Annotated in this window: 49 protein-coding genes and 3 tRNA genes (2 of these 52 cut by a window edge); 20 read left to right on the forward strand and 32 right to left on the reverse strand. The window is 61.3% G+C overall.

The features are described from left to right. The 7 genes from BVH06_RS01340 to BVH06_RS01370 form a co-directional block, all read left to right on the forward strand. Nucleotides 1-525: the 3' end of an ABC transporter substrate-binding protein gene (locus BVH06_RS01340; RefSeq protein ID WP_075932911.1), read on the forward strand. 1,089 nt of this gene lie to the left of the window's left edge; 525 of the gene's 1,614 nt are visible here — the last part of the coding sequence; the start codon falls outside the window, past its left edge; the stop codon is at nt 523-525. Between the two features lie 70 nt (nt 526-595). Next, nucleotides 596-1,633, forward strand: coding sequence for an ABC transporter permease (locus tag BVH06_RS01345; RefSeq protein WP_027903101.1), 1,038 nt, complete (start codon nt 596-598; stop codon nt 1,631-1,633). Between the two features lie 57 nt (nt 1,634-1,690). Continuing rightward, on the forward strand, nt 1,691-3,301 hold the full coding sequence (locus BVH06_RS01350; RefSeq protein WP_075932912.1) for an ABC transporter substrate-binding protein: 1,611 nt from the start codon (nt 1,691-1,693) through the stop codon (nt 3,299-3,301). A gap of 57 nt (nt 3,302-3,358) precedes the next feature. Then, nucleotides 3,359-4,273 (forward strand): ABC transporter permease, encoded by a 915-nt coding sequence (locus tag BVH06_RS01355; protein WP_075928835.1) that lies wholly within the window; start codon nt 3,359-3,361, stop codon nt 4,271-4,273. 9 nt (nt 4,274-4,282) lie between these two features. After that, nucleotides 4,283-5,122, forward strand: a complete 840-nt coding sequence (locus tag BVH06_RS01360; protein ID WP_075932913.1) for an ABC transporter ATP-binding protein — start codon at nt 4,283-4,285, stop codon at nt 5,120-5,122. A 10-nt stretch (nt 5,123-5,132) separates the two neighbouring features. Then, the gene (locus BVH06_RS01365; protein ID WP_075932914.1) at nt 5,133-5,897 is read left to right on the forward strand and encodes an ABC transporter ATP-binding protein; all 765 of its coding nucleotides are present in this window, start codon (nt 5,133-5,135) and stop codon (nt 5,895-5,897) included. A gap of 230 nt (nt 5,898-6,127) precedes the next feature. Further along, the gene (locus tag BVH06_RS01370) at nt 6,128-6,862 is read left to right on the forward strand and encodes an oligogalacturonate-specific porin KdgM family protein (protein ID WP_139315529.1); all 735 of its coding nucleotides are present in this window, start codon (nt 6,128-6,130) and stop codon (nt 6,860-6,862) included. 576 nt (nt 6,863-7,438) lie between these two features. Here the strand turns inward: BVH06_RS01370 and BVH06_RS01375 are convergent. From BVH06_RS01375 to BVH06_RS01415, 9 genes are all read right to left on the reverse strand, one after another. Further along, the gene (locus BVH06_RS01375) at nt 7,439-8,182 is read right to left on the reverse strand and encodes a FadR/GntR family transcriptional regulator (RefSeq protein WP_075932915.1); all 744 of its coding nucleotides are present in this window, start codon (nt 8,180-8,182) and stop codon (nt 7,439-7,441) included. Nucleotides 8,183-8,379: 197 nt separating this feature from the next. After that, on the reverse strand, nt 8,380-12,141 hold the full coding sequence (locus tag BVH06_RS01380; protein ID WP_075932916.1) for a pilus assembly protein: 3,762 nt from the start codon (nt 12,139-12,141) through the stop codon (nt 8,380-8,382). Between the two features lie 231 nt (nt 12,142-12,372). Next, entirely contained in the window at nt 12,373-12,828 is a 456-nt protein-coding gene (locus BVH06_RS01385; protein WP_075932917.1) for a type IV pilin protein, read from the reverse strand. Further along, nucleotides 12,825-16,559: a pilus assembly protein gene (locus tag BVH06_RS01390; protein WP_083651818.1), complete on the reverse strand. Its 3,735-nt coding sequence runs from the start codon at nt 16,557-16,559 to the stop codon at nt 12,825-12,827. The genes BVH06_RS01385 and BVH06_RS01390 overlap by 4 nt, the downstream gene beginning before the upstream one ends. Before the next feature lie 11 nt (nt 16,560-16,570). Next, nucleotides 16,571-17,215 (reverse strand): PilX N-terminal domain-containing pilus assembly protein, encoded by a 645-nt coding sequence (locus BVH06_RS01395; RefSeq protein ID WP_075932918.1) that lies wholly within the window; start codon nt 17,213-17,215, stop codon nt 16,571-16,573. Further along, nucleotides 17,212-18,060, reverse strand: coding sequence for a PilW family protein (locus tag BVH06_RS01400; RefSeq protein WP_075932919.1), 849 nt, complete (start codon nt 18,058-18,060; stop codon nt 17,212-17,214). The genes BVH06_RS01395 and BVH06_RS01400 overlap by 4 nt, the downstream gene beginning before the upstream one ends. After that, nucleotides 18,057-18,623: a type IV pilus modification protein PilV gene (gene pilV / locus BVH06_RS01405; RefSeq protein ID WP_075932920.1), complete on the reverse strand. Its 567-nt coding sequence runs from the start codon at nt 18,621-18,623 to the stop codon at nt 18,057-18,059. Before pilV ends, BVH06_RS01400 begins: the two co-directional genes overlap by 4 nt. 15 nt (nt 18,624-18,638) lie before the next feature. Further along, complete coding sequence (locus BVH06_RS01410) at nt 18,639-19,157, reverse strand: GspH/FimT family pseudopilin (RefSeq protein ID WP_075932921.1); 519 nt, start codon at nt 19,155-19,157, stop codon at nt 18,639-18,641. Between the two features lie 102 nt (nt 19,158-19,259). Continuing rightward, a complete protein-coding gene (locus tag BVH06_RS01415; protein ID WP_075932922.1) occupies nt 19,260-19,751 on the reverse strand; it encodes a GspH/FimT family pseudopilin in 492 nt (163 codons plus the stop codon). A gap of 107 nt (nt 19,752-19,858) precedes the next feature. On the opposite strand from BVH06_RS01415, the gene thiO reads away from it, so the two are divergent. Beyond that, complete coding sequence (gene thiO, locus BVH06_RS01420) at nt 19,859-20,953, forward strand: glycine oxidase ThiO (protein WP_075932923.1); 1,095 nt, start codon at nt 19,859-19,861, stop codon at nt 20,951-20,953. A gap of 106 nt (nt 20,954-21,059) precedes the next feature. Here thiO and BVH06_RS01425 read toward each other — a convergent pair whose 3' ends face one another. From BVH06_RS01425 to BVH06_RS01440, 4 genes are all read right to left on the reverse strand, one after another. Beyond that, entirely contained in the window at nt 21,060-22,397 is a 1,338-nt protein-coding gene (locus BVH06_RS01425; RefSeq protein WP_075932924.1) for a sigma-54 dependent transcriptional regulator, read from the reverse strand. 8 nt (nt 22,398-22,405) lie between these two features. Next, nucleotides 22,406-23,998 (reverse strand): PAS domain-containing sensor histidine kinase, encoded by a 1,593-nt coding sequence (locus BVH06_RS01430; protein ID WP_075932925.1) that lies wholly within the window; start codon nt 23,996-23,998, stop codon nt 22,406-22,408. Continuing rightward, nucleotides 23,988-24,233 (reverse strand): PP0621 family protein, encoded by a 246-nt coding sequence (locus tag BVH06_RS01435; protein WP_075928758.1) that lies wholly within the window; start codon nt 24,231-24,233, stop codon nt 23,988-23,990. Before BVH06_RS01435 ends, BVH06_RS01430 begins: the two co-directional genes overlap by 11 nt. A 147-nt stretch (nt 24,234-24,380) precedes the next feature. Next, nucleotides 24,381-25,373, reverse strand: a complete 993-nt coding sequence (locus BVH06_RS01440; protein WP_075932926.1) for an outer membrane protein assembly factor BamD — start codon at nt 25,371-25,373, stop codon at nt 24,381-24,383. 147 nt (nt 25,374-25,520) lie between these two features. On the opposite strand from BVH06_RS01440, the gene rluD reads away from it, so the two are divergent. The 3 genes from rluD to clpB all read left to right on the forward strand — a co-directional run bounded on the left by rluD (nt 25,521) and on the right by clpB (nt 30,097). Then, nucleotides 25,521-26,495 carry a 23S rRNA pseudouridine(1911/1915/1917) synthase RluD gene (rluD, locus tag BVH06_RS01445; RefSeq protein ID WP_075932927.1) on the forward strand — a complete coding sequence of 325 codons (975 nt, stop codon included), beginning with the start codon at nt 25,521-25,523 and terminating at the stop codon, nt 26,493-26,495. Then, the gene (gene pgeF / locus BVH06_RS01450; protein WP_075932928.1) at nt 26,492-27,232 is read left to right on the forward strand and encodes a peptidoglycan editing factor PgeF; all 741 of its coding nucleotides are present in this window, start codon (nt 26,492-26,494) and stop codon (nt 27,230-27,232) included. The genes rluD and pgeF overlap by 4 nt, the downstream gene beginning before the upstream one ends. Before the next feature lie 300 nt (nt 27,233-27,532). Further along, nucleotides 27,533-30,097, forward strand: a complete 2,565-nt coding sequence (gene clpB / locus BVH06_RS01455; protein WP_075932929.1) for an ATP-dependent chaperone ClpB — start codon at nt 27,533-27,535, stop codon at nt 30,095-30,097. Nucleotides 30,098-30,346: 249 nt separating this feature from the next. Here the strand turns inward: clpB and BVH06_RS01460 are convergent, their stop codons facing one another. From BVH06_RS01460 to BVH06_RS01475, 4 genes are read right to left on the reverse strand one after another with little or no spacing between them, the layout of a single operon-like run. After that, entirely contained in the window at nt 30,347-30,976 is a 630-nt protein-coding gene (locus BVH06_RS01460; RefSeq protein WP_075932930.1) for an ABC-type transport auxiliary lipoprotein family protein, read from the reverse strand. Continuing rightward, nucleotides 30,973-31,890: an MlaD family protein gene (locus BVH06_RS01465; protein ID WP_075932931.1), complete on the reverse strand. Its 918-nt coding sequence runs from the start codon at nt 31,888-31,890 to the stop codon at nt 30,973-30,975. The genes BVH06_RS01460 and BVH06_RS01465 overlap by 4 nt, the downstream gene beginning before the upstream one ends. Next, complete coding sequence (locus BVH06_RS01470) at nt 31,891-32,670, reverse strand: ABC transporter ATP-binding protein (protein ID WP_075932932.1); 780 nt, start codon at nt 32,668-32,670, stop codon at nt 31,891-31,893. It lies immediately after the preceding gene. Next, nucleotides 32,667-33,797, reverse strand: coding sequence for an ABC transporter permease (locus tag BVH06_RS01475; protein ID WP_075932933.1), 1,131 nt, complete (start codon nt 33,795-33,797; stop codon nt 32,667-32,669). The genes BVH06_RS01470 and BVH06_RS01475 overlap by 4 nt, the downstream gene beginning before the upstream one ends. 243 nt (nt 33,798-34,040) lie before the next feature. Here BVH06_RS01475 and BVH06_RS01480 point away from each other — a divergent pair, with 243 nt between their 5' ends. Both BVH06_RS01480 and BVH06_RS01485 read left to right on the forward strand, forming a co-directional pair. Continuing rightward, on the forward strand, nt 34,041-34,643 hold the full coding sequence (locus tag BVH06_RS01480; RefSeq protein ID WP_075929123.1) for a nitroreductase family protein: 603 nt from the start codon (nt 34,041-34,043) through the stop codon (nt 34,641-34,643). A gap of 114 nt (nt 34,644-34,757) precedes the next feature. Further along, nucleotides 34,758-35,177 (forward strand): HPF/RaiA family ribosome-associated protein, encoded by a 420-nt coding sequence (locus BVH06_RS01485; RefSeq protein WP_075928749.1) that lies wholly within the window; start codon nt 34,758-34,760, stop codon nt 35,175-35,177. A 127-nt stretch (nt 35,178-35,304) separates the two neighbouring features. Here BVH06_RS01485 and BVH06_RS01490 read toward each other — a convergent pair whose 3' ends face one another. Then, a complete protein-coding gene (locus BVH06_RS01490; protein ID WP_075932934.1) occupies nt 35,305-35,808 on the reverse strand; it encodes a hypothetical protein in 504 nt (167 codons plus the stop codon). A 408-nt stretch (nt 35,809-36,216) separates the two neighbouring features. Between BVH06_RS01490 and BVH06_RS01495 the strand changes: the two genes are divergently transcribed. Continuing rightward, a complete protein-coding gene (locus BVH06_RS01495) occupies nt 36,217-37,380 on the forward strand; it encodes an iron-containing alcohol dehydrogenase (protein ID WP_075932935.1) in 1,164 nt (387 codons plus the stop codon). Between the two features lie 72 nt (nt 37,381-37,452). Next, nucleotides 37,453-37,887: a thioesterase family protein gene (locus BVH06_RS01500; RefSeq protein WP_075932936.1), complete on the forward strand. Its 435-nt coding sequence runs from the start codon at nt 37,453-37,455 to the stop codon at nt 37,885-37,887. A 43-nt stretch (nt 37,888-37,930) separates the two neighbouring features. On the opposite strand, the gene BVH06_RS01505 is transcribed toward BVH06_RS01500, so the two are convergent. The 6 genes from BVH06_RS01505 to BVH06_RS01530 form a co-directional block, all read right to left on the reverse strand. After that, a complete protein-coding gene (locus BVH06_RS01505) occupies nt 37,931-38,365 on the reverse strand; it encodes a glycine zipper domain-containing protein (protein WP_075928745.1) in 435 nt (144 codons plus the stop codon). 205 nt (nt 38,366-38,570) lie between these two features. After that, on the reverse strand, nt 38,571-39,290 hold the full coding sequence (locus BVH06_RS01510) for a TorF family putative porin (protein WP_075932937.1): 720 nt from the start codon (nt 39,288-39,290) through the stop codon (nt 38,571-38,573). A gap of 309 nt (nt 39,291-39,599) precedes the next feature. Beyond that, the gene (locus tag BVH06_RS01515; RefSeq protein WP_075932938.1) at nt 39,600-41,921 is read right to left on the reverse strand and encodes an FdhF/YdeP family oxidoreductase; all 2,322 of its coding nucleotides are present in this window, start codon (nt 41,919-41,921) and stop codon (nt 39,600-39,602) included. Next, nucleotides 41,918-42,769 (reverse strand): formate dehydrogenase accessory sulfurtransferase FdhD, encoded by an 852-nt coding sequence (gene fdhD / locus BVH06_RS01520; protein WP_139315530.1) that lies wholly within the window; start codon nt 42,767-42,769, stop codon nt 41,918-41,920. The genes BVH06_RS01515 and fdhD overlap by 4 nt, the downstream gene beginning before the upstream one ends. A gap of 148 nt (nt 42,770-42,917) precedes the next feature. Then, complete coding sequence (locus BVH06_RS01525) at nt 42,918-43,250, reverse strand: PilZ domain-containing protein (protein WP_075932939.1); 333 nt, start codon at nt 43,248-43,250, stop codon at nt 42,918-42,920. 9 nt (nt 43,251-43,259) lie between these two features. Continuing rightward, a complete protein-coding gene (locus BVH06_RS01530) occupies nt 43,260-45,536 on the reverse strand; it encodes a DUF1631 domain-containing protein (RefSeq protein WP_075932940.1) in 2,277 nt (758 codons plus the stop codon). A 456-nt stretch (nt 45,537-45,992) separates the two neighbouring features. Between BVH06_RS01530 and BVH06_RS01535 the strand changes: the two genes are divergently transcribed. The 3 genes from BVH06_RS01535 (at nt 45,993) to BVH06_RS01545 (ending at nt 46,235) form a co-directional block, all read left to right on the forward strand. Next, a tRNA-Asn gene (locus BVH06_RS01535) sits at nt 45,993-46,068 on the forward strand. 9 nt (nt 46,069-46,077) lie between these two features. Next, a tRNA-Pro gene (locus BVH06_RS01540) sits at nt 46,078-46,154 on the forward strand. 5 nt (nt 46,155-46,159) lie between these two features. Beyond that, nucleotides 46,160-46,235: transfer RNA gene (locus tag BVH06_RS01545), tRNA-Lys, on the forward strand. A 340-nt stretch (nt 46,236-46,575) separates the two neighbouring features. Here BVH06_RS01545 and BVH06_RS01550 read toward each other — a convergent pair. The 7 genes from BVH06_RS01550 to pilB all read right to left on the reverse strand — a co-directional run bounded on the left by BVH06_RS01550 (nt 46,576) and on the right by pilB (nt 53,553). Further along, complete coding sequence (locus BVH06_RS01550) at nt 46,576-47,874, reverse strand: NAD(P)/FAD-dependent oxidoreductase (RefSeq protein WP_075932941.1); 1,299 nt, start codon at nt 47,872-47,874, stop codon at nt 46,576-46,578. Nucleotides 47,875-48,106: 232 nt separating this feature from the next. Next, nucleotides 48,107-48,634, reverse strand: a complete 528-nt coding sequence (locus BVH06_RS01555; protein ID WP_075932942.1) for an MOSC domain-containing protein — start codon at nt 48,632-48,634, stop codon at nt 48,107-48,109. Between the two features lie 34 nt (nt 48,635-48,668). After that, nucleotides 48,669-48,869, reverse strand: a complete 201-nt coding sequence (gene yacG / locus BVH06_RS01560; RefSeq protein ID WP_013792874.1) for a DNA gyrase inhibitor YacG — start codon at nt 48,867-48,869, stop codon at nt 48,669-48,671. Continuing rightward, on the reverse strand, nt 48,866-49,474 hold the full coding sequence (gene coaE, locus BVH06_RS01565; RefSeq protein WP_075932943.1) for a dephospho-CoA kinase: 609 nt from the start codon (nt 49,472-49,474) through the stop codon (nt 48,866-48,868). The genes yacG and coaE overlap by 4 nt, the downstream gene beginning before the upstream one ends. Before the next feature lie 276 nt (nt 49,475-49,750). Continuing rightward, nucleotides 49,751-50,623, reverse strand: a complete 873-nt coding sequence (locus BVH06_RS01570; RefSeq protein ID WP_075932944.1) for an A24 family peptidase — start codon at nt 50,621-50,623, stop codon at nt 49,751-49,753. 3 nt (nt 50,624-50,626) lie between these two features. Continuing rightward, nucleotides 50,627-51,850 carry a type II secretion system F family protein gene (locus tag BVH06_RS01575; RefSeq protein WP_075932945.1) on the reverse strand — a complete coding sequence of 408 codons (1,224 nt, stop codon included), beginning with the start codon at nt 51,848-51,850 and terminating at the stop codon, nt 50,627-50,629. A 2-nt stretch (nt 51,851-51,852) separates the two neighbouring features. Continuing rightward, on the reverse strand, nt 51,853-53,553 hold the full coding sequence (gene pilB, locus BVH06_RS01580) for a type IV-A pilus assembly ATPase PilB (RefSeq protein ID WP_075932946.1): 1,701 nt from the start codon (nt 53,551-53,553) through the stop codon (nt 51,853-51,855). A 260-nt stretch (nt 53,554-53,813) separates the two neighbouring features. Between pilB and BVH06_RS01585 the strand changes: the two genes are divergently transcribed. Both BVH06_RS01585 and BVH06_RS01590 read left to right on the forward strand, forming a co-directional pair. Further along, a complete protein-coding gene (locus tag BVH06_RS01585; RefSeq protein WP_075932947.1) occupies nt 53,814-54,326 on the forward strand; it encodes a pilin in 513 nt (170 codons plus the stop codon). Nucleotides 54,327-54,749: 423 nt separating this feature from the next. Beyond that, on the forward strand, nt 54,750-57,158 hold the full coding sequence (locus BVH06_RS01590) for a membrane-bound PQQ-dependent dehydrogenase, glucose/quinate/shikimate family (protein WP_075932948.1): 2,409 nt from the start codon (nt 54,750-54,752) through the stop codon (nt 57,156-57,158). Between the two features lie 501 nt (nt 57,159-57,659). Here the strand turns inward: BVH06_RS01590 and BVH06_RS01595 are convergent. Continuing rightward, nucleotides 57,660-57,671: the 3' portion of an addiction module protein gene (locus BVH06_RS01595; protein WP_075932949.1), read on the reverse strand. 213 nt of this gene lie beyond the right edge of the window; the window shows 12 of its 225 coding nt (coding positions 214-225); the start codon falls outside the window, past its right edge; it ends in the stop codon at nt 57,660-57,662.

Below are 57,671 nucleotides of genomic sequence, written 5' to 3' on the forward strand. Positions count from 1 at the left end.
GGCTACCCGGATGGTTTCCAGACCACCATTCGCGTGCTCGCCGAACCCCCGTTCATCAATATCGCCTCCAGCCTGCAGTCGACCCTGGCCCAGGCCGGCATCAAGGCACGCATCGTCACCGGTACCGGCACCCAGGTGTACGGCTCCATGCGCGAGCGCACCTTCGACATCATCGTCGGCCGCGGCGGCGGCGGTGCCGAGCGGCACCCGCACTCCAGTCTACGCACCCTGGTGTACAACCCGGATAACCGCGACGAAGCCAAGCTGAGCAACTTCCAGGGCTGGCGCACCTCGTTCCACAGCCCGGAGCTCAACGCGCTGATCGAGCAGGCCGAAGTGGAACCGGACAAGCAGAAGCAACTGGAGCTGTATCACCAGTTTCAGAATCTCTACGACGAGCAGGTTGGCGCCATCATGCCGATCTCGCAGATGACCGACACGGTGGTGATCTACCACGATGTGGTCGGCTACGTCGGTCACAGCGCGGCGACCACGCGCTACAAGGATGTGCACAAGGATCGTTGAGCCGCCGGGCGGCTCAGGCCGCCCGATGCGACACGGACACGAACTCGCTGCGATCAATCGGGAGCTCCTCATGTTTGCTTCGACTGCGTCTTTCTTCGGCACGCGGATGGGCGGCACCTCACGCCGTTTCGGTGCGGTGCTGATGACCCTGCTGGGCCTCTTGGCCATGACCTTCTTCATCGGCCGCGTGATGCCTCTGGACCCGGTGCTGGCGGTGGTCGGCCCGGATGCCGATAGCTCCACCTATGACCAGGTCTATCAGGCCATGGGCCTCGACCGACCACTGCTGGTGCAGTTCGGCTATTACCTGCGCGACCTGGCCCAGGGCAATTTCGGCAACGCGCTGCTCACCGGCCATCCGGTGATCGAGGACATCGCCCGGGTGTTCCCGGCGACCATCGAGTTGGCCACCCTGGCGATCATCTTCGGCGTGGTGATCGGCCTACCGCTGGGCGTGTTCGCCGCTGCCAACCAGGGGCGCATCGGCGATCACCTGGCCCGCGTGGTCACCCTGTTCGGTTACTCCACGCCGATCTTCTGGCTGGGCATGATGGGCCTTCTGGTGTTCTACGCCTGGCTCGGATGGGCCGGCGGGGCAGGGCGCATCGACCTGGCGTACGACGGCATGGTGCCGTCGGTAACCGGCATGCTGCTGATCGACAGCGCCATCGCCGGCGACTGGGAAGCCTTCTCCAGCGCGCTCAAGCACATCCTCCTGCCGGCACTGATCCTGGGCCTCAACTCGGTGGCCTACATCAGCCGCATGACGCGCAGCTTCATGCTCGAGCAGCTGTCCCAGGAATACATCCTCACCGCCCGGGTCAAGGGCCTGTCGCGGCGCAAGGTGATCTGGGGCCATGCCTTCCGCAACATTCTCGTGCAGTTGCTCACCGTGGTGGCGCTTGCCTACGGCTCGCTACTCGAAGGCGCGGTGCTGATCGAGACGGTGTTCGCCTGGCCCGGCTTCGGCCAGTACCTGACCAGCAGCCTGCTGCTCGGCGACATGAATGCGGTGATGGGGTGCGTGCTGGTGATCGGCTTCATCTTCGTCGGCCTCAACCTGCTCAGCGATGCCCTGTACAAGGTGTTCGATCCGCGCACCCGCTGACCTGATACCCACCAATCGATTGCAGCCCTTCAATAATTACAAAATAGGGATATCCGCATGAAATCGTTTCGCTCCACCGTGCTGAGCGCGGTACTCGGTGCGCTGCTGTGCGCCGCTCCACTGCTGAACGCCCAGGCCAAGACGCCAGACGATCAACTGATCGTCGGCATGAGCATGGCCAACCTGTTCTCCATCGACCCGGCCAACGCACCGGGGCTGGATGCCTCGGGCATCAATGCCAACCTGTACGACACGCTGATCCTGCGCAAGGACGGCAGCCCCGACGAGCACGTGCCGCAACTGGCCGAGCGCTGGGAAGTCAGCGAGGACGGTCGCCAACTGACCTTCCACCTGCGCAGCGACGCGCGTTTCCATTCCGGCAATCCGGTCACCGCCGAAGACGTGGCCTGGTCGCTGTATCGCGTGCTCAAGCTCAACTACGGCCTGGCCACCACCTGGAAGGCCTACGGCTACACGCTGGACAACATTCAGCAGTTGATCCGCGCCAGCGACGAATCGACCCTGGTCATCGACCTGCCGCAGCCGACCGACCCGCTGCTGATGATCGACACCCTGGCCACCTCGCCAAGCGCCGTGGTGCTGGATCGCAAGACCGTGCTCGAGCACGAGAAGAACGGCGACCTCGGCGCCGCCTGGCTGGTGACCAACGAAGCTGGCAGCGGCCCGTTCACCCTCAGCGCCTGGCGCGCCAACGACACCCTGGTGATGACCGCATTCGCCGATTACTGGGGCGGCGCCAGCAAGCTCAAACGCGTGCTGATCCGTCATATCACCGAGTCGCAGTCGCTTCGCCTGATGCTCGAGCGCGGTGACCTGGACATGGGCTACGGCATGGCCGCCTCCGACGTCCAGGCGCTGGCTGCCAAGGGCCAGATGCAGATCCAGACCCTGCCGCGCGGCACTATGTATTACGTGGCGATGAGCATGAAGTCGGCGCCGTTCGATGACATTCGTGTGCGCAAGGCCGTGCGCTCGCTGATCGACTACCAGGGCCTGGACAAGGTGGTGATGCCTTATTACGGCAAGCTCAACCAGCAGCCGATGCAGCTGGGTTTGGAGGCGCGCCTGCCGGATCCTGGCTACACACTGGACGTCGAGGCCGCCAAGAAACTGCTGGCCGAGGCCGGCCACCCGCAGGGCTTCAAGACCACCATCCGCACCCTGGCCGAGCCGCCGTTCGTGAATATCGCCGCCAGCCTGCAGTCGACCCTGGCCCAGGCCGGCATCCAGGCGAGCATCATCACCGGCACCGGCAACCAGGTGTACGGCGCCATGCGTGCGCGCAACTTCGAGATCATCGTGGCCCGCGGCGCCGAGCGTTATCCGCATCCGTATTTCAGCCTGCGCACCTTCGTCTACAACCCGGACAACCGCGATGATGCCGGCATCGCCAACTTCCAGGGCTGGCGCACGGCCTTCCAGGACGCCGAACTCAACGGCCTGATCGACAAGCTCGGGGTGGAGCGTGACGAAGCCGCCAAGCTGAGCATGTACCACCGCGTGCAGCAGCGTTACGACGAGCTGGCGGGGCCGATCATGATGATCTCGCAGATGACCGATCCGGTGGTCAGCGCGGCCGACGTCAAGGGATTCCAGGGCGCCGATGCCGAGGCGACGCGTTACCTGGGTGTGTACAAGCAGCGTTGAGCGATCGGGCGCAGCACTGCGCCCGGTACCGAGCGAATCGAGTAACGGAGGCATACGATGATTGCCAACATCTCTTCATCTTCATCCCTGAAACGGGCGAACGGCCAGGCGCCGGTCTCCGCGTTCCAGGCGTTCCGTCTGAGCAGCGTGCGGGTCATGCAGCACCTGCTGCGCAACCCCATGACGCTGATGGGCTCCGCCGTGGTGGCGCTGCTGGTGCTGGTGGCGGCCTTCGCACCGTTGATCGCCACCCACGACCCCATCGTGCAGAACCTCGGCAACGCCCTGCAGGCACCGAGCGCGGCGCACTGGTTCGGCACCGACGAGTTCGGCCGCGACGTGTTCAGCCGGCTGGTCTACGGCTCGCGCATCACCCTGTACATCATTGCCCTGGTGACCATCATCGTCGGTCCTATCGGCCTGTTGATCGGCACCGTTTCCGGCTACTTCGGCGGCTTCGTCGACGCGCTTTTCATGCGCATCACCGACATCTTCATTTCGTTCCCCAGCCTGGTGCTGGCGCTGGCCTTCATCGCCGCCCTGGGCCCAGGCCTGGAGCACGCGGTGATTGCCATCGCGCTGACCTCCTGGCCACCGATCGCCCGTCTGGCCCGGGCGGAAACCCTGTCGCTACGCAACGCCGACTTCGTGGTCGCCGTGCAGCTGCAGGGCGCCTCGTCGCCGCGCATCATCCTGCGTCACATCATGCCCATGTGCCTGTCGTCGGTGATCATCCGCCTGACCATGAACATGGCCAGCATCATTCTCACCGCCGCTGCCCTGGGCTTTCTCGGCCTGGGCGCCCAGGCGCCGCTGCCGGAGTGGGGTGCGATGATTTCCACCGGGCGTCGTTACATGCTCGAGTGTTGGTGGCTGGTAGCCGTTCCGGGGGCAACCATCATGCTGGTCAGCCTGGCGTTCAACCTGTTGGGTGACGGTCTGCGCGACGTCCTCGACCCGCGCAGCAATTAAGGAGGCAGCATGTCTGCGATCAAACTCGACGTGCAGGATCTCTGCGTGCGCTTCACCAGTGGCCGCAAGGAGGTCGATGCAGTGCGCAACGTCTCCTTCAGCCTCGGCCGCGAGAAGCTGGCCATCGTCGGCGAATCCGGCTCGGGCAAATCCACCGTGGGCCGCAGCCTGCTGCGTCTGCACCCGGCCAGTGCGCGGATCACCGCCAAGGCCATGACCCTGGGCGACGTCGACCTGCTGACCGCCAGCGAGAAACAGGTGCAGGCGATTCGTGGCAAGCGCATCTCGATGATCATGCAGGATCCCAAGTACTCGCTGAACCCGGTGGTACGCGTCGGCGAGCAGATCGCCGAGGCCTACCTGGCGCACCACCGCGCCAGCAAGGCCGACGCCCGCGAGCGGGTGCTGGACATGCTCGACAAGGTGCACATCCGTGATCCGCAACGGGTGTACGGGCTCTACCCGCACGAGGTGTCGGGCGGCATGGCGCAGCGCATCATGATCGCCATGATGGTGATTACCGACCCCGACATCATCGTCGCCGACGAGCCGACCTCGGCACTCGACGTCTCGGTGCGCCGCCAGGTGCTCAGCGTGCTCGACGAGCTGGTCAGCCAGCGCGACCTGGGGCTGATCCTGATCAGCCACGACCTCAACATGGTGCGCAGTTTCTGCGACCGCGTGCTGGTGATGTACGCCGGCCGTGTGGTCGAGGCACTGGACGCCGCCGAGCTGGACAACGCCATGCATCCCTACACCCAGGGCCTACTGGCCGCATTGCCGAGCATCGATCGCCCCCGTCCGCGTCTGCCCAACCTGCAGCGCGATCCCCTCTGGCTGACTCATTGAGGAACCCCCCATGGCCATGATCGAAGTGGATTCACTCAACCTCAGTTTCGGCGACAGCGCGGCGCGCAGTCAGGTGCTCTACGACGTTGCCCTGCGCGTCGAGGAGGGCGAGTCGTTCGGCCTGGTCGGCGAGTCCGGCTCGGGCAAGACCACGGTGCTGCGTTGCCTGGCCGGGCAGTACCGGCACTGGGAAGGGCAGCTGAGCATCGCCGGGCGCGGTTTGCGCCACAAGCTCGACCTGGCGCATTTCCGTCAGGTGCAGATGGTCTTCCAGGACCCCTACGGCTCGCTGCACCCGCGGCACACCATCGACTCGGCGCTCAGCGAACCACTCGCCGTGCATGGCATCGGCAACCGCGGCGATCGGGTCACCGCGATCCTCAACAAGGTCGGCCTGAATGACAGCTTCCGCTATCGCTACCCGCATCAGTTGTCCGGTGGGCAGCGCCAGCGCGTGGCCATCGCCCGCGCCTTGATTCTCGAGCCGCGCGTGCTGCTGCTCGACGAGCCGACCTCGGCGCTGGACGTGTCCGTGCAGGCGGAGATTCTCAACCTGCTCTCCGACCTGCGCGAGCAGGAAGGCCTGACCTACCTGATGGTCACCCATGACCTGGGCGTGGTCGCCCATCTCTGCGACCGCGTGGCGGTCATGCAGCACGGGCGCATCGTCGAAACCCTCGACACCGCGCTGCTGGCGCAGAACCGCGCCAAGCATGCCTACACCCAGTTGCTGGTCGATGCCAGCCGCGACATCGGTGCCGTCGCACCCCCCTGATAGCCAGACGGCACCTCGGCTGCCAAGTGGCGGCTGAGGCGACCCACGCGTTAGCGCGAACTCCCTGCTGACTTTTCGACACGGGCCTCGAGGCCCGCGGCACGGGCTCGCCTGCGCGTTACCCACCCCGTGATTCCAGACATGCGGACACAGCGCTGCAGGGCGGCGCTTTGCCCGAAACCAGGCAACACGAAATTCAACCCATAGAAAACAATAAGAAGGTCACCACGATGAACAAGAAAACACTCACGCTGCGTCTGCTCGCCTGCCTGCTTTCCAGCGCCGCCGTCGGTAGCGCCTGGGCCGACAGCGCCTCGATCAACTACCGTCACCAGTATCTGGACGACGACCGCATGCACGCCGACCGGGTCAAGCTGTCCTATCGCATGGACAATGGGTGGGGCTTCGAGGGCGAGCTCAAGTACCGCACCGCCGGTGATCGCAAGGACGTCGCCTTCGACAACACGGTGTCGAGCGGCCACGAGCTGACCACCAGCTATCAGTACAAGCCCAATGCGGTATCGACCTGGCAGCCGGCCATCCAGCTGGACAGCAACGAGAACGGCACCACCTACAAGTTCGGCGTGCGCTATACCCACAGGCTGAACGACCAGTTCTACGTCGCCGCCCGCTACCGCTTCGACGCCCTGAAACTGAACCGCGACCGCATCGACGAGGAGGTGCCGGACCGCGGCTCCGACAACCGCAACACCCAGCGTTACGAGGGCTGGTTGGGCTACACGCCAGCGGGCAGGCTGTCGTACGAGTACCAGTACATCCACTTCAAGACCGACTACATCCGCTACGACAACAAGAAGAGCGACTACGAGCAGAACCTGGTCGTGAAGTACAAATGGGACAAATCCTGGGCGCCGTTTTTCGAGATTGGCGATATCAAGGTCAGTGCGACCGATGACGACCGTCAACTGCGCTGGCGCATCGGGGTGCAGTACAACTTCATGTAAGAACCTGTTCAAGGTCTTGAACTCAGGTTCGTCGATTTTGGCAGCTGAGTGGCGGGAGCGGCCGTTCCCCGATCCACTGTAGGTGCGGGCCTCGGGATGGATAGGGGCGCGCAGACGAAGCGTCAGCTACGCACCCTGAACCACCCTAAGAACTTGGCCCGTTTTTGTGGGAGCCGCGACCTCGCGGCGAATTAGTCAGGCACCGCCGATAGGCTGTCAGGCTGCAATCGTTTCGCCCCGAGGTCGGGGCTCCCACAGGTTGGTTTGAGTGACCGCTCCTGCCTTGAAACAGCCTCTTTCATGTCGTCTAAAAAGATTGTGAACAGGCCCCCAAGAAGAAACTGACCACCGCAAACCAACGCCGGGGCTTGGCTATAGCCCCAGCGTTGGTATTTTTGGGATAAGGCAGATGGTCATTGGGGGCATGATCGGCGCCGGGTCGGGGCTCCATCGGATTGCACACACCAGCCCGGATCCGTAAAAGCGCCGCCCCGGCGCGTAGCGATAGTGGCCATTCAGCGTACGGGCGTTTCGGTGCGATTCATTCTGCAGAGAGATGACTCGCTATGCGTCTGCTCAGGCGCGGCGCTGGGCCTTGAGCAGGCGCTCGCGGCTGTTGATCAGGTGCAACTGCATGGCCGCCCGGGCGCAGTCGACGTCGCCGCGGGCGATGGAGTCGTAGATCATCTCGTGTTCGAGGCTGAGGTTTTCCTTGTAGGCCTCGCCGTCCTCGTGGGCCTTGTAGGCCGAGTTGAACTTGTTGCGCGGAATCTGCTTGGCGCCCAGGTGCTTCATGATATCGAGCAGGTGCGGGTTGTCGGCCGCCTTGGCGATCTTGATATGGAACTGAAAATCCGCACTGATCGGCAGGCCTGCCGGCAGCTGCACGGCGCCCTGCTGGATGGCATCCAGCGCCACGCGAATCTCCTGCAGCGACTCGGGCGTGCGCCGCTGCGCCGCCAGGCCAACCGCCGCCACCTCCAGGCTCATGCGCAACTCCAGTAGTTCCAGCACGTCCTCGGCGGTACTGATGGTCGCCGGGCCAAGCTTGAGCTCCGGCGCCGCCGGCATATCGCACACGAACGTACCCACGCCACGACGTGTTTCCACCAGACCCGCGACCTGCAGGCGCGACAGCGCATCGCGCACCACCGTACGGCTGACCCCTTCAGCACGCATGATATCCAGCTCGGCCGGCAGCTTCTCGCCACGCTTGAGGGTGCCGTCGCGCATGTGTTGGGAAATCTTCGCAACCAGGTCTTCAGCCAGACGGCTGCGCTGCTTGCGCGGGGGAAGCGTCCAAATCGGGTTGTCCTGCATCATCGATCCGTTGTTGTTTCGTTATCGGCATACGACCGCAATGCTGGCGATTTGGTCGCATCGAATGACAGGGAGTGATAGTAGCAGTCCCTTTGCTCAAGTGCTTGATAGGCATAGGGCAAAGAGCCTTGCCGGGCGCCGTGCGGTTCCCCCGTGCCTTGGGCAGGGCACGGGGGCGCTACTGGGAGGAAAGGCTCTTACTGAAGCTGTTCGATCCGCCGCCAGCTTTGCCGGCCGATGCTGGAAGGGTCTGGGTAGACGGTTACGCATTCTTGCCCGGTGCAGTATTGGTAGCCGCCATCGGGGTTCTGGGAAAGCGTGCCGCCACCCTCGCCGTCTTGACGAACCGCTGAAATGATAGACGTGCCGGGAGAGGAGCTCGACGCACTGTAAGCGAAAGCTCTCTGCGAGGTTCTGCCTCCGGTAAAGGGGTTAATGGCATAACTCCAGCTGCTGGCACCGTCCCCGCAGGGATCGCTGTTGGGCGTCAACGATTGAAAGAGAATGGTGCGGCCGAGCTGCGACATGTTTTCCACGACCATTTCTCCATCGCTTTGAGACAGGTTCAAGTACCAACCGTTTTGTGCCGGCTGGGCAGAGCTACCCGTGGTGGCCTGCCAGCGCACCGTGTTATTACTTATGACGCGAGCTTGGCGGGTCGTTCCGTCGCTGGCGGTCGCCGTTACCGAATCCGTCACAGTCTGCTGCTGTAAGCTGCTGCGGTTGATCGACGGGTTGCTAGCTACTTCGCCCAAGGTCTGCCTGTCCCAGATGCCATAGACAGACTGCGGCATACCCTTGTCACCGTCCTTGTCATCGCTGTCGAAAAAACGACCCGTTCCGAACACCACTAGGTAGCCCGTTCCAGTTGGATGAGCGATCAGACTGGGAGCCGACGTAATGGCTTGGCGCTGAGTCCCCCCATTATCTGCAGTCGCTCTGAACAGAGGGCTTCCACCGAATCCGACCTTGAATTGGCTTATCGCGGAATCGCCGTCGTCGGTCGTGGTGAACGGATCAGCGCTGCTACGACCACTGCGTAGCAGGTCGAAGCGCCACATATTCCCTTGCAGGTCGCCTGCGTACGCATAATCGGCTACACCGTCGGCGTTGTAATCGGCCAACTTGGGCGTGGATAACCCATTGGCAAGGCCAGCCGTGGCTTGAACTTCGAGGCTTCTGAGCAGCGTGCCCTGCATCGCATCCAGAATGAAAAGGGCTGCTTTGCCATTGGTATTGCCCGCGCTTTCATAGCCATTGCCGAACACCACTGCCCACTTGCCGTTGTGCAAGCGGGCGATGGTGGGCTGTGAATAGCTATACCCCATTTTTGCAGCGTTGGCCGTAGCGATGCTGTTCTCATCGAACTGCCACAAAAGCTTTTCGCTGCCAGGTGTGGTGACATCCAGCGCGAATATGGATTTGCCGCCGGCTTTGAGCGTGCCTACCAGAATGGTTCGCCATTGCCGGGTTGCACTGTCGTAAACATCGCCGACAACAGGGGAGCCGTCCACATAGAACTCATGTGAATAGTTGGAGCCTGTCAGCTTATGTAATTTGGGAAACACAGCGGATGGAATGAAGGCGAATTCTTCGACTCCCGTCAGCGCATTGAATCCGTGCAGCATGCCGGCATTGCCACCGACATAGATGCGCGGAGTACGGTTGGCGATGGCCGATTTGAAGGTGGTGTAAGCCGTATTGCCCTCCAGGCGATTGGAAAACTGTTCGAGGTAGCGCGCGCCCGATACAACGGCAGGGCTCGACGAGTAAAAGTCGCCCAATAGGCCGCTACGACGTCGGAACGTGGTGCCTTCACCCGTCCGATTGCCACGCAGATAGTCCACGCGCGACGCGGCCAAATTATCCACAAGACCGGTTTCCGGATTTCTGGCCAGATAGGCGAGCAATGTCGTACCCGCATATTGAGTTAGCTGCGCATTGACAGACGTTAGATCCTGAAGCCCGCTGTTGCTGATGCTGGTTGGGGCAGCGATCTTTATCCGCCGTTGCGACCAGCCTGGGACCTTGGCTTTTGCACTCCAAACCTCGACGGTATCGATGGAATCGGTTTGAGGATTCCAGCGTTTTTCGAAGCGTTTTACGTCTCCGGACCAATTGTCGTCACTGGCATACGAGGTCTGATAGGAAACCGTTTGAGTCGTACTCTCGTCGGAGCTGATCTGGCCAGAATTGATCGCCGGGCGGGCGGCACTGGATTTCCGATCGGCGATGCGCGAGAGGATATCCGCGAAGGCTTGCACCATGGCCTCTGGACTGTCGACACTGAAGAACTCTCCCCGGGAGTTGATTGCCGCGTGCCACAGGTCGTAGACGTTCGCATCGGTGGCATTGGCTGCTGCCGCGGGCCACGCCGTTCCGGCTTCAAGCGCGGAGTAGCCACTTCCGGCAAAGGTGCTACCACCCCATGGGATGTTGTTCTGGGTTAGAGACTGCGTCAGCCCGAGCCCCATGGTAAAATTGGTCATGTGCTGCCAAGTAGCCGGGTCGTTGCGGGGGTTCCAGTAGTCGGCTGTGGTATCGCCACTTTTGAATGGCAGGTAGGCGGGCAAGTTGTTGCCGAGGTTAGGGTTCAGGTCAGTGGCCCAATAGTGCATGGCCAGATCCGCTAGTGTGTTGGGCGTACTGTCGTAATACGGGGCGCGTTGCGTGAACGCTCTGCCATCCGGAAGCGTGAAGGATGCAGCGTCATGACGGAAATTGCTTGGCGCGCTCGCCGCTTCATTCCACTGCCCATCGGTCATCATGATGTGGTAACTCGCACGGCAGGCGTAGGTGTTCTGCGTTGTATTGGTTCCGGTCGCGTTGGGAAATGCCTGCCACGGAACCGTCGTTCTGTAGAACTCACCGGCACGCTTCATTGCTGCCGGCAAATAGGTGCTCTGATCGAACGCAATATTCTGTAACCACGCATAGAGCTGGCCTTTGTGTGCGGGGGTATAGGCCTTGAACGCGTTGTTGCGGCAATACGTGGTGTCACTGCCATCGAAGGTGGTACAGCGGCCTAGTCCCTGCCAACTTAGCCTAACGGAAGGCGACAGATTGTAGAAAGCCAACGCTGCAGCAGAGATGGTCGACAGCGCACGATTGCGATAGAAGGAATACCAGTTCGCGAAGTTAGCCTGTTCGTTGCTAGCGACGAAGCGCAAGGCATAACAATTGTCGTTGTTCGAGGTGCAATTGTTGGCTCTGCTTGAATCATAAATGTAGTAGTAAGCCGGTACTGGTCGTCTGACCAGTGATGCAGTGTAACCGCTGGCTGTTCTGGTGCAGTCGGCTGTGAGGCCTGAAAAAATACCTGGATAGCTGGCTACCGCTGTACAGCCGAGTACCCCGATCAGAGTCGGCGTAATGGTGAATTGGATACCGCCAGGTGAAGTCGCCTGGGTGGCGAACAGCGTGCTAAGGCTGACCGTGGCGGAGAAGTCTGCGCTCGGGTTATCGGCCAGCCTAGAGACGGTGCCTGTCGGCTGAGCGTAGTTGCTGACGTCGCCATAGTTGTAGCTAGTGCTTCCTGGAACCGTGGTAATGGGCACATCCCACGCCACCCGATAACCTGCACCACTCAGGTTTGCCGAGCCTACGGAGGTTCTGAACCCGTTATGCCAAGCCTGAGTGAATGTGGTCGCCAGCGGCTGTTCGTTGCCCGATGTGTCGAAGACCACTGGAGCGGCATAAGTGGTATTGGGGTTGTAGTAGATCGGATTATAGGCGCTGGATTTGGCTCGACGGGTAGCTGACTCGTCGCTTAACCCATCTGGTGCGAACCCCCAGCGCATGCTTCCCGAGTCATCGAGCGTCAGCAACATATTGGGAGGCACGCCCACTGTCAGACTCAGCGGGCTTTGTGAAACGGCTGCCAAACCGCTTGTGGCGCCTGACAGTGCAACGCTCAACATGACGTAGCGCAGTGTCTTAACATTGAAGGTTCGCTTCATTTTGCCAGCTCTCCCTTGCTCATGCTCCTTAGGTATAGGGTCGTACCTGGGGCAGATGGTTCTGCCCGATTCAGCTACCTCTCGTCGTTCGAAAAGCGAGTAGTCATCATGGCTTCGCTCGCGTTTTTAAATACGAATAGCGCCGCGTTGATGCCGCTCGAGAGGGTTGCCTGTTAAATCGTAGGCAAAAAAAACCGCGCATAGCGCGGTTTTTCGTTGCAGATTATTGAGTCAACGCCAGCAATCGCTCGCACTGGCCCCTGAAGCAGTCGCTCCTTTGACACCGTTTGCGGTCAGCGTGAGATTGCCACATTTCGTATCGCTGAACTGCTGGGTGGCTGTCAGGGTATAACCGCCGTCACCATCGACCTTGCTTACGGAAAATACATATTTTCCAGTAGCCGATTTGTTATTCGAAAGGTTCATTCCCAACTTTGCTATGTCGGCCGCTGCCGTGACATAGGCATTGTTCTGATTGAAATAGCGCTCCTGACGAGCGGCCGCGTCACTTAGTAATGCCTGGCCCTCCGTGCGATTGCCGCGTTTTACGTATTCGGTGTAACTCGGATACGCGATGGCTGCCAGTATGCCGATGATGGCCACGACGACCATCACCTCAATCAGAGTGAAGCCGGCTTGCCAGCTTCTACGACATGCTGCCTGCGTATGACTTCTTGACCGGCTCATTCCTTTTCCTCTGTGCGACGCCAAGCCTGACGACCGATGCTGGTTGGGTCCGGGTATATGTTGGTGCACGACTGGCCCGTGCAGTACTGATATGTATTGTTCGAGTTCTGCGACACGGTACCGCCGCCCTCACCATCCTGGCGCACGGCAGAAACAACCTGAGTGCCCACGTCCGTGGTTGGAGTGTAATCGAATGCTTTCTGCGTTGTTCTACCGCCGCTAAATGGGTTGATGGCATATGTCCAGTTGGCCGCACCATCGCCACATGGGTCGTCATTGGGCAGCAATGATTGAAAGAATATTGTACGGCCAAGCTGAGACATGTTTTCCACGACCATTTCGCCATCTGCCCGTACGAGATTGAGATACCACCCATTCTGGGCCGGGAGCGTTCCGCCTTGGCCGTTTTGCGCGGGTTGCCAGCGAACAGTGTTGTTGCTCAGGATTCTCCCCTGGATGCTGGCACCATCGGCACTGACTGTTGTGGTGTTGGTGATCGTCTGTGCCTGTAGGGACGAACGAGAAATATTGGGATTGCTGGCAATCTCGCCCAGTGTTTCCTTGTCCCAGATGCCATACACGCTCTGCGACATGCTCTTGTCGCCTTCCTTGTCCCCTGTGTCATAGAAGCGGCCTGTACCGAAAACAATTAGATAGCCAACCCCGGTAGGGTGCGCAACGAGACTCGGCGCAGACGTGATTGCCTGACGTTGAGTGCCGGCGTTATCGGCACTGGCCTTGAACAAGGGATTGCCCCCAAAACCAACTCTGAAGTTACTGGCAGGGACGTTATTGGTAACTTTGAATGGAGCCGTCTCGTCGCGATTGGAACGAAGCAGGTCAAAGCGCCACATATTGCCTTGCAAGTCACCGGCATAAGCGTAGTCGGCAGTGCCGTCACCGTTGTAATCCCCAAGTTTCGGGGTAGACAGGCCATTGGGCACACCGTTGGCACCCTGCACCTCCAGACTTCTTACTAGCGATCCATCCATGGCGTCGACGATGAAGAGAGCTGCTTTGCCGTTGCTGTTACCAGCGCTTTCGTAGCCATTGCCGAATACCACAGCCCATTTACCAGTGTGCAAGCGCGCGATGGTCGGTTGCGAGAAGGTGTAGCCCAGCTTTACGGCGTTGCTGGCAGTGATACTGTTTTCATCGAACTGCCACAGCAGTTTTTCCTGGCCAGGCGTGGTGACATCCAGAGCGAATACCGATTTGCCACCCGCTTTCAAAGTGCCGACCAGAATAGTGCGCCATTCTGAGCCGGTATAGACGTCAGCTACCACGGGCGAGCCTTCAACGTAGAACTCATGGGTATAGTTGCTGCCGGTCAGCTTGTTGAGCTTTGGAAACACAGCAGATGGAATGAAGGCAAACTCTTCGACGCCGCTGGTCGCGTTGAAGCCGTGCAGCATCCCGTCATTGCCGCCCACGTAGACACGTGGAGTACGACTGGCAATCGAGCTCTTGAAAGTCGTATAAGCCGTATTGCCCTCGAGGCGATTGGTGAATTGCTCCAGATACCTTGGTGTATTCAGAACCACCGCGGGGGTCGAAGAGTAGAAGTCACCCAGTACGCCGCTGCGTCGGCGATAGGTAGTGCCTTCCCCCGCGCGATCCCCTCGCAGGTAGCTAATGCGGGCTGCGGCCTTGGTGTCGACGGCGTTGGCGTTTTCCGGGTCTCTGTTGAGGTAGGTGGCCAGGGTTATGCCGGAATAGCTGGCCGAGCCGGCGTTGCTAAGGTTGAAGTCGGCAAGCCCTGAGTTGTCGCTGCCCGCAATCTTGATACGACGAGCCGTAGGCCCTGGTACGTTCGCCTTGGCGCTCCATACTTCGGTCGTCTCCATTGAGTTCGTTGTCGCGTTCCATTTTTTCTCGAAGCGCTTTACGTCACCGGACCAGTTATCGTCACTGGCGTAGGAGGTCTGATAAGAGACCGTCTTCACTGACGTCTCGCCATTTTCCTCGGAACTGACCTGCCCGGAATTGATAGCTGGGCGTGCAGCGGTCGACTTGCGATCAGCGATTCGAGAGAGAATGTCGGCAAATGCCTGCACCATCGCCTCCGGGCTGTCGACGCTGAAGAAGTCGCCGCGCGAGTTGATGGCGGCGTGCCAAAGGTCGTAAACCTTACCCGTGGCATTCGTCGCCGCAGGCCAGGATCCGGTCCCTCGTTTCAGCGCATCATAGCCCGCGCCCGTGTGAGTGCTACCCTCCCATGGAAGCCCTGTTGCTGACAAAGATTGGGTTAGACCGAGTCCCATCACGAAGTTGGTCATGTGCTGCCAAGTGGCGGGATCGTTACGTGGATCCCAATAATCAGTTATGTCATCACCGCTCTTGAAAGGAATATAGGTAGGAACCTTGTTGGCAAGGTTCGATCTTAGGTCAGTTGCCCAATAATGCATGGCCAGATCAGCAAGCGTTCGGTCGGTATTGTCTTTGAACGGAGCTTGGCCGGTGTATTTCTTACCATCCGGTAAGTCGATGTTCGAGGAATCCTGATAGAACGTCCCTGACGGGGATACTGGGGTATCCCAAACGCCATCCGTCATCACGATGTGGTAGCTGGCTCGACAAGCATAGGTATTGGCGTTCGTATTGCCCGAGCCGAACGGAGTTTTTTGCCAGGGCGTTTCAGTTTTGAAGAATTCGCCGGCGCGCATCATCGCCCCAGGCAGGGGTGTTCCGCCGCTAAAGGCGATGTCCTGCATCCAGTTATAGAGTGCACGCTTGTGGTCATCTGAGAAGGGCTGGAACTTGTTGTTGCAGCCTCTACCGCTGCCGTCAAAGTCGCCGCAGGCAGACGAAAGTGTTTGCCAACTCAAGCGAACGGTAGGCGACAAGTTGTAAAACGCGACATTAGCCGCACTGATCGTCGCCAGTGCACGGTTGCGGTAAAATGAATACCAATTGGCGAAGTTGGATTTTTGCGACTCGCTGGTGATGAAGCTTAAGGTGTAACAGTTTTCCGTTGTTAACGTACACCCTGATTGATTCGAATTGTAGGTGTAGTAGTACGCGGGAACTCCGCGTTCCTCCAAGCTCGCCCTGTACTGGTTCGAGCCTTGCCAAGCACAGTCTGCGGTCAGTTCGCTGGGCCAGTTCGGATGGCTGGCTGTTGCCGTGCAACTAGAACTGTTGCGCGAGTCTGTGCGTCTAATCTTGAAGGTAATGTTGCTTGCGGAGTTTTGCTGCGTAACGGTAGAACCATTGCGATCATTCGTCACAGTAAGGGCGAAATCCGCTTCAGCGTTTCTGGCGAGCCTGTTATCGTTGTTGGAGATACCGTAAAGGGTAGGTAATCCTGTATTGACGGCATAGGTCCAATTGACTTTGTAGTCAGTCGACAGATCAACCGTTCCCAAGTCGCTTTTGTAGCCGTTAACGCGCGCATCGGTAAACTCTTGCGGTTGTCGAACTTCCGACCCGCTGCTGTTGAAGGTCACCGGCGTTGGGTAAGTTGCAAGCGGGTTGTAATAAATAGGATTGAACGTGTTCGACTTGCCTCGGCGCGTAGGGCCAGTGCCGCTGATATTATCCGGTGCAAAACCCCAACGCATACTGCCTGAGCTGTCTAGGGTCAGCAGCATGTTGGGCGGAACGCCAATTGTCAGGCTCAATGGGCTTTGCGACACTGCGGCATAGCTGTTGGCGCCATGCAGCAACGTAAAGCCAAACAGGGCACAGGAAAGCGATTTGACGCTGAAGTTAAGTTTGGAGTGACTCATTATGCCGGCTCTCAATTGTTCAGCCCCAGATAAATGTTTGCGTGCGTCGACTGCAGGTAAACTTGATCGTCTGCTTTGGCATTGTTGAGGTAGTAATAAGTACCTTGCCCTTCGGCGACCATGCCGTATTCGGCGTTGACCGCGTTGTTGCCTACCGTGACGGCTCGGGTACTGTTCCAGTAGGTAGTCCGCTCACTGCTGGTCTCCCGGGTGCCGGCTACGGTCTGATTGGCTGCATCGGTGCCTCTATAAGGCATCCACAGCAGCCCCCCGGCAGATTCAGGTTTCAGAAAGTTGTTCGCAGTGCTTTGGGGGCGTTCCACGAACGTTTGCAGGTTCTCGTCCTTGATTGCAAGTAAGCAGGGTTTATTAATACCATTAGTTTTCAGTGTATTGCCCAGTGCGCAATTAGCAGCCTTGCCTTCGAGCTTGTCGATCAGGTTTGCCGGGCCGTAGTAGCGAAACTCTGCTTCCCGCAGCGCTGCGTCAGCCGCACTTTGCTGCTGAGTGTCGTGGGCGCGGTTTGCCGTGATGCGACTTTCCAGTGTGGTGCCTCGCATACTACCGACGGCCATCAAGGTCAGTACCAGCAGCATGACCAAGGCGATCACCAAGACGGCTCCCGTCTGTGATTGACGATTCGATAAATGGGTCATGGCATTAGATTCCTGACAGTTTGAGTACTTCCAACGACTTGATAAATGCGCTTGTTATCGCCTGTTTGCAGACGCGTTTTGGTCGCGGCAGGGGCCACGGCAAGCCAATCGGTGAGCACCTTGGAGTCGTCGCTATCGCGCTGCCCAGCTGCACTTGCCATCAGGAGGGAGTAGCGCACGCTGCGGATCGCCCCCGAGCTGGCCGTCCAGTCGTTTTGCGGTACGTAAGACGTCACTTCCTTGGAAAGTACGTCACTGCTGCCGACACCAAAATCGACGCGCATATCAGCGATGCCTGTGAGCTGTTCGGTGAATTGAGGGGTAGTGGCGTTCAGGCTTTTGCACAGAAGCCTGCCGTTCTGAAGCGCGGTCGAGGCCCCAGGTTCGAATTTGAAGGCCAGGACGATCAGGTCGCTTGAGGTCAAATTTGGAGGGAAGGCTTGTGTGAATGTGGTGCTACTTGCCACGCCCTGGCAATCGAGGTCGCCACTTACCTGAGGCTGATAGCGTAAGCAGAAACCCATCCCTTCGTCCGTAGCCAGGTTCGTGACGGGCGCACCTGCGCTGAATGCCATGCAGCCGTCTGATGCCGCGCGGGCTGGAAAGGACGTTTCCAACAGGCTCGAGGGCGTACGGCGGTAGCCGGCCTTGCCCAGGTATTGGTCGAGCAACAGCGTAGCGAATCGCCCACTGTCGAGATTGCCGCTTTGACTCTGCTGGAACAGGTAATGCCGCTGATTATCGATGTATACCTGGGTGATACCCAGAATCAGAAAGCTGCTGATCGCCAACGCGATCAGTAGTTCGATCATCGACAAACCGCTTTGGCGCTTCATGTCATTCATGGCTGCACTCTCACGGTGTAAGTACAGATGGTCGAAGAGTTGCTGGTGTCAGCTGCATCCAGACAAGCGCCCTCGCGCACTTGCCAGGCAAGACGGATTTCGATCATCGAGCCCTGGCCATTGCAGTTGCCAGCGCTGCTGCTTCGACAGATATATGAGTCGCTGATGAATACGGTCGAACCGCCCGGCAGCAAAGCCTTTGCCTTGCTGGCCCAACAGTTACGTTGTTCGGCAGCGGTCCTGGGCACTACGGTAGCGCTGGCAACACAATCGGCTGGGTTAGAAAAATCCGACGCTTTGGCTTTATAGAAGATCGAGCTGGACTTGAGCCCATTGTTCATCGGGAACTGCGGTGCTGCGTTGCTGAAAGTCTCACTGGGGTTGGCACGGATGATTTCCACCAATTCAGTGGCCAGGTCTACCGCCACATTTCGTTGCACGGAGTCTTGCGAATATTGCACGCTACGACCTTGCAGCGCGACCATGCCGAGTACTCCGACGGTGGTTAGCAACAGAGCCACGAGTACTTCGATCAGGCTGAATCCCTTTTCCACGTTTTTCATCGCCATTCCTCGGTACTACTGACAGGCTGTCATGCTGGTGGTGGAATTAGTCATGCCCCTTGGCCAGCTCCGTACGCTGCCGCTGGCTTTTACCTCGATGGTGTAACCGTTGGCATGATCGGTGCCTTGGCAAGTGATCAAGGTGGTGTCTTTACTGGTTCCGTTGTACCTGAATAGTACTTCTGCCACGTCCGCACCCACCGGGTTCACCGTGCTGCCGGATGGAACATCCAGTCTGCGTAACGTTTCGGCGCTATCGGCACAGGTTTTCTTCACTGTCCAACGGCCGCTCTCCTTGCAAACTCTCATGAATGTCTTTTGCTCGACCGCAGTAGTGCGGGCGTATTGCACCAGTGCCAGCATCTCGTTGTTAAGCGACTGGGTACGGTTCTTATTGATGAATTGGCTGAAGTTCGGAATCGCGATTGCAGCGATGATCCCAACCAGAGCGACGATGATCATCAGCTCAATCAGGGTGAAGCCACATTGCGTATGCGAGTACGCCGATGGCTGGCTTTCCGAGAGTCTTGGCATGGTTGTCCAGTCTAAATACAAGAGGGCATGCGAATCCTGACGGCTTCGCTGTTAGCTGTCTTTAGGCTGTAGATGATCGGCCATGAAGCACGGATGACTGGTCTAGCAGCAGCGCGAATTGTGACCGGTTCCAAGTCTCAAGCGGCCCTGGCGATTCAGCGTCAGTAGCTGGTGAGGTCCATTGCTGTTGCACACGAAGATCGTACCGTTGCTAGTCCAACTGGTTCCGTTTGGGTGGAAACGGATGCTGTCGCCGCCGAAACCCACCCTGCAGATGTTTTCCACTGGGGCTGCCTGTTGGGTCACGATGGTCGGATTGCTGCCAATCGTAGCTATGAGCCAGTAGCTGCCCCAATTCCCGTCGCAGGTCTCACCGTCGCTTGAGCCGCATAGTTTGTGCGGGCGCCCTTGAATCACTGCGCAGGCACGGGTTTTCTGAATATGAGTAGCCAGCAGGTCACGGGCGGACTCGTGGCGTTTGTTTTCCTGAAAGCGAGCGAAGGCGGGGATAGCGATACTGACCAAGATGCTCAGCAGCACAATGGTAACCAGCAACTCCACCAAGCCCACGGCCCTCTGTCGATCTCTATTCATGACGCAAACCTCTATGCGCGTATGATTGGCGGCCTTCTCGGCTGCCGTTCTGTCTAGACCCTGGGGTCTCGCTGTCAAGGCATGCCGCTTGTGCGATGGGGTGAGTTTTGCGTGCGGATGTAATCGTTGTGGGCGGTGGGGTCATCGGGTTGTTGTCGGCGTACCTGCTGGCGGGCGCGGGCAGGCGGGTCACGCTGGTGGATCGCGCGTCGGTCGGTAGCGAGGCGTCCTGGGCGGGGGGCGGAATTGTTTCGCCGCTTTATCCGTGGCGCTATAGCCAGGCGGTCACGGCACTGGCTCACTGGTCACAGGATTACTACCCGGGTTTTGGCGCGCGCCTGTTTGCCGATACCGGGGTCGACCCCGAGGTGCATGTCACCGGGCTCTACTGGCTGGACCTTGATGACCAGGCCGAGGCGCTGGCGTGGGCGCAGCGCCAGAGTCGACCGTTGTACGAGGTTCCGGTCGAGGCCGCCTATGCCCAAGTGCCGGTGCTTGGCGAGGGATTCAAGCGCGCGATTCATATGTCCGGCGTGGCCAATGTGCGCAACCCTCGGTTGGTCAAGGCGCTGCGAGCGGCTTTTCAGGGGTTGCCGAACGTTACGCTGCGCGAGCACAGCCCGGTGCTGCAGTTCGTGCGTGATGGCGCGCGCGTCACCGGGGTCGTTACCGCGGAGGGCGAGATGCTGGCCGAGCAGGTCGTCGTCGCGGCCGGGGCCTGGAGCGGGGAGGTGTTGAAGGGCCTTGGGCTGGCGCTGCCCGTAGAGCCGGTCAAGGGGCAGATGATCCTGTTCAAGTGCCCCGAGGATTTCTTGCCCAGCATGGTTTTGGCAGGTGGGCGCTATGCGATTCCTCGACGTGACGGGCACATTCTGGTGGGCAGTACGCTGGAGCATGTCGGCTTCGACAAGACGCCGACCGATGAGGCGTTGGCCAGTCTGCGGGCTTCTGCCGAAGCGTTGCTGCCGGCGTTGCGCGAGGCCGAAGTGGTCGGACACTGGGCGGGATTGCGCCCCGGCTCCCCCGAAGGCATTCCTTTCATTGGTGAGGTGCCTGAGCATCCCGGCTTGTGGCTGAACTGCGGGCATTACCGCAATGGGCTGGTGCTGGCGCCTGCATCCTGCCAGTTGCTGACGGATCTGATGCTGGGGCAGCTGCCGATCATCAATCCGGCGCCGTATTCGCCGGCGGGGCGTTTGTAGGCGGGCACCTGCTTCGGGGGCGGGGCCGCTGAACCTGGGTATTGCTTCGCTCAACCGCAGGCTACGAGGGCTGTGCTCACTGGCGGTTCAACCGCAGGCTAAGGTTTCAGTCGATGCCGAGCTTTTTCAGGCGGTAGCGCATCGAGCGGAAGCTCAGGCCCAGGCGCTGGGCCGCGGCGGTGCGATTCCAGCGGGTTTCTTCGAGGGCCTGCATGATCAGTTTGCGTTCGACGTCTTCGAGGTAATCCTCGATGTTGTCGATCTGTGCCAGGCTGGCGTCGCCGTTCTCGCCAGCCGGTGCGGCGTCTGCCAGGCGCAGGTCGTTGGCGCAGATCACGTCGCCTTCACACAGCGTGTAGGCGCGCTCCAGCATGTTCTCCAGCTCGCGCACGTTGCCGGGAAAACGATAGCTCTTGAGCTTTTCCAGGGCAGGGCCGTCGAGCTTGACCGGCGGCAGGCCGATGCCTTCGTTGAGGCGCTTGAGCATCACGTCGGCCAGCAGGGGAATGTCCTCGCGGCGCTCGCGCAGTGGCGGTACGCGCAGTTCGATGACGTTGAGACGGTAGTAGAGGTCCTGGCGGAAGCGGCCGGCTGCCACTTCGGCGGCGAGGTCCTTGTGTGTGGCGCACAGGATGCGGGTGTCGACCACCACTTCCTGCTGGCCACCGACGGCGCGGATGGCCTTTTCCTGGATGGCGCGCAGCAGCTTGACCTGCATGGTCAGCGGCAGGTCGGCCACCTCGTCGAGGAACAGGCTGCCGCCATTGGCGGCGTGGAACAGGCCCTGTTTGTCTTCGACGGCGCCGGTGAAGCTGCCCTTCTTGTGGCCGAAGAATTCGCTTTCCATCAGCTCCGAGGGAATGGCGCCGCAGTTGACCGGCACGAAGGCCCGCTCACGCCGCGGGCCCTGTTCGTGGATCAGCCGGGCGACCAGCTCCTTGCCGCTGCCCGACTCACCACTGATGTACACCGGCGCCTGGCTGCGCGCCAGTTTCTGAATCTGCCCGCGCAGTGCACGCATCGGCGGGGATTCACCCAGCAGGCGGCTGCTACCCGGCGCTTCGCCTTCATCGGCGGCGTGCAGGCGCAGGGCGGTGGCCACCAGTTCGCGCAGGCGGCCTAGGTCGACCGGCTTGGTGAGGAAGTCGAAGGCGCCGGCCTTGAGGGCGTTGATCGCCGTGTCCACGCTGCCGAACGCGGTGATCATCGCCACCGGCGTCTGCGGATGGCGCTGTTGAATGTACTGCACGATATCCAGGCCGCTACCGTCGGGCAGGCGCATGTCGGTCAGGCACAGATCGAACGGCTCCTTGGCCAGCCATTCGCGCGCTTCCTTGACGTTGCGGGCGCTGCGGGTGTCGAGTTTCATGCGCCCGAGGGTGATCTCCAGCAGTTCGCGGATATCGGGCTCGTCGTCGACGATCAGGGCTCTCTGGCGATTCATCAGGTCGTTCAGCTCATTTTTCGCGGATGCGCGAAGGTGATACGGAAGCATGCGCCGCCGCCTTCGCGTGATTGATAGTGAAGATGAGCCTGGTTGCTTTCGCAAAGCTCGCGGGAAATATACAGGCCCAGGCCGGTGCCTTTGTTCTCGGTCGTGTAGAAAGGCTCGAAGATGTGATGCAGTTGGTCTGCCGGCACGCCCTCACCGTCGTCGAGCACCTCGAGCACCGGCAGATCGCTGCGCGGATCGCGAAACAGCTTCAGCCACACCTGGCCCTGAGGGTTGAGCTTGGCACTGTGGCGCAGGCCGTTTTGCACCAGGTTGGTGATGACCTGGTTGAGCTGGTTGGGGTCCATGCGCGTCTGGATGCTGCTGCCTTCGATGGCCAGGTGCAGCACCTTGGAGGCCGGGGCGGTGCTGCGGAATTCCGCCGCGAAACGGTGCAGCCAGTATTTGAGATCCAGCAGTTGCGGCTCCGCCTGGCGCCGGCGCGAGAGCTGCAGCACGTTCTCGATGATCAGGTTCATGCGTCGCGAGTGATCCTGGATGATCTGCGCCAAGCGCAGGTCTGGCCCGTGCAGGTCTTCGGACTCCTGCAGCAACTGCGCCGCATGGCTGATGGCGCCCAGCGGGTTGCGAATCTCGTGGGCGATGCCGGCGGTCAGGCGGCCGAGGGCGACCAGCTTGAGTTGCTGGGCCTGCTGGGCGATCTGCGAGATGTCGTCGAGGAGGATCAGAATATGCCGCTGGCCGCCGCGCTGCAGTGCGATGAAGCTGGGTTGCAGGGTCGGGCCGTCACTGAGCGTCTGCAGGCTGGCTGGGCGCAGGCTGCTGTTCTCCTGCCACTGCTGCAGGCGCTTGACCAACTCGGTGCAGTGCGGGTCGAGAATCTTGCCCGCCAGGTGCTGCTGGCCCAGCAAGCCGAGCGCGGCCTGATTGGCCAGCAGCACGCGGCGCTGCTCGTCCACCACCAGGATGCCGGTGCGCATGCGTTGCAGGATCAGGTTGTTCAGGGTCTCCAGATCGGCCACGTCGGCAGCGCGTTGTTCGGCCAGTTTTTCGCTGACCTGCAGACGGCGGGTCAGGCCCTGCACGAACAGCGCCGCGGCGAAGCATAGCGCGCCTAGTGCGCCGACCTGCACGTACTGGTTGCTGGCCTGGGCGTGGCTGAGACTCAGGTAGAAGGTCAGGTAGATCATGCCGATCGCGGCGGCGGCGGCGATCAAGATCCCGAAGCGGCCACGTATCAGGATGTTGGCGATCGCCACGGAGACGATCAGCAGGTTGCCGATCCCGCTTGGCGTGCCACCGCCGGCATAGAACAGTGCCGAGAGCAGCACTACGTCACCCAGCGCCACCGCGAATATCGGCAACAGACGATTGGGCGTGTGAATGATCAGCGCGATCAGGATGTTGAGCGTCAGGTAGACCCAGGCCGCCCCCCTGAACAACGGCACGTGGGCCAGCTCTAGCAGCTCGGAGTCCAGGTTTGCGGAAACCAGCAGTACCAGCACCACGCCGATGACCAGGCGATAGAGATGGTAAAGCCGGAAGATGCGGTGCCCCTGGGGGCCCCGTACCGCGAGGGCGCTATTGGGCACCGGGCTTGGGGCCTTGTTCCAGATGCGCCTGGCTGCAGTACCAGCGCTGCGCCAGTTGCAGGGCGTGCTGCTGCGGGGTGTGCACGCCGCAGTGGGCGCAACGCACCATGGGCGCCGGATTGTCCGAGGGCGGTGCTGCCTTCTGGCGCTGTCGGGTGGCGCCGACATAGCGCCGCCATAGCCAGATGGCGGCAAAAATGATGGCAATCCAGATCAGCAGGCGGAACAGGCCCATGGCGCTCTCTTCGTGTCGGGGGATGGGGCAGTGTAGCTAAGGACGCCCTGGGCGGACAGTTACCCAATCAGCGTTTTGCAGGGCCAGAATGCACGATGCCAGTCGGTTGACTGGCATCGTGAAGAGTTGCTGGCTGTTAGCGATGGATCAGTCAAACAGGCCGAAGGTCAGGCGGCTGAACCAGGAGCGCTTGGGCGCCTGTGGCTCTTCGCCCCGCTCGGTGGCTTTCAGATCGGCCGGCATCTGGTCGACGGCGTCTTGGTACTGACGCTGCACGTCCAGGCTCGCCTGGGTCTGGCTCGGCGGTGGCGGTACGTCGCTTTCGATCAGGCCCAGGGTCGCCTTGGCCAGCCACGAGCGCTCGTCGGCAGCTTCTTCCTGCGGCACGAACTCGCCACTCTCCAGGCTCGGGTGATCCGGGTAGTTGAGCTTCAGGGTTTCCAGGCTGGTGGCCGCCAGGTCGTCCAGGGTCAGGCGCTGATAGGCCTCGACCATCACGGCCAGGCCGTCACCGACCGCTGGGGTTTCCTGGAAATTCTCCACCACATAGCGACCGCGGTTGGCGGCGGCGACGTAGGCGTGGCGGGTCAGGTAGTAATGGGCCACGTGAATTTCGTAGGCGGCCAGCAGGTTGCGCAGGTAGATCATGCGCTGCTTGGCGTCCGGGGCGTAACGGCTGTTCGGGTAGCGATTGGTGAGCTGGGCGAACTCGTTGTAAGAGTCGCGGGCTGCACCCGGGTCACGCTTGGTCATGTCCAGCGGCAGGAAGCGGGCGACGATGCCGCGGTCCTGATCGAACGAAGCCAGGCCCTTCAGGTAGTAGGCGTAATCGACGTTCGGGTGCTGCGGATGCAGGCGGATGAAACGCTCGGCGGCAGCGCGGGCGGCTTCCGGCTCGGCGTTCTTGTAGTTGGCGTAGATCAGCTCGAGCTGGGATTGCTCGGCGTAGCGACCGAAGGGGTAGCGCGATTCCAGAGCCTTGAGCTTGGTAACGGCGCTGGTGTAGCTGCCGTTGTCCAGATCTTGCTGAGCCTGCTGGTAGAGTTCTGCCTCGCTGAGGTTTTCGTCCAGGACTTCCTTGGACGAACAGGCGGCGGTGAGGGCGAGGATGGCGATCAGCAGCAGGTGTTTCACTTGCATGGCGGCTTGCGTCCCTGGGACGGCGGCTGTCTTGAGCAGGGCCGTCCTGTTATGATGAGCGCCCCCGGTACCCCTGGGGCAAAGACGCCGTATTTAACCACAAGCGTGTAGCCGAAACCAAAGGCTATGCCCCCGCCGTTGCCGAGCATGTCATCTATTAATAAGCAGGCCATTGAGTTAACCGCCGAGGTCCCCGCCGATCTGGGCGGTCAGCGCCTCGACCAAGTCGCCGCCCAGCTGTTCGCCGAGCATTCGCGCTCGCGTCTTTCCGGCTGGATCAAGGAGGGCAATCTGACCGTCGACGGCCAGGTGCTGCGCCCGCGCGATATCGTCCACGGCGGTGCCGTGCTGGCGTTGTCCGCCGAGCAGGAAGCCCAGGGGGAATGGATTGCCCAGGACATCGAACTCGACATCGTTTACGAGGACGACCAGATCCTGGTGATCGACAAGCCGGCCGGCCTGGTCGTGCACCCGGCTGCCGGGCACGCCGACGGCACCTTGCTCAATGCGCTGCTGCATCACGTGCCGGACATCGTCAACGTGCCGCGCGCCGGTATCGTGCACCGCCTGGACAAGGACACCACCGGCCTGATGGTGGTGGCCAAGACCATCGAAGCGCAGACCCGCCTGGTCGATCAGTTGCAGAAACGCACCGTCAGCCGCATCTACGAATGCATCGTCATCGGCGTGATCACTTCTGGCGGCAAGATCAACGCGCCGATTGGCCGAAGCTCATCCCAGCGTCAGCGCATGGCCGTGACCGATGGCGGCAAACCGGCGGTCAGCCATTACCGCGTGCTCGAACGCTTCCGTTCGCACACCCATGCGCGCGTCAAACTGGAGACCGGGCGCACGCACCAGATCCGCGTGCACATGAGCCACATCGGTTTTCCGCTGGTCGGTGACCCGGTGTACGCCGGGCGCTTCCGTATCCCGCCGGCCGCCAGCCAGACCATGGTGCAGAGCCTCAAGGAATTCCCGCGCCAGGCCCTGCATGCGCGCTTCCTGGAGCTTGACCACCCGATCACCGGCGAGCGCATGAAGTGGCAATTGCCGCTGCCTGACGACTTCGTCTGGTTGCTGACCCTGCTGCGTCAGGATCTCGAGGCGTTCATCGGATGAGTGACAAGGCCCACGACTGGCTGACGCCACACTGGCCGGCGCCCGAGTGGGTGCGTACCTGCGTGACCACCCGCGCTGGCGGTGTCAGCCAGGCGCCTTACGACAGCTTCAACCTGGCTGCCCATGTCGAGGATGACCCGGCCGCGGTGGCCAAGAATCGCCAGCGCCTGGTCAGCCAGCTGGGTTGCCGTCCGGCCTGGTTGCAGCAGGTGCACGGTATCGCCGTGGCCCATGCCGACCCGGAAACGGTCGACGACGCCGACGCCAGCTGGACGGCAACCCCCGGCATCGCCGCCACGGTAATGACCGCCGACTGCCTGCCCGTGCTGTTCTGCGACCGCGCCGGTACTCGCGTGGCCGCTGCCCACGCTGGCTGGCGCGGCCTGGCTGGCGGCGTGCTGGAAGCCACGCTGGATGCCCTGGCCGTGGACGCGGAAGAGGTCCTCGTCTGGCTGGGCCCGGCCATCGGCCCCCAGGCATTCGAAGTTGGCGCCGAGGTGCGTGAGGCATTCGTCGATCAGCACGCCCAGGCTGCTGGCGCCTTCATGTCGAGCCAGAACGCCGGGCGTTTCATGGCCGACATCTACCAACTGGCGCGCATCCGTCTGGCGGCTCGTGGTGTTACCGCGGTTTATGGCGGCGGCTTCTGCACCGTCAGCGATGCGCGCTTCTACTCCTATCGCCGCGCGGCCCAGACCGGTCGCTTCGCCTCGCTGATCTGGCTGGCCGATCGCTGAGGTCTGCCCGATTCATTTTGAGGCTCGCGGCCTTGCGTCGAATGGTGGCTACGACGCCAGTTTTACAGCAAGGCCGCAATCGCTTTCGCGCCGGGTCGGCGCTCCCACACGGGCCTTGGGTCGCTCGCGATCATGGTGGGAGCCGCGACCCGCGGCGAATCGTGATGGCGCCCCTGATCACGGTCAAAACTACTGCGCTTGAAACCCACACAATCGGCCTCATCTATTCTCCATCTCGGCAGGTTTTAATGTCAGGCGCATGCACCGCGCCGGCCTGCCTCTAGAAGGAAGGATGACGCCATGCGAATCGACCGTTTGACCAGCAAGTTGCAACTTGCCCTTTCCGATGCCCAGTCCCTGGCTGTCGGCCACGACCATTCCGCCATCGAGCCGCTGCACCTGATGCAGGCGCTGCTCGACCAGCAAGGCGGCTCCATTCGCCCGCTGTTGATGCAGGTGGGCTTCGACGTGACAAGTCTCCGCCAGGCGTTGAGCAAAGAGCTCGACCAACTGGCCAAAATCCAGAACCCTACCGGTGACGTCAGCCTGTCTCAGGATCTGGCGCGCCTGCTCAACCAGGCCGATCGCCTGTCACAGCAAAAGGGCGATCAGTTCATCTCCAGCGAACTCGTGCTGCTCGCCGCGATGGATGAGAACACCAAGCTCGGCAAGCTGCTGCTCGCCCAGGGCGTGAGCCGCAAGGCGCTGGAGAATGCGGTGAACAACCTGCGCGGCGGCGATGCGGTCAACGACCCGAACATCGAGGAGTCGCGCCAGGCGCTCGACAAGTACACCGTCGACCTGACCAAGCGCGCCGAAGAGGGCAAGCTCGACCCGGTGATCGGCCGTGACGACGAGATCCGCCGCACCATTCAGGTACTGCAACGGCGTACCAAGAACAACCCGGTACTGATCGGTGAGCCCGGCGTCGGCAAGACCGCTATCGCCGAAGGCCTGGCTCAGCGCATCGTCAACGGCGAAGTGCCGGACGGCCTCAAGGACAAGCGCCTTCTGTCATTGGACATGGGCGCGCTGATCGCCGGTGCCAAGTTCCGCGGCGAGTTCGAGGAGCGCCTCAAAGCCGTGCTCAACGAACTGTCCAAACAGGAAGGCCGAGTGATCCTGTTCATCGACGAGCTGCACACCATGGTCGGCGCCGGCAAGGCCGAGGGCGCCATGGACGCCGGCAACATGCTCAAGCCGTCCCTGGCCCGCGGCGAGTTGCACTGCGTGGGTGCCACCACGCTGAACGAATACCGTCAGTTCATCGAGAAGGACGCCGCCCTGGAGCGGCGCTTTCAGAAGGTGCTGGTCGACGAGCCGAGCGAGGAAGACACCATCGCCATCCTGCGCGGCCTGAAAGAGCGCTACGAGGTACACCACAAGGTCGCAATTACCGACGGTGCGATCATCGCCGCGGCCAAGCTCAGCCACCGTTACATCACCGACCGCCAGTTGCCGGACAAGGCCATCGACCTGATCGACGAAGCCGCCAGCCGTATTCGCATGGAGATCGACTCCAAGCCCGAGGTGCTCGATCGCCTGGATCGCCGGCTGATCCAGCTCAAGGTCGAGGCCCAGGCGTTGAGGAAGGAAGAGGACGAGGCGGCCAAGAAACGCTTCGTCAAACTGCAGGAAGACATCGCCAAGTTGGAGAAGGAATACGCCGACCTGGAAGACATCTGGAAGTCGGAAAAAGCCGAAGTCCAGGGTTCGGCACAGATCCAGCAGCGTATCGAGCAGGCCAAGACCGAGCTCGAAGCGGCGCGCCGTAAAGGCGATCTCAACCGCATGGCCGAGCTGCAGTACGGGGTGATTCCCGATCTGGAGCGCAGCCTGCAGATGGTCGACCAGCACGGCACCACGGAAAACCAGCTGCTGCGCAGCAAGGTGACTGAGGAGGAAATCGCCGAAGTGGTTTCCAAGTGGACCGGCATTCCGGTCTCGAAGATGCTCGAAGGCGAGCGCGACAAGCTGCTGAAGATGGAAGGCCTGCTGCACCAGCGCGTAATCGGTCAGGACGAAGCCGTGGTGGCGGTGGCCAATGCCGTGCGTCGGTCGCGTGCCGGCCTGGCTGATCCGAACCGACCCAGCGGCTCGTTCCTGTTCCTCGGCCCGACCGGTGTGGGCAAGACCGAACTGTGCAAGGCGTTGGCCGAGTTCCTGTTCGACACCGAGGACGCGCTGGTGCGCATCGATATGTCCGAGTTCATGGAGAAGCACTCCGTGGCGCGGTTGATCGGTGCGCCGCCTGGCTATGTTGGCTACGAGGAGGGCGGTTACCTGACCGAGGCGGTGCGTCGTAAACCTTACTCGGTGGTGCTGATGGACGAGGTGGAAAAAGCCCACCCGGACGTGTTCAACGTGCTGCTGCAAGTGCTCGAAGATGGTCGCCTGACCGACAGCCACGGCCGCACCGTGGACTTCAAGAACACGGTGATCGTGATGACCTCCAACCTGGGCTCGGCGCAGATCCAGGAACTGGTCGGTGATCGCGAGGCGCAGCGCGCGGCGGTGATGGATGCCGTGGGCAACCACTTCCGGCCGGAGTTCGTGAACCGCATCGACGAAGTGGTGGTGTTCGAGCCGCTGGCCCGTGAGCAGATCGCCGGTATCGCGCGCATCCAGCTTTCGCGCCTGCTGCAGCGCCTGGCCGAGCGCGAACTGAGCCTGGAGCTGTCCGACGAGGCGATGGACAAGCTGATCGCCATTGGCTACGACCCGGTGTATGGCGCGCGGCCGTTGAAGCGCGCCATCCAGCGCTGGATCGAAAACCCGCTGGCGCAGTTGATCCTGTCTGGCCAGTTCAATCCGGGCAGTACGGTGACTGGCAAGGTCGAGAACGACGAGATCGTCTTCGTCTGACGCCAGCAACTGCTGCAAAAGAACGGCCGATGTGAGTGATCACATCGGCCGTTTTATTAAGATGGCGATAACTGCTGTTGCCCTGTAAGGCAGTTGACGCCCGCTTGAGATTGCTATCAGCGGTTCTTAGTGCTTGCTGCGTATCCCTATGGGAGCGGGCCATGCCCGCGAAAAAATCACGGGCATGGCCCGTTCCCACAGTAGAAAGCTGAATGGCTACCACCAGATGAGTAAGTAGAGCTGCGTCAGTCAGGGCTTGGTGCTATCCGGTGCGTTACGCTGGCCTTGTTCCACCACCCAATCCATCAGTTGGCGTGAAAGCTGGTCGTTGGCGGTGCCAAAGGTCTTGACCACCGATTCCACCGCCGTGTCGCCGGCGATCTGGCGGACTTCGAAACGCCGGCTGGCGAGGATGCGCTGATTGCCGGCCTGCACCAGGCGGGCATCGAGCAGGATATGCACTTCCGGCCGTCCGTTGCGGTACTCGCTCTGGAAGGCGCGCAGATCGCTGCTCAGTTCCAGGTCGGCCTGCAGGCGGCTGTCGTCGCTGCTGACGGCGCCGACGCGACCGTCATCGAGAAAGGCGGCGATCAGCCGGTCGCGAAACAGTGCCGGCGCGCGGTCGCTCCAGCGTGCGCCCTGGTAGGCGCTGATGCGGTCGCCTTGCGGCAGTACGGCGATGCGCGGGCTGTCCAGCAACTGGCTGCTCTGTGGGCGGTTGACCCGCAGCGACCAGCTTTGCCGCGGCGCATCGGCTGCGCGCACCGGCAGGTTGCTCGGCAGCAGGTACACGTCGAGAGCCTCGCCCTGGGGAAGGATCGAGCAGGCGCTGAGCAGGCTGGTCAGCAGCAGGGCGCCGGCGGTGGCGAATGCTTTCATGGTTGGAACTCCTTGATGCTGTCGCTGCGCAGCAGATAGCCGGCGGGGTCTTCCTCCAGGCGCCGCGAGAACGAGCGTAGCGAGCCCAAAGTGTCACGCAGCTCATTGATGGCCGGGCCGAGCTCGCCGATGCCCTGCATGCCACCATCGAGGGCGGCGCGGTTGTCCTGCAGCAGCTGTTCGATGTTGCTGCTACTGCGCTCCAGCGATGCGGCCAGGCGCTCGGCGCTTTCCAGGGTGTTATGCGCCGGGCCGCTGAACAGCTTGTTGGCGTTGTTCATCAGGGCGCTGGCCTCGCGTCCCGCGGCGCTCATTTGCGCAAGGGCTTCGCGCAGTTCCTCACGCTGTTCAGAGACACTGGCGGTGATCTGTTCCAGGTTGCGCAGGGTCTTGGCGATGTTCTCGCTGTTCTCCCGGGAGAACATGGCGTTGGCGCGATCGAGCAGGCGGGTCACGCTGACCATCAGGTCCTCACCGTTTGCCATCAGCCGCGACAACGGCGAGCGGTCGGCGATGATCACCGGTATGCGACCGTTGCTGGCCTCCAGCGGCGGGCTTTCTGGGGAGCCGCCGTGCAGCTGGATTACCGCCCCGCCAGTGATGTTGGTGATGGTCAGCCGTGCGCGGGTGTCTTCCTTGATTGGCGTGGCGCTGGTGATGCGGATATTGGCGTGCACCTTGCGCGGGTCTTGCGGGTCGAGGGTCAGGCTGGTGACGTCGCCGACGCGGATACCGCTGTACTGCACGGCGCTACCCTGGGACAGGCCGCTGACCGCTTCGGTGAAGATCACTTCGTAATAATTGAATTGCTTGTCGGCGCTGGACTTGCCCAGCCACAGGGCGAATATCAGGATGGCGCTGACGATCGCCACCGTGAACATGCCGATCAAAACGTGATGGGCGCGTGGTTCCATTCAGCTAATCCTCGCTGCAGCCTGTTCGGCCGCGCGTCCGCGCGGGCCATGGAAATAGTCGTGTATCCAGGGATCGTCGGTGGCGGCGACTACGTCCAGCGTGTCGGCCACCAGTACCCGCTTCTGCGACAGCACGGCCACGCGGTCGCACAGGGTGTAGAGCGTATCCAGGTCATGGGTGACCAGAAACACGCTGAGCCCCAGGGCTCCACGCAGGGTGCGGATCAACTGATCGAAGGCTGCCGCGCCAATCGGGTCGAGGCCTGCGGTCGGCTCGTCGAGAAACAGGATGTCCGGCTCCAGCGCCAGGGAGCGGGCCAGGGCGGCGCGCTTGACCATGCCGCCGGACAGCTCGGTCGGGTACTTGTCGCCAGCGTGACTCGGCAGGCCGACTAGCGCCACTTTGGACTTGGCCAGTCGCTCGGCCTGGCTGCGAGTCAGCCCGGCGTGCTCGATCAGCGGCATGGCAATGTTCTCCAGTACGGTAAGCGACGAGAACAGCGCGCCGCGCTGGTAGAGCACGCCGAAGCGGCGCTCCAGCTCGGATCGGCGCTTGGCGGGCAGCGTCAGCAGGTCTTCGCCGAAGACCTGCACCGTGCCGGCATTGGGCTGGCGCAAGCCGACGATGGTGCGCAGCAGCACTGATTTGCCGGTGCCCGAGCCGCCCACTACGCCGAGTACTTCACCACGGTATAGATCCAGGTTCAGATGCTGGTGCACCACCTGCGGGCCGAACTGATTGGTCAGGTCGTGCACCTGAATGATCGCTTCGCCACTCACCAGCCCATCTCCATCAGAAACAATGCGGCCACGGCATCGACCACGATGACCACGAAGATCGACTGCACCACGCTCGAGGTGGTGCGTTCGCCCACCGATTGCGCGCTGCCGGTGACCTTGAAACCTTCCCGGCAGCCGATCACTGCGATCAGAAAGGCGAAGATCGGCGCCTTGCCCATGCCGACCAGAAAGTGATTGAGCGGGATATTCTCCTGCAGCAGGTACAGAAACATCGACGGTGAGATATCCAGCGTTAGCAGGCACACCATGGCGCCGCCGAGCATGCCGCAGACCATGGCGATAAAGGTCAGCAGCGGCAGGGCGATCAGCATGGCGAACACCCGTGGCAGCACCAGTAGCTCCATGGGGTTGAGGCCCAGGGTGCGGATCGCGTCGATTTCCTCGTTGGCCTTCATCGAGCCGATCTGCGCGGTGAAGGCGCTCGCGGTGCGGCCGGCCATCAGGATGGCGGTCAGCAGCACCCCGAACTCGCGCAGAAACGAGAAGGCCACCAGGTCGACCGTATAGATGGTCGCGCCGAAATCCCTGAGGATGGTCGCGCCGAGAAAGGCCACCACGGCGCCGACCAAAAAGGTCAGCAGGGCAACGATGGGAACCGCGTTGAGGCCGATCTGCTCGAGGTGCGAGGCCAGTGATGTCAATCGCCAGCGGCGCGGGTTGAGCAGGATAAGCAGCATGCTGCTGAGTGTCAGGCCGACGAAGCCCAGCAGGCCCACGGCCTTGTGCCAGACACCTTCCATCACTTCGCCGATATGGCCGAAGAATTCGCGGTAGGTGGAGCGGCTCGGGGGCTCGGTCACCTGCCGACTCTGCTGCATGGTGTGGGCGACCGTGTGCAACAGAGCGCGACGCTCGTCACTGAATGCGCCGTCGGCTAGCAGCGCGATCAGCCGCTCGGCACCGATCAGTTCGACCAGCAGGCTGGCGCCTGCGGTATCCAGGGCGTTGAGTTCACTCAGGTCTGTGCGGGCGTTTGCACTGAGCAGCGGGCGAGCCTCGTCGACCTGAGGCAGCAGCGTAGCGTAATGAGCGAGCGTCCAGTCGCCGCTTACCTGCAGCGCATCGGCGTCGTTGGTGGGCAGGCTGATGTAGGGCGAATGAGTCATGGCCGACAGCTTAACGCCGGATGCTTTGGATGGAACAGCCGTTGATGAGTCGCACGTGCGATTAGCCGATTTGACGAAATGTTCATCGCCCAGCCGCAGCGGGGCTTGGCGTATCGACCGGTGGTTCGGCGCAGCGGCTCGAATGAATCGTTACAGACGATGAATCACATCGGAATGCTCAATTGGCGCTGGCGCCTCGGCTTGCCTAGCATGGGCGAGTTTTCCATCCCTGTGGAGTTTGCCATGCATATCGATGAAGCCATTCGCAGCCGCCGCGCCGTCAAAGGTTATGACGCCGGTTTCACCTTGAGCGCCGAAGAAAAGAACGAGTTGCTGCAACTGGCGCTGCTCGCGCCTACGGCCTTCAACTTGCAGCATGTGCGCCTGGTGGAAGTCAGCGACCCGGCGCTGCGTCAGCAGATTCGCGAAGTCGGCTGGGGGCAGGCGCAGATGACCGACGCCTCGATGCTGGTGGTGGTCTGTGCCCAGGTCGACAGCTGGGAGAAGAACGTCAGCCGCGTGTGGGACGGCGCGCCGGTCGAGGTGCAGCAGTTCATGGCGGGCGCCATCGATAACTACTACCGCGACAAGCCCCAGGTACAGCGCGACGAAACCATGCGCAGCTGCGGCCTGGTGGCGCAAACCCTGATGCTCGCGGCGCGCGGCAAGGGCCTGGATTCCTGCCCCATGGACGGCTTCGATTTCGACGCCGTGGCCAAGCTGATCAACCTGCCCGACAACCACGTGATCGGTCTGATGGTCGCCGTAGGCAAGAAGGCCATCGATGCCAAGCCGCGTATCGGCAAGCTGCCGTTCGATGAAGTAGTGATCCGCGACCGCTTCTGACGCGGGCTCGCTCGCCGCTGCTGCCGCAATCGCCGGCTGCAGCGGCAATCAACAGGAACCTAGTCTCACCCGGCCGCCTCCAAGTTCGTAGACCCGTCGAAAGCGAGGAAGACCATGCAAGTTCATGTGAACAGCAACCATATCGAAGGCAGCGCACGTCTACAGGAATGGGTGAGCGGATCCGTGGCGGATCGACTGGAGCGTTACGAGGAGTTTCTGTCGCGGGTGGAAGTGCATATCAGCGACGAAAACGGTGGCAAGAGCGGCGCGGACGACAAGCGCTGCCAGATCGAGGCTCGCCCCAAGGGTCATCAGCCGCTGTCTGTTACCCACAAGGCCGAGTCGCTGGAGCAGGCCATCGAAGGCGCCGCTGAGAAGATGCGCCATGCGCTGGAACACCTGGTCGGTAAGTTGGAAAGCAAGCCGGTCGGGACTGGTCATTTGCAACAGCAATTGGAAGGTGACGAGGAAAATGCTGATGCTCTGCTGCAGGAGGAGTTTCTGCAGCGTCAGGAGGCACTGGGCAAGGAGTGAGAACGGAGGCGCCCACTTTATATAGTGGCGCCTTGATCAGATTCTCCGTCGGATAAGAACCGGGCCCTGCGGCAGATCATGGATCTACCGCAGGGCCCGATTTTTTTGGGGGCTATTTCAGCGTCGGTCAGGCGACCAGGCTGCGGCCGATGAAGTCTGGAGACTCTGTCTGGCGGTAAGTCGAAATGGCTTCAGCCGCCAAACGCGGGCTTAACTGCGCAGCATTTGCCGCCGGCGGGGTAATTTCGCTCTGCACCCGCTGCCTGGCAAGGCTTTCGGCGGACAGTGGATTGAGCACTTCCTGGCGTTGCTCCTGAAGTGCCTCAAGCCGCTGCTCGCGTAATTGCTCGTCCAGTTCCCGGGCAGCATCCTGGCGTTCCTGACGCACCTGTAGCGCGCGTTCTTCTTCCTGTTCCTGCTGAGCGATACGCTCTTCACGTGCCTCACGCAGGCGATCCTGACGTTCCTGATCGACACGCCGGCGTTCCAGCAACTGCTCTTGTGCATCGTTCAGGCGCTGCGCCGCGGGCGTTACGCGGTCCAGAGCGTTGGTCTGCAGCCCACTGTTAGTAGTACCAACTGGCCGATAGCTGTACTGGCCGATATTCATGCCGTCGATGGAAAGGGGCATGAGTCACCTCCGTCTTTCACTTCGATGGACTCAGTCTAAATCGAGCGAGCGACGGGCTTTAGGCAGATATGTCATAACCACAATAACGGGATGGACTAGCACTTTTTTCATGGGTAATTGTCTGCTTCGTCGGTGAATTTCGCGGTTTTGGGTGAAAGCCGCATGTTTGCTGGCCTGGGCGGCGTTGCCCGATAAAGACCCCTGGCAGATGCGCTGAGCGCGCGTGGCGCCATCGGTTGGTTAAGCCTGGCTGTTAATCGACGAACGGCTACCTTCTCGCGCTTTCCCGAGCAGATCCAGGCTCCCGGCCTACTATGAACAAAGGCCTTGCCGTGATGCTGCAATCTTGAAATGACAGGGGCATGGTCTTTCGCGCGATATCGCGCTGCACAGAACGAGGAAAGCGCCATGCAGCCATTCAGTTTTGCTACAGCCGCCCATCTCATCTGCGAGCCCGGAGCCGTCAAGCGGCTTGTGCCGTTATGCCAGGCCTGGGGCGCGCGCTCCGTAGCACTGGTGACCGATGCCGGTGTCGCCCGGCAGGATTTCTTCGAAGACGTGCGTAGCGCCTTTGCCAAGGGCGGCGTAGCGCTGCATGTGTTCGACGGCGTGCTGGCGGGGGCGCCGGAAGCTGTCATCGGCAATGCCACGCAGTTCGCCAGGGACGCCCAGGCCAATCTGGTGATCGGCTTTGGCGGCGGCAGCTCGCTGGATGTGGCCAAGTTGGTCGCGCAGCTGGCGCATCCCGATTGCCGGCAGACGCTGAGCGATCTTTACGGCATCGACAAGGCAGCGGCGCAGCGCTTGCCGCTGATTCAGGTGCCGACCACGGCTGGTAGCGGTTCCGAAGTGACGCCCATTGCCGTGGTGACTACCCAGCATGCGACTCGGGTCGCGGTGGTGTCGGCGCGCTTGTTGCCGGACCTGGCGCTGCTCGATGCCGAACTCACCCTGCAGTTGCCGGCGCCGATCACCGCTGCCTGCGGCATGCTGGCCATGGGCCACGCCGTCGAGGCTTACACTGGCGCGCGGCGCAAGAATCCGCTTTCCGACATGCTGGCCCGCGAAGCGTTGAGCCTGCTCGGTGCCAACCTGGACGAAGCCGTACACAACGGCGGCAATCGCGACGCCCGCCAAGCCATGCTACTGGGCGCCTGCCTGGCGGGGCAGGCTTATGCCAATGCGCCGCTGGCGGCGGTGCATGCGTTGGCTTATCCGCTGAGCGGACATTGCCAGGTGCCCCATGGTGTCAGCACGGCGGTGTTGCTGCCCCATGTGCTGGGCTTCAACGCCTCGGTAGCGGCACCGCTCTACGAGGAATTGGCGACGCTGCTATTGGGCGGTCGCCTGCGCAGCGGCGATGCCACGGATCACACCGAGCAGTTTATCATCGAGCTGGCCGACCTCAGCGAGCGCAGTGGTTTGCCTGCGCGCCTGCGCGATGTGGGCGTCGAGCAGGATTTGCTGCCGCGTCTGGCCACCGACGCCATGCTGCATGACCGTCTGCTGGCCAATAATCCGCGGGAAATGACCCAGGCCCACGCGCTGGCCATCTATCAGGTCGCTTACTAGCCGAGCGCAGTTGTCACCTCGGCAGGAGGCCGGCACCATGCCGGCTTCCGTTCTTTTGCGAGGTGGCAACCCATGCAACAGCCGCAGCACCTGCGCGAGCACTATCGTCACTTCCAGCCGATCACCACGCGCTGGCACGACAACGACCTGTATGGCCACGTCAACAACGTTACCTACTACAGCTACTTCGATACGGCGGTGAATACCTACCTGATCGAATCAGGCGGCCTGGATATCCATCGTGGCGAAGTCGTGGGCTTCGTGGTGAGTTCGAGCTGCGATTACTTCGAGTCGATTGCCTTTCCAGAGCGCGTGGAGGTTGGCCTGCGGGTTGGCAAGCTGGGCAACAGCTCGGTGCAGTACGAACTCGCAGTGTTTCGCGAAGGGCAGATGCAGGCCTGCGCGGCGGGTCGGTTCGTGCATGTCTTCGTGGATAGGCAGAGCAACCAGCCAGTAGCTATTCCGCAGGGGTTGCGCCAGGCGATGGAGGTTTTGCTGGTGGCTTGAGCCATCAAGGGCGCCGAGGCGCCCTTGATGATTGAATCGATGATTAGCGGTGACGATGCTTGTGATGGCGCTTGTGGTGCTTCTTGCCATGCCGGTGGCCGTTGTCGCGGTAACGGGATTCATGGCGGTTGCTGTCCGCCACTTCGTTGGCCAAGGCGCCACCGGCAGCGCCGCCCAGGCCGGCGCCAATGGTCGAGCCGGTGCTGCCGCCGAACTGATTGCCCAGCACCGACCCGCCTGCTGCGCCCAGGCCGCCGCCCAGCGCTGCCTCGGTCTTGTTGCGTGAGCTGATGGCACCACCAGCGGCGCCGCCCAGGCCAGCACCTATTGCAGCACCCGTGCTGCCTCCCAGTTGCTGGCCGACGATATTGCCCAGCGCGCCGCCGACCCCGCTGCCAATGGCAGTCTTGGTGGTATCGGCATAGGCCAGGGGAGAAATCATTGCACTGAAGGCCAGTGCGCTAAGGAATGTACGCATCGCGTAACCCTCGAAGATGACCCTTGCGGGCGTAGCCCATGGCTCGGCCATGGTTCCTGCGGCCACCGTGCAGTGCCGGTGACATCTCCTTAGTAGCGGGCGCGTGGAGGAAATTCCCGAGGGGGAATTAAAGATACAGACGTGAATGTATCAAGATGTGTTTGGTGGGGCGTCGGGCTGATGCGTGCTGTCGCCCGCAAAGCGTCTAGAACAGCGATCTCGACGCCTTGATCGAGAACCAGCCTTCGCACTCGGTGTTGTGCCCCGAATAAGCCGAGCAGGCCTCACCGCTCAGGCTCGAATCCGAGTACGAGAAGTCGAAGTCGATGCCTTTCCATGGGCGCGAAAGGCTCAGCGACCAGTCATTGAACGAGCTGACCTGGCCGCCGCCGGAGATCTGCTTGGGGTTGTCGAGCAGGTGGTTGCCGTAGCGCACGATCACCGCCATGCCCAGCACTTTCACGCGGCCGAGGTCGGCCAGCACGGTGCTGTTGAAACGGTTCGGGTCATTGCTGAAGGAGAAACCGAAGCGGCGCGCATCGTAGGTCAGGCCGGCGTACACATCCTGGCTGTCGAGGTGGGTATAGCCCGGGTGGCTGTAGCGGATGGTGCCAACTTCATAGCCGAGCGAGTCGACGAATTGCTGGCGATAGCCCACGTAGCTGTTGAGTTCCATGCGGCTGCCCGGGCTTATCCCCAGGTTGGGCGACCACTGGCCCAGGTACCAGCCACTGGGGTGGCTCAAGTCCAGCCCGCCGTGAAAGGCCCCGCCGCTCTCGGGCTTGACCAGCCCCTGGGCCATGCTGCGACTTGGCGTGGTGCCCAGATTGAGTTCGTAGTCGCCCAGCTCACGCTCCATGATCGCTGCCTGGGCGTGGATGCTCAGCAGAGCCGCCCCTAGCAGGACGACAGATGGAAACCGCATGGTATTCCCTCCCGTTGAGGCCAATGACAGCGAGGCCAGGCGGCTTTTCAGAAGCCTGGTAGTCAGTGGCACGGTTGTCGCTCGTTTGGCAGAAACCCGAAGGGCCACATCGTGGCTTGGGCACAACTACGCGCTTCGATTGAGCGCTTCGATACACGTTAACCGAGGCGGATAACGGCAAAGGGACATCAGAGGGCGATTTGAGGCAGTAAGTGCCTTGTTTCCGACGAACTGCAGTCTGATCGCTGCAGGGGAGGAAGAAGCCCTCGCCTCGGGCAATGAGCCCGAGGCGGAAGGGCCGTGGCGTCTTTACAGGATGCGCGCGGTTTCCTGCGCGGCGTGCAGGCGAATGGCGACGAACTTGGAGGTCGGTGTGTGGCTGCCCAGGCCGACGCTCTGCAGCGGCACCAGCGGGTTGGCTTCCGGGTAGTAGGCAGCCGCCTGGCCGGCCGGAATGTCGAAGGCCAGCAGGGTAAAGCCGACTACCTTGCGCTCCACGCCGTCGTCCCACAGCGAAGTGATGTCCACCTTCTGCCCCGGCTTGTAACCCAGTCGGGTGATATCGGCTTCGTTGACGAACAGCACGTCACGCTGGCCACGAACACCGCGGTAGCGGTCATCGAGGCCGTAGATGGTGGTGTTGTACTGGTCGTGGGAACGCATGGTCTGCAGGATCAGATCCGGCGTCTGGCCGCTGTTGCGCACCTGAGGTGGCAGCAGGTCGGCCATCAGCGCGTTGGATTTGAAGTTGGCCTTGCCGGTGGTGGTCTTCCACTGGCGCGCGCCAGCCGAGTTGCCCAGGTAGAAACCGCCCGGGTGCTGCACGCGGGTGTTGAAGTCCTGGAAGCCGGGAATGGTATCGGCGATCAGATCGCGAATGCGACTGTAGTCGGCGATCATCGCATCCCAATCGACCGGGTGGTTGCCCAGGGTGGCCTTGGCGATACCGGCGACGATGGCGGGTTCCGAGCACATGTCCTTGGACAGCGGGTCCAGCTGGCCGTAGGAGGCGTGGATCATGCTGAACGAGTCTTCCACGGTGATCGCTTGCGGGCCGGTGGCCTGGATATCGATATCGGTACGGCCCAGGCACGGCAGGATCAGCGCATCCTTGCCGGTGGTCAGGTGGCTGCGGTTGAGCTTGGTGCTGATCTGTACGGTCAGGTCGCAGTTCTGCAGCGCCTTATGGGTTCGCGGGCTGTCCGGCGTGGCCTGGGCAAAGTTGCCGCCCAGGGCGATGAACACCTTGGCCTGGCCGTCGACCATGGCGTTGATCGCTTCCACGGTGTTATGGCCGTTGTCGCGCGGTACCTTGAACTGGAAGCGCTTCTCGATATTGTCGAGCAGCAGCACCGGCGGGCGATCGTTGATGCCCATGGTGCGGTCGCCCTGCACGTTGCTGTGGCCGCGCACCGGGCACAGGCCGGCGCCGGGGCGGCCGAGGTTGCCGCGCAGCAGTTGCAGGTTGACGATTTCCTGGATGGTGGCCACCGAGTGGACGTGCTGGGTGATGCCCATCGCCCAGCACATGATCACTTTCTCGGCGCGGCGATACATCAGTGCCGCCTGCTCGATTTCGTCCAGGGTCAGGCCGGACTGCTCGACCAGCGAGTCCCACGAGGTTTCGTCGAGCACGGCGAGGTAGGCATCGACACCATCGGTGTGTTCGGCGATGAAAGCATGGTCGAAGACCGGCTTCTCGCCCTTGGCTACGGCCTCGCGCTCCCATTGCAGCAGGAACTTGGCGATACCACGCAGCGCTGCCATGTCGCCACCCAGGGCCGGGCGGAAGAAGGCAGTGTTGAGCGGCTCGGAACCGTTGGTGAGCATTTCCAGGGCGTGCTGCGGATGCTGGAAGCGCTCCAGGCCGCGCTCCTTGAGCGGGTTGAAGGCGACGACCTGAGCGCCACGCTTGACCGCCTCACGCAGCGGCTCGAGCATGCGCGGGTGGTTGGTGCCCGGGTTCTGGCCGAGCACGAAGATGGCGTCGGCATGTTCGAAGTCGGCGAAGGTCACGCTGCCCTTGCCGATGCCGACGCTCTGGATCAGCGCCACGCCGCTGGCTTCGTGGCACATGTTCGAGCAGTCGGGGAAGTTGTTGGTGCCATAGGCGCGCACGAACAACTGATAGAGGAACGCCGCTTCATTGCTGGCGCGACCCGAAGTATAGAACTCGGCCTGGTTGGGGGTCTCGAGGTTCTTCAGGTGCTTGGCGATCAGGCTGAAGGCATCATCCCAGGAGGTCGGTACATAGCGGTCGGTCGCCGCGTCGTAGCGCATCGGCTCGGTCAGGCGGCCCTGATATTCCAGCCAGTAGTCGCTTTGCTCGCGCAACTGGCTGACGGAGTACTTGGCGAAGAACTTGGCGTCGACGCGGCGCTTGGTAGCTTCCCAGTTCACGGCCTTGGCGCCGTTCTCGCAGAACTTGATGCGGCCGTCTTCCGGCGAGTCGCCCCACGCGCAGCCCGGGCAGTCGAAACCACCATTCTGGTTGGTCTTGAGCAGTGCGCGCAGGTTCTTGAACGGCTGTTTGCTGTCCAGCCAGAACTGGGTGACGCTGATCAGCGCACCCCAACCGGCGGCAGCGCCTTTGTAGGGTTTGTAACGCGGGTTCACGGGTTGCAGGCTCATGGCTGTTCTTCTCTTGCAGGCGGCGCGGGGCTGTAGACCCGCGGCGCGCTGTGGTGGGGCAAATGAATCAGGTTGAGGTTGTGCCGGCGCGCCCATTGCACGGTAAGGGCGGTCGGGGCCGAAAGGCTGACCAGGTTGCCGATGCCGGCTCTGACTGCCTTGTGAATCAGTTCCAGGCTGCAGCGGCTGGTCACCACCGCAAAGCCCTGGCGGACATCGTGTTTCTCGCGCAGCAGCGCGCCGATCAGCTTGTCCAGCGCGTTGTGCCGGCCGATGTCTTCCCGGCAGGCGCGGATATCTCCGCTGGCATCGACATACAGCGCGGCGTGCAGGGCGCCGCTGCGGCGGGCCAGGTCCTGCACGGCGGCGATACGTTCGCGCAGATCGAACAAATGCGCGGCGTCGGGCAGCCCGGCCTGGTCCAGGGTCGCCAGCTGCGGCAGTGCCTGATCAAGTGCTTCCACACCGCACAGGCCGCAACCGCTGGTGCCAGCCAGTTGCCTGCGCTGCTGCTTCATCGCCCAGAAGGCGCGGCTGCTGATCTCTACCTCGGCGCTAATGGCCGGGCCGAGGTGCTGTAGGCGAATGTCATAAATATCGTCGATGGAATCGACGACGGCGCTGCTCAGGCTGAACCCGACGATGAAATCTTCAACGGCAGTTGGCGACACCATCATCACGGCATGGCTGATGCCGTTGTAACTGATGGCCAGTGCGCTCTCCTGGGCCAATACGGCTGAACCCTCGGCTACAGGATTGCCCAGTTCGGAAAAGGCGTAACCTTCCGCCTCCTGGGCGACAGGCTGGGTACGGCTGGCAACGGCGGAAATCTCGGCTGACCGGGGCACGGCAAGCTCCCCTGCGGCGGATTGACACAGAGAAGCCTAGGCGTTTGCCGGGCAAGCGTCTAATCGCTGTTGCCGATGCCTTGATCGATGCTGTTTATCGGTAGGGCTGGAAATGCTCTATGATCCGCTTTTCAGGACCGCGAATTGCTCAACCTTTGCCCTGCAAATGCTCAAGGAGCGCCTGCAGCTTTTGCACATTGAGCGCGTCTATGTCGATGATGTGATAGCCCGCCCAGGACGGCTGACCGGGTGCGCCCTCGCGACTCCATAAACAGTCGGCGGTGAAACGCACCTCGTCTGCGTCTTCGCCTACCAGTTTGCATTCCACCAGCCTGTCGGCAGCTTGCGGGGTCATGCTGCATAGCATGAAGCCTTCGCTGGACAGGTCGGCGATCCGACCCAGATACGACTCGCTGTGCTGATCATAGACTTCGAGCAGTGAGGTCGACTGATAGCGAGGATGCTGGCGACGATCATCCATGGGTGGCCCTCAGGTGGTTCGTCCAGTCAGTTGCTGAAGCACACGATAGACGGCGTGCAGTGCGCGGTCGACCATCGGCGCCGAGCGGTCGGGTTTGCTGCGGCGTGCGGTGCCCTGCTGCATTTCCTCGGCGAGCTGATCCACCGACTTGACCGCCGCTCGCTGGCCGTTACGGTCCACGAACATGTAGTTGTGGGTCGTGGGGCTGTACCAGGACAGCTTCAGGGTTTGCCGCTTGCCACCCAGGATGAAATCGAACCAGGTGCCGAACTCGAGTTTTTCCAGCTCGCTAACCAGGTTTTGATCGGCGTGGCGCTGACCTTTGCGCGACGTGGCGAGCAGCGCCGCTTCGTCACTCAGCATGGCGCCCAGTGGATTGGGGGGCGGGGGTAGGCTCAGCTTCGAGGCCAGTTGGGGTTGCCCGGCCTGTACCGCGTGCTGGCAGGCGACCAGATCCTGCAGCAGGCGGCGTACGTCGTCTTCGCGATAACCGCCGAGCAGCATCAGGCCATTGCGCAGCTCATCGAGCATGTCGACGCGCAGGCGCTGCAGGCGATCACGCTGCGCGGCGTCGAGCGGCGTGGCGCTCCAGGCCAGGTTCTCTGCCGTTTCGCAGGCGCGCTGCCACTCCTGGCTGGAGGCGCCGTGGCGCAGCTGGATGAACACCAGTACGTCGATCCAGGTGCGCTCGAGGAACTGCCGGATGATCGGCGGAGGCGAGCGCTTGGCCAGCGCCTGGGCGATCGCCTGGGCGGCGCTGTGACGAGCCCCGAGCAGCTTGTCGCGACCTTTGGCCGTCTCCACGGCGCGGCGTTCCTGAAGCTCCACCCGCTGCTTTATACCGCGGGTGAACTCATCGAATTCGCCGAGGAGCATCTCGAACAGGCGCAGGTCGCCACTGAAATGCTGGACGATCTGGCGCACCACCCACTGCACCTTGGCCAGCAAACCATAGGTGTCATCCTGGGCACCGTACAGCACACCGGCCTGGGCCATGGCGTTGATCAGCCGCCGCGCCGGGTGATGGGGCTGACCGAATAGCGCGCGGTCGAGCAGTGCCACCTTCAGGCTGGGCGTATGCAGGTGGGAGAGGGCGACCTTGTAGGGTTGCGGCAGGTTTTCGTCATCGAGGATGAAGTCGAAGATCATCCCGACCAGATCGATGACATCGGTTTCCTGGTTACCCACGCGGTGTTGCTGGGGCGCTTCATTATGGCTGGCGAGCTGGCGATGCAGATCGGTCTTCAGGTCGGTGACGTGCAGTGGGCGATCCGGATGCTGCGTGAGTTCGACGGCGGAGGCCTGTTGCAGCCTATTCAGTGCTTCGAGCAGTTCGCCCGCTTCATACGTGCGCTTGGCGCCCTGCGGCGCGAAACTGGCCATGCTTGGCGAGCCATTGAGCGGGCCGATGGCGTGCTGCTGTTTACGGTATTCGGCCAGCAATCTGTCGAGCCCGGCGGCCAGGTGCTCGGCATCGGCGGGCGGGCTCGCGGTCAGGTCGACCGGCGCAGGCGAGCGACGAGTCTCGGTGAAGCTGCTCGCGGATGGGCTGCTGGGAGAAGGTGATGATGGCTCCGCAGCACGTGCAGGGGCGAATTTCAGATTGGGCAGCACGCCGGCTTCAATCAGACGGGTGTTGAGTGCCTCATAGAGTGCGTCCAGCCCCTGCATCAATTGCTTGTCGAACAGGCCATAGAGCACCAGCTTGATTCGCAGCGGCAATTCGCTCGGTTGCAGGGCCGTCAGCAAGGCTTGGGCAATCGTCTTCGGGGAAAGCGGATTGACCTCAGCCGGCACGGGCTGGCCGTTGTTGAGCAGGGCCAGGCGCTTGTCCAGCGCGAACAGGGCCTGTGCGCAGCGCGTTTGAACTCGATGCGCCATGTTGGTGACCTGCAGCGCCTCCTCGTAGGCCTCGTTGTCGATCAGCGCCAGGTCTTCGGCCGGAACGTCCGCGGGCTGGCTGGCGACCAACTTGCCGTCGAGGAAATCGGCGATGCCTTTGGAAATGCTCAGGTGATAGCGGCGTTCGATCTGCGGCCGCAGCCTGCGCACTTCGCGCATGCTGTCGAAGAACATGGCCTGGACCTGATTGTTCTCCGCCTGCTCGGCACATTGAAAGAGGGTGTCGTCGACTTGGGCGAAGGTGCGTGTCAGATGATCTGCCAGGTGATTGAGCACCAGCTTGCGGCAGCTCTGTCCCAACTCGCTGAAGCGCGGCTGGATACCTCTGCTGGCCAGCGTGCTGGAGATGCCGGGGGATGGCGGCGGCGTGCCCTGAGTGCTCATCTTTGATCCTGATTAAGGCCCGACGCGGTGCATCAGGCTGTGCAGGTATGCCTAGGGTCTGTTGCCGCTTCACACGCGACCGCGCCGGAGCCCGTTTTGTCGCGAGGCAAGGCACGAGCCGCGAAGTTTAGCGGGCTAAATGAGCCGGCGAGAAACGCAGTATCGCGGCAAAACGAGCCCGGCCCATTGGGTTGCGCGGGAAATCTCGCCATGCGTCGTTGGAGGACTTGAAAAGGGAACGCCATTCCCTGCGTCCTCCGCCTAGCCTGGCGAGATTTCTCGCGGCAACGCGGCTCGCGTTTGAAACGGTAACAGACCCTATAGGTAAAGCAAATGACTACCCGTTCGCAAAGCATTGTCATAAAAGCAATTTAGGGGGTTGACAGCAGTTCGCGAAACCGTAAAATGGCGCGCCTCTGCAGCGGCAACGCAAACAGAGAAAAGAAAGAGCATAGTTCCGCGATAGCTCAGTCGGTAGAGCAAATGACTGTTAATCATTGGGTCCCTGGTTCGAGTCCAGGTCGCGGAGCCAATCTTTCCTCGGGGTGTAGCGCAGTCCGGTAGCGCGCCTGCTTTGGGAGCAGGATGTCAGGAGTTCGAATCCCCTCACCCCGACCATATTTGGGTCGTTAGCTCAGTTGGTAGAGCAGTTGGCTTTTAACCAATTGGTCGTAGGTTCGAATCCTACACGACCCACCATTTCAAGCACTGCTTGAGTAAAGAACCCGCCAAAAGGCGGGTTTTTTGCTTTCCGGGTTCTGGTTTGTATTTTCCGCGCAGCACTGCGGAGCTTGGCTGGCGGTGGTTTTCGCCCGCGCGGCCTGGCAGTACCTAAGTCGTTGAAGGATCGGCGCGCTCCTTTGTAGGAGCGGGCCATGCGCGCGAAATCGCGAGCGGTGGCCCGCCCCCAAATGTTTGCAGTTGTAGGGCGGCGCAGGTGAAACCCATCAATCGCCGACGCCGTCGCCGCGTGGCTCGATCAGCAGCGTGCCATTCTCCCTGTCAAGGCGCCGAGCATGCTCCTCGGCAGCCTCCAGAGTTAATGCAGCTTCAAGCGCGGATCGGTGCTGCGGCCAATGCGGTCGCTAAGCATCAGCAACAGCGTGCGGAAGGGGCCGTACAGGGCCATCTGGTGCATGCGATACAGCGAGATGTAGAACATCCGCGCCAACCAGCCCTCCAGTTTCACGCTGCCCATCAGGTTGCCCATCAGATTGCCGACTGCGCTGAAGCTCGACAGCGAAATCAGTGAGCCGTAATCCTTGTAGCTGTAGCTCGGCAGGGGCTGGTTCTGCAGGCGCAGGGCAAGCGATTTGACCAGCAGAGAGGCCTGCTGGTGTGCTGCCTGGGCGCGCGGCGGCACGTTTCGTTCGCTGCCGTCACCCATTGGGCAGGCGGCGCAGTCGCCAAAGGCGAAGATGTTTTCGTCGCGCGTGGTCTGCAAGGTGCCGGTGACGACCAACTGATTGATGCGGTTACTTTCCAGGCCATCCAGATCCTTGAGAAAGGCCGGTGCGCGAATACCGGCCGCCCAGACCTTGAGGCTGGCAGGGATGGTTTCGCCGTTAGCCAGCACCAGCCCCTCGGCGGTGACCTCTTTCACCGCCGCGCCGGTCATCACGTTCACGCCGAGTTTTTGCAGGGTCCTGTGTACGGGCGCGCTGATGCGCTCCGGCAGGGCAGGCAGCACCCGCGGTCCGGCTTCGACCAGGCTGATACGCATGTTTTCCGGGCGGATGCGATCAAGGCCGTAAGCCGCCAGTTCCCGGGCTGCGTGGTGTAGCTCGGCGGCCAGTTCGACTCCGGTGGCGCCGGCACCGACGATGGCGACGCTGATCTGGTCATTGTCACCATTGCCTGCGTGCGCGCGCAGGTAGTGGCTGAGCAGTTTGCGATGGAAGCGCTCGGCCTGCTCGCGGGTGTCGAGGAAGATGCAGTGGTTGGCCGCGCCTTCGGTGCCGAAGTCGTTGGTGGTGCTGCCTACCGCGATCACCAGGGTGTCGTAGGGCAACTCGCGAGCGGGCACCAGTTCGCGGTTGTCTTCGTCCAGGGTGGCGGCCAATTGAATGGTCTTGCGTTCGCGGTCCAGCCCGCTCATGCGCCCGAGTTGGAATTCGAAGTGGTTCCACTTCGCCTGGGCCACGTAGTTCAGCTCGTTCTCCGTGGAGTTCAGCGAGCCAGCGGCCACTTCATGCAGCAGCGGCTTCCAGATGTGGGTGAGGTTGGCATCGGCCAGGGTGATGTGCGCCTTACCGCGCTTACCGAGCTTTCGGCCCAGGCGGGTAGCCAACTCCAGGCCGCCGGCGCCGCCGCCGACAATGACGATTCGATGGGTCATGGTGAGTCTCACAAGGCTAGGAAATCGGTGGCGAGTCCGGGCGAGCCAAGCTCTAGCGCCGGGCGACTCAGTGTCAATCCACGCAGGCGGGTGCCTGCGCGTCAGAAATCGTGTCGTGCTGCATCGAGGCTGCGCGCGTTGCGTCAACTCATCGACAGAAAGCCGACCGCTTGGTTTCAATCGGTGCGCGCATTCTAGCAGCGTGGCGTGCGCCACGGCTGAGACGGCATGGTTATTCGACGTATTCCAGCGGCTCGACTTCGAGCGGATCGCCCAGGCGGATGATTCCGCTGTGAATCACCCGCGCGGTAATCCCGCCATGGCCGCGAACGGCCTGAAAGGTACCTAGCCCCAAGCGTTGCTCAAGCTTGGTGCAGGGTTGGCACCAGCCGGTGGTTTCCAGGATCGCCTGGCCGATGCGAAAGCGCCGGCCCTTGAGGCTGAACAGGTTGATGCCGCTGACGGCTATATTGCGCCTGAGGTCCTCGGGTTTTATCGCATGCTGGGCATCGCGGCCGAGCAGGGCGCTGATCACCGCCAGGTGTTCCCACTGGATCAGGGTGACCTGGCGGGCATTGCGCGGGCCGGGGCGCGCATGATCGCCGGTTAGGCCGGCTTCGCGGCGCGCCTCGACCGCATCGAGAATCAGCATGTCGCCGAGGCGCTCAGGGCGTACGCCTATCCAGCGCACCTGACCCTGTTGCGGCACGGCAGCGATAAGTGCCTGGAGCGGGCTGGCTGGGTAGGCGTCAGGCCTCAAGGTAGGGTTCCGCCGTCTCGGAGGCTGGGTCGGCTCAGTGCCGGCTGGGCGGCAGATCATCGGAGAACAGATCGTCCTCCAGCGGATTGCCAGGAATCGCGTGTTCTTCCGATGCCCAGGCACCCAGGTCGATCAGCTTGCAACGCTCGGAGCAGAACGGCCGGCTCGGGCTCTGCGGGCCCCATTCCACGGGAGCTGCGCAGGTCGGGCAGGCGACGAGTGTGGGTGCGGTCATGGTTGGCCTCCGTTGAGGGTCAGGTAAAAGGCATGCAGGCGCTCGACCTCCTGTTTGACCCAGGCCAGGTCGCGGTCGTTTACCAGTACGTCATCGGCATGGCTCAGGCGTGTTTCGCGAGTGGCCTGGGCGGCCATGATGGCGCGCACCTGCTCGGCAGGCAACCGATCACGCTGCATGGTACGTTCGATCTGCAGCTGCTCGGGCACATCGACCACCAGGATACGCTGGGTCAGTTTGTACTGGCCGGATTCGATCAGCAGAGGCGAGACCATGATGGCGTAGGGCGACTTGGCATTGGCCAGAAACTGTGCGGTTTCTGCGGCGATCAATGGATGCAGCAATCTTTCCAGCCAACCCCGCTCGGCAGGCGATTGGAAAATCAGCTCACGCAGTGCCGAACGGTTCAATTGACCGTCGGCCTGCAGCACCCGTTCGCCGAAGTGCTCGGCTATGGCCGTGAGGGCAGGGCGGCCAGGCTCGACGACCCAGCGAGCGGCCTGATCGGCATCGACCACATCCACGCCCAGTGCGGCGAATTGCGCGGCCACGGCGCTTTTGCCACTGCCGATGCCACCGGTGAGCCCGAGCGTCCAGGGTTTCATGATGAGCTGCCCCTTAGAAAATCAGGGGGCGGATTGTAAAGGAGCAGCTGCGCATGTGCGAATCAGTGGTGATGGCGCGACTGTGTGGCGCCTCGCCCGCTACGGTGTTGCCTGCACCAATCGCCGGGTGCAGGGGGCCTGCGCGATGTCAGGCGACTCACTGTTCGTGTAGGAGCGTCGCCCTCGGCGCGAAACGATCGTTATGTCGAACCGATTTGGCGTCGTCATCCAGCGCTTGAGTTGATTGGCGCAACGTTCTACCCAGGTCGTTGCGCGTCAGTTGAACCCGGCAAACTGCAAGTAACCCTCGGTAATCTGCTTACCCCACAACAGTGCGATAAAACCTGCAATGGCCAGGTAGGGGCCAAAGGGAATCGGTGTGCTGGTGCTGGCATCACGTAGGCGCAGCATGATCACGCCAAGTACCGCACCGACCACCGAAGACAGCAGAATGGTCAGCGGCAAAATCTGCCAGCCACCCCAGGCGCCGAGCATGGCCAGCAGCTTGAAGTCGCCATAACCCATGCCTTCCTTGCCGGTCACCAGCTTGAACAGCCAGAACACCGACCAGAGACTCAGGTAGCCCGCAACGGCACCCCACAAGGCGTCTTCCAGGCTGGTAAAAAGCCCGAAGTTATTGGCGATCAAGCCTAGCCATAGCAGCGGGAGGACCAGCGAGTCCGGCAGCAATTGGTGATCGGCGTCGATCAGGCTCATCGCCAGGAGGCCCCAGGCCAGCACCAGCATGCCTGGCGCTTGCCAGCCAAAGCCGAAGTGCCAAGCGACGTAGGCTGAGATCAGGCCGCAGGCGAGTTCGACCAGTGGATAGCGCAGACTGATCTTCGCCTTGCAGCCGGCGCACTTGCCGCGCAGGAACAGGTAGCTGATGACCGGAATATTTTCCCACGGGCGGATTTCATGGTTGCAATGTGGGCAACTGGAGTGGGGGAGTACCAGATTGTAGGTTTCCCCGGCCGGCTCGGCGGGCAGTTCCAGCACTTCCCGCGCCTGGACGCGCCAGTCGCGGAGCATCATTTTCGGCAGGCGGTGTATCACTACGTTGAGAAAGCTGCCGACCAGTAGGCCGATGATCAGGGCGCAGAAAACAAAGGCCGGCGTGTTGCCGGCCAGGAAGTCGATTACGGTCATGGGTTATACGACGGAGCCCAGTTGGAAGATTGGCAGGTACATGGCGATGATCAGGCCGCCGACCAGTACGCCAAGCACGGACATGATCAAGGGCTCCATAAGCGCGGTGAGGCCGTCAACGGCGTTATCAACTTCTGCTTCATAGTAGCTGGCAACCTTGTCGAGCATGGCGTCAAGGGCACCGGACTCCTCACCAATAGCTGTCATTTGAACTGCCATGGCTGGGAAGGCGTTGGTTGAGCGCATAGAGAAGTTCAGCTGCATACCACTGGTGACATCCTGCTTGACCTTGGTTACCGCATTGCGGAAAACCACATTGCCAGTCGCGCCCGCAACGGAGTCCAGCGCTTCGACAAGAGGCACGCCAGCAGCGAAGGTTGTTGACAGTGTGCGCGCATAGCGAGCGACTGCAGCCTTGTAAACGATATTGCCCACGATGGGCGCCTTGAGGATGGTGCGGTCTAAAGCATCACGAAACTTTTCGGAGCGTTGTTTGGCTTGTATAAATGCGTAGACTGCTCCAGTCAGGGCAATCAGGAAAATGAACCACCATTCCTGCAAACCTTCGGATATGCCGATAACAAAAAGCGTGAATGCAGGCAGATCGGCGCCAAAGCTGGAAAACACTGATTCGAACTGTGGGACTACTTTAATCAGTAGGATGCAGGAAACTATGATCGCGACTGCGATAACAGCGATTGGATAATTCATCGCCTTCTTGATTTTGGCTTTGAGCGCTTCAGTTTTTTCCTTATAGGTTGCTACGCGGTCAAGTAGAGCCTCCAAGGCACCTGATTGTTCACCAGCTTCTACCAAGTTGCAGAACAGGGTATCGAAATACTCAGGTTTGGTTCGCAACGCCGCTGCGAAGCTGTTGCCGGCAGCAACGTGTTGTTTCAGTTCGTCTACTAGCTTACGCATGCTCGGCTTTTCAACACCATCGGCGATGATGTCGAAAGACTGCAGTAGTGGTACGCCAGCTTTCATCATGGTCGCCATCTGCCGTGCAAACAGAGCGATATCCAGTGGCTTGATCTTCTTGCCAGCACCGCCCAGGCTCATGCCCTTCTTGCGAACCTTGGTCGGATTGATGCCTTGCTTGCGCAAATGCGCCTTGACCAGCGCGGGATTCTGGCCGCTGAGCTCGCCCTTGACGATGCTGCCCTTGCGATCTTTGCCTTCCCAGACGAAGGTGCTGGTCTTGGGCGCTTTTGCTGCTGCTGCCATGGTTAATCCTTGGTCACGCGGTTGACTTCCTCAAGGCTGGTCACGCCTTGCATGGCCTTCACAAGGGCCGAGGTGCGCAGGTCGTTAAAGCCGTCTTTGCGCATTTGCGCGGCAATATCGATGGAATTGCCTTCCTCCATGATAATCCGCTGCAGGCTTGACGTGTTTTTAACCACTTCATAAATACCGACACGGCCTTTATAACCGTTCTTGCAATTTTCGCAGCCAACCGGGCCATAGATCTTGAAACTACCGATCTTGCTTTCCGGGAAGCCTTCTTCGAGCAGCACTTCACGGGGCACATCCACTTCTTTCTTGCAGGACCCGCACAGCTTTCGCGCTAGGCGCTGGGCGATGATCAGATTGACCGAGGTGGCGATGTTGAAGGAGGGTACGCCCATATTGCGCAGGCGGGTGAGGGTTTCCGCGGCGCTGTTGGTGTGCAGCGTCGACATCACCATATGACCGGTTTGCGCAGCCTTGATGGCGATGGAGGCGGTGTCCAGGTCACGAATCTCACCAACCATGATGATGTCCGGGTCTTGGCGCAAGAAGGCGCGTAGCGCCTGGGTGAAGTCCATGCCCTGCTTGGGGTTGACGTTGACTTGGTTGATACCTTCAAGGTTGATTTCCACCGGATCTTCCGCCGTGGAAATATTCACATCAGGCGTATTGAGGATATTTAGTCCGGTATAAAGAGAAACGGTTTTACCTGAACCTGTCGGACCGGTGACCAGAATCATCCCCTGCGGTTGTTTCAGCGCTGCGAGGTAAAGCTCCTTTTGACTTTCCTCGTAGCCCAGCGCGTCGATGCCCATCTGCGCGCTGGAAGAATCGAGAATCCGCATCACGATCTTCTCGCCCCACAGCGTCGGCAAGGTGTTGACGCGGAAGTCGATGGATTTACTTTTGGATATCTTCATTTTGATGCGGCCGTCCTGCGGCTTGCGCCGCTCGGAAATATCCAGCCCGGCCATGACCTTCAGACGCGCGGAAATGCGTGGCGCCAGTTGAATCGGCGGGCGCGCCGTTTCATGCAGGATGCCGTCGGTACGAAAACGCACGCGGTAGGTGCGCTCGTAGGGCTCGAAGTGCAGGTCCGAAGAGCCGCCCTTGATGGCGTCGAGCAGCATCTTGTTGACGAAGCGCACTACCGGAGCGTCATCGGCATCCTGTCCGCCCTCCGGCTTCTTGTCGTCGTCGACGCTTTCGGTTTCCAAGCCGTCCAGATCCACATCGCCCAAGTCCTCCAGGCCGCTATGGCCGGTATCGAAAAACTTCTCGATAGCGTCGCCCAGCTTGTCATCCTCGACCAGCAGTGCTTCGGTAGAAAGGCCGGTGCTGAACTGAATATCAGTGACCACCTGGTGGTTAGAGGGGTCTGAGATCCCCACGAACAGTTTGTTGCCACGGCGCCACAGCGGCAGGGCGCGGTGCTGACGCACGAGCTTTTCGCTGACTAGGTCTTTCGGCTGGCTTTCCTTGTCCAGGGCGCTCAGATCGAAATAGGCAATGCCGAACTGATCCGCCGTCAGTTCAGCCAGTGCGCGGCTTTTGACCAGCTTGTTCTGAGCTAGGTAGTGAACAAGAGAAAGCTTATTGCGTTTGGCTTGCACCTGCGCCTGCTGAGCGGCCTTCTCGTCCAATAGCTCGGCCAGCACTACCTGCTTGGCCAGGCCGGAAAGGGGAATGTTCTCGCTCATGAGCACCTCAGCATCAATAGATGGGTGCGTTATAGCGTAGATGCCTGGGGCTGCCAAATTGGCGATGTGCAGGTGACGGAAAGTGTCACAAGGTGCGCATCAATGTGTTTGGCGTAAAGGCCATTGCTTCGACGGGAGTGGTGATTTTGTGAGGGTGTTGGCAGCAATTAAGGCGAACGGCCGGAGTTCAAAACTTGGCACGGCTTCTGCTAGATCATCGATAGGCTTGTCTGCCTGACACTTAATGACTGGAGACTTACATGAAAGCTCAAATGCAAAAGGGTTTCACCCTTATCGAACTGATGATCGTTGTTGCCATCATCGGTATTCTGGCCGCTATTGCACTCCCTCAGTACCAGAACTACACCGCGCGTGCCCAGGCTACGGAAGCTATGAACCTGTTGGGTGGGTTGAAGACTCCTCTCATTGATATTGCCGGCACTGCTGGTCTCGCGACAGCATGTAGTACTGCTGCTGCCGTACCAGCTAACCCAACCGCTACTCCGCCTACCGCAGCAACCCCGGCTGGTGCTCTTAATTCGGCCAATGGTTACACCCTTTCCGGTAAATATGTCAGCGGTGTTACCGCTACTGCTACTGGTACTACCTCTTGCAAAATTCAGGCTACTTTCAAGCCTGCCGGTCAGGGTGTGAACGACAAAGTCGCTGGGCAGACTCTGTCTTTCACTTACACTATTGCTACTGGTGATTGGTCTTGCACCACTAGCCTTCCTGACTCTGTTCGTCCGAACAATTGCTCTACTGGTACCTGATTGCTCATCGCGGTATGACGGATGCCATGTTCGTAGCCGAGATTATGCGAAGGCGTAATTCGGTGGCGAAGCCTGAAACGTAAATTCGTCGTTTGCTGCGAACCCGCTGCAACTAGCGCCCCGCCATATGCGGGGCGTTTTGTTTTCTAGGTTTCGAGTGGTGGCGAATTTTGCGGCAAATTATGCCTGTAGCTAAAACGATCACGCTTGTTAACACGTTGCTGTATAGAGATTCACTGGGTGGGCCAGCGAAAGGGGGCAATATCTGCTAAGACAGCCATGTTTGCTCCGGCGATGTAGTAATCCATCCCTAAAAAACCTGAACCAAAAAACCTCCCCCCTTTCCACTGACCATTGCTGGGCAGATGTTTCAAAAGGCTTCGCTTCGGCTGGCTGTGAATGAATTGGGTGGAGAACTCCTGCATGACGTTGGATGACGGCCGTCGGCCCCTACGCATTACTCTGACCGCGCTGGCGATGCTTTTGCTTGGGCTGGTGATTGCCATCGGGGGCGGGTATCTCGCGACGTTAGGTGGTTCGTGGTACTACCTTGGGGCAGGCATTGCCCTCCTTGTCGTTGCAGGCCTGCTGTTCGCACAGCGGCGAATGGCGATTGGCCTCTACGGCCTCCTCCTACTAGGCACCCTCGCCTGGACCCTCTACGAAGTTCGCTTCGACTGGTGGCAATTGGCGCCGCGGATCGATCTCTGGTGCATCCTCGGCCTCTGGCTGTTCCTGCCTTTCGTCAATCGGCACGTCGGCCGCAACGGCGTCTGGCGTGACGGCGCGACCGGGGTTCTGGGCGTAGCGCTTTTGGCGGGTGCGGCGATGGCCGGTTATTCGCTGACCCAGGATTACCACTCCATCGATGGCGAATTCAGTGATGCGCAGATGCAGGGTGAGGCGGCTGATGGCGTTGCGCAGCGCTCGGCGAGTGATTGGCCGGCCTATGGTGGCTCCAGGCACAGTGATCGTTATTCGACGGCTGATCTGATTACGCCGGAGAACGCCGGCAAGCTGGAGAAGGCCTGGGAGTTTCATACCGGTGATTTGCCGGGGGAGGGCGATCCCCATGAGCTGACCAATCAGGTCACTCCGCTGAAAGTTGGCAATACGCTGTTTATCTGCACGCCTCACAGCGTGGCGATTGCGCTGGATGCGGACACGGGCGAGGAGCGCTGGCGGTTCGATCCAAGCATCAATCGTGATGCCGAGTATTACCAGCATATGACCTGCCGTGGTCTGGCTTATCACGATGGCACTGCGGTTGGGGCGGCCGCCATTGTCGCCAAGCGACCCGATCAGCCCGCCGCACGTTGTGAAAAGCGCCTGTTCCTGCCGACCAACGACGGCACCCTGATGGCGCTGGATGTCGAGGACGGTCAGCCGTGCGAGGACTTCGGCGATGCCGGCACGGTCGACCTGAAGGCTGGACTGGGTGAAGGCGCACTGGGCGTCTTTCTGCCGACCTCGCCGCCTGTGGTGACCAGCAAGCTGGTGATCCAGGGCGGTTCGATCACTGATAACGGTTCGGTGGATTCACCCGGCGGCGTGATTCGCGCCTATGACGTGAAGACCGGCGAACTGGTGTGGAATTTCGATCCGGGCAATCCCGACGCCACCGAGCCGCTGGAGCCGGGCAACACCTATGTGCGCAGCACGCCCAACGTGTGGACGATTCCCACCGCCGACGAGGCGCTGGGGCTGGTGTATTTACCGATGGGCAACCAGACTCCCGATCAGTGGTCGACTCCCCGTGACGAGCTGGCCGAACGGTTCACGGCCACGCTGGTGGCGCTGGATCTGGCGACCGGCAAGGTGCGCTGGGAGTTTCAGACCGTGCACCACGATCTCTGGGACCGCGATCTGCCATCGCAGCCGACCCTGGTCGATATCGACGGTGCGCAAGGCAAGGTACCAGCCATCATCCAGGCGACCAAGCGCGGTGATCTTTACGTGCTCGACCGGCGTACCGGCGAGCCCATCGTGCCGGTCAACGAGATGCCGGTGCCCCAGGGCACCGACTACGGTGACACCACCGCCGCCACCCAGCCAGCCTCGGCCCTGAGCTATGCGCCGCAGGAGCCGTTGCGCGAGCGCGACATGTGGGGTGGTACGCCGATCGACCAGATGCTCTGCCGCATCCAGTTCCGCAAGCTGCGCTACGAGGGCGATTTCACCCCGCCGTCGCAGCAGGGCTCGCTAATCTATCCAGGCAACGTCGGGGTGTTCAACTGGCCATCGGTGGCTGTGGATCCGAACCGCCAGTTGCTGTTCGGTGCGCCCAACTACCTGGCGTTCATCTCGCAGATGGTCAAGCGCACCGAGGTCGAGTCCGAGGAGCGTCGCGGTGGCGGTGAAACCGGCTTGCAGCCCAATCTGGGAGCGCCTTACATGGTGCGCCTGGAGCCGTTCCTGTCGGTGCTTGGTTTGCCATGCCAGTCGCCGCCTTGGGGTTACGTGACGGCCGTCGATCTGCGCACCATGAAAAAGGTGTGGATGCACAAGAACGGCACCAGTCGAGACAGCGCGCCGCTGGGCCTGCCGTTCCCGGTCGGTACGCCAGCACTTGGCGGGTCGATCGTCACCGCCGGTGGTGTGGCCTTTATGAGCGGCACCCTGGATTATTACCTGCGGGCCTACGACCTGAAGAGCGGCAAAGAGCTGTGGAAAGGGCGCCTCCCGGCTGGCGGTCAAGCGACACCGATGACCTACGTGTCCGAAAAGACCGGCAGGCAGTACGTGGTGCAGATGGCCGGTGGGCATGGCTCGTTCGGCACCAAGATCGGCGACTCGGTGACGGCCTGGGCGCTGCCGGAGGAGAAGCCGTAAGTGAAGGCAGGGCGCTATGGCGAATTCAGTTCGAACCGTAGCCTGGGTTAGCCCAGGGCGTAAACCGGGGCAAAGCCTGTAGTCAGCCGTTTACCGCGAACCCGCGGTATCGGATGCCACAACTGAACGCCCTGCCTTTTACGGGGCGTTTTGCTTTCCGGGATTCGTGTTATAGGTTATGCGGGGATTACGCCTTCGGCTAATACGCCCTAAGATTTATGAAATCTATTGAGCCAGTACTGCGGACGCCTCCGCTCATGTGCGATAGCCAGGATTTGAACGTTGCCAGTCTGTTCACGATAGATAATGGACAAAGGAAAACGCTGGAGCGGAGCCTTGCGAATATCTGGCGTAAGTTCCACTTGTCATGCTCTCGGGGCGTCACTGATCAACCGGGCAAGGGTTTCGAATTCACGTATCAAGGTGCCGCCAAGCCCTGCAACCCTAGATTCGTAGTAACCCACCGACTCCAGGCCTCCGCCGCAGGGTGAAACGAATAGCTCATCCGAGCAG

This window comes from Pseudomonas sp. PA27(2017) (assembly GCF_001945445.1).
GTDB lineage: Bacteria > Pseudomonadota > Gammaproteobacteria > Pseudomonadales > Pseudomonadaceae > Aquipseudomonas.

Coding starts and splice junctions, on each gene's coding strand:
- BVH06_RS01490 (WP_075932934.1), bottom strand. CDS start 35,808: ATGCCCCTTTCCATCGACGGCATGAATATCGGCCAGTACAGCTATCGG.
- pilV (WP_075932920.1), bottom strand. CDS start 18,623: ATGAAAAACGTGGAAAAGGGATTCAGCCTGATCGAAGTACTCGTGGCT.
- BVH06_RS01585 (WP_075932947.1), top strand. CDS start 53,814: ATGAAAGCTCAAATGCAAAAGGGTTTCACCCTTATCGAACTGATGATC.
- BVH06_RS01360 (WP_075932913.1), top strand. CDS start 4,283: ATGTCTGCGATCAAACTCGACGTGCAGGATCTCTGCGTGCGCTTCACC.
- BVH06_RS01410 (WP_075932921.1), bottom strand. CDS start 19,157: ATGCCAAGACTCTCGGAAAGCCAGCCATCGGCGTACTCGCATACGCAA.
- BVH06_RS01495 (WP_075932935.1), top strand. CDS start 36,217: ATGCAGCCATTCAGTTTTGCTACAGCCGCCCATCTCATCTGCGAGCCC.
- BVH06_RS01385 (WP_075932917.1), bottom strand. CDS start 12,828: ATGAGCCGGTCAAGAAGTCATACGCAGGCAGCATGTCGTAGAAGCTGG.
- BVH06_RS01390 (WP_083651818.1), bottom strand. CDS start 16,559: ATGAGTCACTCCAAACTTAACTTCAGCGTCAAATCGCTTTCCTGTGCC.
- BVH06_RS01395 (WP_075932918.1), bottom strand. CDS start 17,215: ATGACCCATTTATCGAATCGTCAATCACAGACGGGAGCCGTCTTGGTG.
- BVH06_RS01575 (WP_075932945.1), bottom strand. CDS start 51,850: ATGGCAGCAGCAGCAAAAGCGCCCAAGACCAGCACCTTCGTCTGGGAA.
- rluD (WP_075932927.1), top strand. CDS start 25,521: ATGTCATCTATTAATAAGCAGGCCATTGAGTTAACCGCCGAGGTCCCC.
- BVH06_RS01460 (WP_075932930.1), bottom strand. CDS start 30,976: ATGAAAGCATTCGCCACCGCCGGCGCCCTGCTGCTGACCAGCCTGCTC.
- BVH06_RS01590 (WP_075932948.1), top strand. CDS start 54,750: ATGACGTTGGATGACGGCCGTCGGCCCCTACGCATTACTCTGACCGCG.
- BVH06_RS01375 (WP_075932915.1), bottom strand. CDS start 8,182: ATGCAGGACAACCCGATTTGGACGCTTCCCCCGCGCAAGCAGCGCAGC.
- BVH06_RS01530 (WP_075932940.1), bottom strand. CDS start 45,536: ATGAGCACTCAGGGCACGCCGCCGCCATCCCCCGGCATCTCCAGCACG.
- BVH06_RS01400 (WP_075932919.1), bottom strand. CDS start 18,060: ATGAATGACATGAAGCGCCAAAGCGGTTTGTCGATGATCGAACTACTG.
- BVH06_RS01435 (WP_075928758.1), bottom strand. CDS start 24,233: ATGGGCCTGTTCCGCCTGCTGATCTGGATTGCCATCATTTTTGCCGCC.
- BVH06_RS01550 (WP_075932941.1), bottom strand. CDS start 47,874: ATGACCCATCGAATCGTCATTGTCGGCGGCGGCGCCGGCGGCCTGGAG.
- BVH06_RS01485 (WP_075928749.1), top strand. CDS start 34,758: ATGCAAGTTCATGTGAACAGCAACCATATCGAAGGCAGCGCACGTCTA.
- coaE (WP_075932943.1), bottom strand. CDS start 49,474: ATGAAACCCTGGACGCTCGGGCTCACCGGTGGCATCGGCAGTGGCAAA.
- BVH06_RS01480 (WP_075929123.1), top strand. CDS start 34,041: ATGCATATCGATGAAGCCATTCGCAGCCGCCGCGCCGTCAAAGGTTAT.
- BVH06_RS01415 (WP_075932922.1), bottom strand. CDS start 19,751: ATGAATAGAGATCGACAGAGGGCCGTGGGCTTGGTGGAGTTGCTGGTT.
- BVH06_RS01345 (WP_027903101.1), top strand. CDS start 596: ATGTTTGCTTCGACTGCGTCTTTCTTCGGCACGCGGATGGGCGGCACC.
- BVH06_RS01570 (WP_075932944.1), bottom strand. CDS start 50,623: ATGACCGTAATCGACTTCCTGGCCGGCAACACGCCGGCCTTTGTTTTC.
- BVH06_RS01370 (WP_139315529.1), top strand. CDS start 6,128: ATGAACAAGAAAACACTCACGCTGCGTCTGCTCGCCTGCCTGCTTTCC.
- BVH06_RS01465 (WP_075932931.1), bottom strand. CDS start 31,890: ATGGAACCACGCGCCCATCACGTTTTGATCGGCATGTTCACGGTGGCG.
- yacG (WP_013792874.1), bottom strand. CDS start 48,869: ATGACCGCACCCACACTCGTCGCCTGCCCGACCTGCGCAGCTCCCGTG.
- BVH06_RS01475 (WP_075932933.1), bottom strand. CDS start 33,797: ATGACTCATTCGCCCTACATCAGCCTGCCCACCAACGACGCCGATGCG.
- pgeF (WP_075932928.1), top strand. CDS start 26,492: ATGAGTGACAAGGCCCACGACTGGCTGACGCCACACTGGCCGGCGCCC.
- clpB (WP_075932929.1), top strand. CDS start 27,533: ATGCGAATCGACCGTTTGACCAGCAAGTTGCAACTTGCCCTTTCCGAT.
- BVH06_RS01350 (WP_075932912.1), top strand. CDS start 1,691: ATGAAATCGTTTCGCTCCACCGTGCTGAGCGCGGTACTCGGTGCGCTG.
- BVH06_RS01505 (WP_075928745.1), bottom strand. CDS start 38,365: ATGCGTACATTCCTTAGCGCACTGGCCTTCAGTGCAATGATTTCTCCC.
- BVH06_RS01380 (WP_075932916.1), bottom strand. CDS start 12,141: ATGAAGCGAACCTTCAATGTTAAGACACTGCGCTACGTCATGTTGAGC.
- pilB (WP_075932946.1), bottom strand. CDS start 53,553: ATGAGCGAGAACATTCCCCTTTCCGGCCTGGCCAAGCAGGTAGTGCTG.
- BVH06_RS01500 (WP_075932936.1), top strand. CDS start 37,453: ATGCAACAGCCGCAGCACCTGCGCGAGCACTATCGTCACTTCCAGCCG.
- BVH06_RS01525 (WP_075932939.1), bottom strand. CDS start 43,250: ATGGATGATCGTCGCCAGCATCCTCGCTATCAGTCGACCTCACTGCTC.
- BVH06_RS01365 (WP_075932914.1), top strand. CDS start 5,133: ATGGCCATGATCGAAGTGGATTCACTCAACCTCAGTTTCGGCGACAGC.
- BVH06_RS01425 (WP_075932924.1), bottom strand. CDS start 22,397: ATGAATCGCCAGAGAGCCCTGATCGTCGACGACGAGCCCGATATCCGC.
- BVH06_RS01510 (WP_075932937.1), bottom strand. CDS start 39,290: ATGCGGTTTCCATCTGTCGTCCTGCTAGGGGCGGCTCTGCTGAGCATC.
- BVH06_RS01440 (WP_075932926.1), bottom strand. CDS start 25,373: ATGCAAGTGAAACACCTGCTGCTGATCGCCATCCTCGCCCTCACCGCC.
- BVH06_RS01515 (WP_075932938.1), bottom strand. CDS start 41,921: ATGAGCCTGCAACCCGTGAACCCGCGTTACAAACCCTACAAAGGCGCT.
- BVH06_RS01355 (WP_075928835.1), top strand. CDS start 3,359: ATGATTGCCAACATCTCTTCATCTTCATCCCTGAAACGGGCGAACGGC.